Annotated in this window: 53 protein-coding genes and 1 other RNA gene (2 of these 54 cut by a window edge); 13 read left to right on the top strand and 41 right to left on the bottom strand. The window is 71.0% G+C overall.

Annotated features, from left to right (window positions below; all coding sequences use genetic code 11):
- The 4 genes from glmS to DEJ00_RS02520 form a co-directional block, all read left to right on the top strand.
- Nucleotides 1-942: the 3' portion of a glutamine--fructose-6-phosphate transaminase (isomerizing) gene (gene glmS, locus DEJ00_RS02535; protein ID WP_071406356.1), read on the top strand. Its footprint begins 873 nt before the window's first position; the window shows 942 of its 1,815 coding nt (coding positions 874-1,815); its start codon lies beyond the left edge, outside the window; it ends in the stop codon at nucleotides 940-942.
- Between the two features lie 163 nt (nucleotides 943-1,105).
- Nucleotides 1,106-1,819, top strand: coding sequence for a M50 family metallopeptidase (locus DEJ00_RS02530; RefSeq protein ID WP_181440067.1), 714 nt, complete (start codon nucleotides 1,106-1,108; stop codon nucleotides 1,817-1,819).
- 88 nt (nucleotides 1,820-1,907) lie between these two features.
- The gene (locus DEJ00_RS02525) at nucleotides 1,908-3,290 is read left to right on the top strand and encodes an O-acetylhomoserine aminocarboxypropyltransferase/cysteine synthase family protein (protein ID WP_111056329.1); all 1,383 of its coding nucleotides are present in this window, start codon (nucleotides 1,908-1,910) and stop codon (nucleotides 3,288-3,290) included.
- The gene (locus DEJ00_RS02520) at nucleotides 3,291-4,595 is read left to right on the top strand and encodes an LLM class flavin-dependent oxidoreductase (RefSeq protein WP_111056328.1); all 1,305 of its coding nucleotides are present in this window, start codon (nucleotides 3,291-3,293) and stop codon (nucleotides 4,593-4,595) included.
- 16 nt (nucleotides 4,596-4,611) lie between these two features.
- Here the strand turns inward: DEJ00_RS02520 and DEJ00_RS02515 are convergent, their stop codons facing one another.
- The 8 genes from DEJ00_RS02515 to DEJ00_RS02480 all read right to left on the bottom strand — a co-directional run bounded on the left by DEJ00_RS02515 (nucleotide 4,612) and on the right by DEJ00_RS02480 (nucleotide 11,488).
- Nucleotides 4,612-5,478: a hypothetical protein gene (locus tag DEJ00_RS02515; protein WP_111056327.1), complete on the bottom strand. Its 867-nt coding sequence runs from the start codon at nucleotides 5,476-5,478 to the stop codon at nucleotides 4,612-4,614.
- Between the two features lie 162 nt (nucleotides 5,479-5,640).
- Nucleotides 5,641-6,017, bottom strand: a transfer-messenger RNA (tmRNA) gene (ssrA, locus tag DEJ00_RS02510).
- Nucleotides 6,018-6,112: 95 nt separating this feature from the next.
- Nucleotides 6,113-6,589 carry an SsrA-binding protein SmpB gene (gene smpB / locus DEJ00_RS02505; RefSeq protein ID WP_027465851.1) on the bottom strand — a complete coding sequence of 159 codons (477 nt, stop codon included), beginning with the start codon at nucleotides 6,587-6,589 and terminating at the stop codon, nucleotides 6,113-6,115.
- A 131-nt stretch (nucleotides 6,590-6,720) separates the two neighbouring features.
- Nucleotides 6,721-7,635, bottom strand: a complete 915-nt coding sequence (ftsX, locus tag DEJ00_RS02500; RefSeq protein WP_027465852.1) for a permease-like cell division protein FtsX — start codon at nucleotides 7,633-7,635, stop codon at nucleotides 6,721-6,723.
- Nucleotides 7,632-8,387 (bottom strand): cell division ATP-binding protein FtsE, encoded by a 756-nt coding sequence (gene ftsE, locus DEJ00_RS02495; RefSeq protein WP_017888215.1) that lies wholly within the window; start codon nucleotides 8,385-8,387, stop codon nucleotides 7,632-7,634. The genes ftsX and ftsE overlap by 4 nt, the downstream gene beginning before the upstream one ends.
- Nucleotides 8,388-8,448: 61 nt before the next feature.
- Nucleotides 8,449-9,558, bottom strand: a complete 1,110-nt coding sequence (prfB, locus tag DEJ00_RS02490) for a peptide chain release factor 2 (RefSeq protein WP_071244840.1) — start codon at nucleotides 9,556-9,558, stop codon at nucleotides 8,449-8,451.
- 44 nt (nucleotides 9,559-9,602) lie between these two features.
- Nucleotides 9,603-10,598: a Gfo/Idh/MocA family oxidoreductase gene (locus DEJ00_RS02485; RefSeq protein WP_111056326.1), complete on the bottom strand. Its 996-nt coding sequence runs from the start codon at nucleotides 10,596-10,598 to the stop codon at nucleotides 9,603-9,605.
- 2 nt (nucleotides 10,599-10,600) lie between these two features.
- On the bottom strand, nucleotides 10,601-11,488 hold the full coding sequence (locus DEJ00_RS02480) for a sugar phosphate isomerase/epimerase (protein ID WP_027465855.1): 888 nt from the start codon (nucleotides 11,486-11,488) through the stop codon (nucleotides 10,601-10,603).
- Between the two features lie 68 nt (nucleotides 11,489-11,556).
- On the opposite strand from DEJ00_RS02480, the gene DEJ00_RS02475 reads away from it, so the two are divergent.
- Nucleotides 11,557-12,579: a LacI family DNA-binding transcriptional regulator gene (locus tag DEJ00_RS02475; protein ID WP_071244843.1), complete on the top strand. Its 1,023-nt coding sequence runs from the start codon at nucleotides 11,557-11,559 to the stop codon at nucleotides 12,577-12,579.
- A gap of 210 nt (nucleotides 12,580-12,789) precedes the next feature.
- Here DEJ00_RS02475 and DEJ00_RS02470 read toward each other — a convergent pair whose 3' ends face one another.
- Nucleotides 12,790-13,284: a GNAT family N-acetyltransferase gene (locus DEJ00_RS02470; protein WP_220038834.1), complete on the bottom strand. Its 495-nt coding sequence runs from the start codon at nucleotides 13,282-13,284 to the stop codon at nucleotides 12,790-12,792.
- A gap of 151 nt (nucleotides 13,285-13,435) precedes the next feature.
- Between DEJ00_RS02470 and DEJ00_RS02465 the strand changes: the two genes are divergently transcribed.
- On the top strand, nucleotides 13,436-14,071 hold the full coding sequence (locus tag DEJ00_RS02465) for a hypothetical protein (protein WP_111056324.1): 636 nt from the start codon (nucleotides 13,436-13,438) through the stop codon (nucleotides 14,069-14,071).
- On the opposite strand, the gene DEJ00_RS02460 is transcribed toward DEJ00_RS02465, so the two are convergent.
- From DEJ00_RS02460 to DEJ00_RS02450, 3 genes are all read right to left on the bottom strand, one after another.
- A complete protein-coding gene (locus tag DEJ00_RS02460; RefSeq protein WP_146247860.1) occupies nucleotides 14,064-14,561 on the bottom strand; it encodes a hypothetical protein in 498 nt (165 codons plus the stop codon). The genes DEJ00_RS02465 and DEJ00_RS02460 overlap by 8 nt on opposite strands.
- 261 nt (nucleotides 14,562-14,822) lie before the next feature.
- On the bottom strand, nucleotides 14,823-15,587 hold the full coding sequence (locus DEJ00_RS02455; protein WP_146247859.1) for a hypothetical protein: 765 nt from the start codon (nucleotides 15,585-15,587) through the stop codon (nucleotides 14,823-14,825).
- Between the two features lie 142 nt (nucleotides 15,588-15,729).
- Nucleotides 15,730-16,911 (bottom strand): cysteine desulfurase family protein, encoded by a 1,182-nt coding sequence (locus DEJ00_RS02450; protein ID WP_111056321.1) that lies wholly within the window; start codon nucleotides 16,909-16,911, stop codon nucleotides 15,730-15,732.
- 59 nt (nucleotides 16,912-16,970) lie between these two features.
- On the opposite strand from DEJ00_RS02450, the gene DEJ00_RS02445 reads away from it, so the two are divergent.
- From DEJ00_RS02445 to glgB, 3 genes are all read left to right on the top strand, one after another.
- A complete protein-coding gene (locus DEJ00_RS02445; RefSeq protein WP_111056320.1) occupies nucleotides 16,971-19,079 on the top strand; it encodes a glycogen-debranching protein in 2,109 nt (702 codons plus the stop codon).
- A gap of 174 nt (nucleotides 19,080-19,253) precedes the next feature.
- Nucleotides 19,254-21,254, top strand: coding sequence for an alpha-1,4-glucan--maltose-1-phosphate maltosyltransferase (locus tag DEJ00_RS02440; protein ID WP_181440066.1), 2,001 nt, complete (start codon nucleotides 19,254-19,256; stop codon nucleotides 21,252-21,254).
- Nucleotides 21,251-23,803 (top strand): 1,4-alpha-glucan branching protein GlgB, encoded by a 2,553-nt coding sequence (glgB, locus tag DEJ00_RS02435; protein WP_111056319.1) that lies wholly within the window; start codon nucleotides 21,251-21,253, stop codon nucleotides 23,801-23,803. The genes DEJ00_RS02440 and glgB overlap by 4 nt, the downstream gene beginning before the upstream one ends.
- A 268-nt stretch (nucleotides 23,804-24,071) precedes the next feature.
- Here glgB and DEJ00_RS02430 read toward each other — a convergent pair whose 3' ends face one another.
- Entirely contained in the window at nucleotides 24,072-25,082 is a 1,011-nt protein-coding gene (locus DEJ00_RS02430; protein ID WP_027465865.1) for a tetratricopeptide repeat protein, read from the bottom strand.
- Nucleotides 25,079-26,821, bottom strand: a complete 1,743-nt coding sequence (locus DEJ00_RS02425; RefSeq protein ID WP_111056318.1) for a hypothetical protein — start codon at nucleotides 26,819-26,821, stop codon at nucleotides 25,079-25,081. Before DEJ00_RS02425 ends, DEJ00_RS02430 begins: the two co-directional genes overlap by 4 nt.
- Nucleotides 26,822-27,003: 182 nt before the next feature.
- Here DEJ00_RS02425 and DEJ00_RS18680 point away from each other — a divergent pair, with 182 nt between their 5' ends.
- Entirely contained in the window at nucleotides 27,004-28,836 is a 1,833-nt protein-coding gene (locus tag DEJ00_RS18680) for a hypothetical protein (protein WP_111056317.1), read from the top strand.
- Between the two features lie 87 nt (nucleotides 28,837-28,923).
- Here the strand turns inward: DEJ00_RS18680 and DEJ00_RS02415 are convergent, their stop codons facing one another.
- The 10 genes from DEJ00_RS02415 to DEJ00_RS02370 all read right to left on the bottom strand — a co-directional run bounded on the left by DEJ00_RS02415 (nucleotide 28,924) and on the right by DEJ00_RS02370 (nucleotide 37,702).
- Nucleotides 28,924-29,661 (bottom strand): alpha/beta hydrolase, encoded by a 738-nt coding sequence (locus DEJ00_RS02415; protein WP_111056316.1) that lies wholly within the window; start codon nucleotides 29,659-29,661, stop codon nucleotides 28,924-28,926.
- Nucleotides 29,658-29,960, bottom strand: coding sequence for a hypothetical protein (locus DEJ00_RS02410; RefSeq protein ID WP_111056315.1), 303 nt, complete (start codon nucleotides 29,958-29,960; stop codon nucleotides 29,658-29,660). Before DEJ00_RS02410 ends, DEJ00_RS02415 begins: the two co-directional genes overlap by 4 nt.
- A 12-nt stretch (nucleotides 29,961-29,972) precedes the next feature.
- Nucleotides 29,973-30,872 carry a lytic transglycosylase domain-containing protein gene (locus tag DEJ00_RS18755; RefSeq protein WP_258373497.1) on the bottom strand — a complete coding sequence of 300 codons (900 nt, stop codon included), beginning with the start codon at nucleotides 30,870-30,872 and terminating at the stop codon, nucleotides 29,973-29,975.
- A gap of 147 nt (nucleotides 30,873-31,019) precedes the next feature.
- Complete coding sequence (locus DEJ00_RS02400; protein ID WP_027465869.1) at nucleotides 31,020-31,568, bottom strand: DivIVA domain-containing protein; 549 nt, start codon at nucleotides 31,566-31,568, stop codon at nucleotides 31,020-31,022.
- Nucleotides 31,569-31,645: 77 nt separating this feature from the next.
- Nucleotides 31,646-32,590: a phosphatidate cytidylyltransferase gene (locus DEJ00_RS02395; protein ID WP_111056447.1), complete on the bottom strand. Its 945-nt coding sequence runs from the start codon at nucleotides 32,588-32,590 to the stop codon at nucleotides 31,646-31,648.
- Between the two features lie 65 nt (nucleotides 32,591-32,655).
- On the bottom strand, nucleotides 32,656-33,210 hold the full coding sequence (gene frr / locus DEJ00_RS02390) for a ribosome recycling factor (protein ID WP_027465871.1): 555 nt from the start codon (nucleotides 33,208-33,210) through the stop codon (nucleotides 32,656-32,658).
- Nucleotides 33,211-33,256: 46 nt separating this feature from the next.
- Entirely contained in the window at nucleotides 33,257-33,976 is a 720-nt protein-coding gene (pyrH, locus tag DEJ00_RS02385) for a UMP kinase (protein WP_027465872.1), read from the bottom strand.
- A 127-nt stretch (nucleotides 33,977-34,103) separates the two neighbouring features.
- Nucleotides 34,104-34,931, bottom strand: coding sequence for a translation elongation factor Ts (tsf, locus tag DEJ00_RS02380; protein ID WP_027465873.1), 828 nt, complete (start codon nucleotides 34,929-34,931; stop codon nucleotides 34,104-34,106).
- A gap of 88 nt (nucleotides 34,932-35,019) precedes the next feature.
- Nucleotides 35,020-35,937, bottom strand: a complete 918-nt coding sequence (gene rpsB / locus DEJ00_RS02375) for a 30S ribosomal protein S2 (RefSeq protein WP_027465874.1) — start codon at nucleotides 35,935-35,937, stop codon at nucleotides 35,020-35,022.
- 322 nt (nucleotides 35,938-36,259) lie between these two features.
- A complete protein-coding gene (locus tag DEJ00_RS02370) occupies nucleotides 36,260-37,702 on the bottom strand; it encodes a sugar porter family MFS transporter (protein WP_051596806.1) in 1,443 nt (480 codons plus the stop codon).
- A 317-nt stretch (nucleotides 37,703-38,019) separates the two neighbouring features.
- Here DEJ00_RS02370 and DEJ00_RS02365 point away from each other — a divergent pair, with 317 nt between their 5' ends.
- Complete coding sequence (locus DEJ00_RS02365; RefSeq protein ID WP_111056314.1) at nucleotides 38,020-38,664, top strand: murein hydrolase activator EnvC; 645 nt, start codon at nucleotides 38,020-38,022, stop codon at nucleotides 38,662-38,664.
- A gap of 75 nt (nucleotides 38,665-38,739) precedes the next feature.
- Here the strand turns inward: DEJ00_RS02365 and DEJ00_RS02360 are convergent, their stop codons facing one another.
- From DEJ00_RS02360 to rplS, 9 genes are all read right to left on the bottom strand, one after another.
- Nucleotides 38,740-39,672 carry a tyrosine recombinase XerC gene (locus DEJ00_RS02360; protein WP_083404146.1) on the bottom strand — a complete coding sequence of 311 codons (933 nt, stop codon included), beginning with the start codon at nucleotides 39,670-39,672 and terminating at the stop codon, nucleotides 38,740-38,742.
- Between the two features lie 25 nt (nucleotides 39,673-39,697).
- Nucleotides 39,698-40,936 carry a DNA-processing protein DprA gene (dprA, locus tag DEJ00_RS02355; protein WP_111056313.1) on the bottom strand — a complete coding sequence of 413 codons (1,239 nt, stop codon included), beginning with the start codon at nucleotides 40,934-40,936 and terminating at the stop codon, nucleotides 39,698-39,700.
- Entirely contained in the window at nucleotides 40,933-42,456 is a 1,524-nt protein-coding gene (locus DEJ00_RS02350) for a YifB family Mg chelatase-like AAA ATPase (RefSeq protein ID WP_111056312.1), read from the bottom strand. The genes dprA and DEJ00_RS02350 overlap by 4 nt, the downstream gene beginning before the upstream one ends.
- Nucleotides 42,453-42,842, bottom strand: coding sequence for a YraN family protein (locus DEJ00_RS02345; RefSeq protein ID WP_051596761.1), 390 nt, complete (start codon nucleotides 42,840-42,842; stop codon nucleotides 42,453-42,455). The genes DEJ00_RS02350 and DEJ00_RS02345 overlap by 4 nt, the downstream gene beginning before the upstream one ends.
- A gap of 152 nt (nucleotides 42,843-42,994) precedes the next feature.
- Entirely contained in the window at nucleotides 42,995-43,345 is a 351-nt protein-coding gene (locus DEJ00_RS02340; RefSeq protein WP_017888250.1) for an Lsr2 family protein, read from the bottom strand.
- A gap of 117 nt (nucleotides 43,346-43,462) precedes the next feature.
- Entirely contained in the window at nucleotides 43,463-43,786 is a 324-nt protein-coding gene (locus DEJ00_RS02335; protein WP_017888251.1) for a DUF2469 family protein, read from the bottom strand.
- 45 nt (nucleotides 43,787-43,831) lie between these two features.
- Complete coding sequence (locus DEJ00_RS02330) at nucleotides 43,832-44,539, bottom strand: ribonuclease HII (RefSeq protein WP_111056311.1); 708 nt, start codon at nucleotides 44,537-44,539, stop codon at nucleotides 43,832-43,834.
- Nucleotides 44,536-45,279 carry a signal peptidase I gene (gene lepB, locus DEJ00_RS02325; protein WP_027465880.1) on the bottom strand — a complete coding sequence of 248 codons (744 nt, stop codon included), beginning with the start codon at nucleotides 45,277-45,279 and terminating at the stop codon, nucleotides 44,536-44,538. Before lepB ends, DEJ00_RS02330 begins: the two co-directional genes overlap by 4 nt.
- Nucleotides 45,280-45,401: 122 nt before the next feature.
- Nucleotides 45,402-45,758, bottom strand: a complete 357-nt coding sequence (gene rplS, locus DEJ00_RS02320; RefSeq protein WP_017888254.1) for a 50S ribosomal protein L19 — start codon at nucleotides 45,756-45,758, stop codon at nucleotides 45,402-45,404.
- Nucleotides 45,759-45,926: 168 nt separating this feature from the next.
- On the opposite strand from rplS, the gene map reads away from it, so the two are divergent.
- On the top strand, nucleotides 45,927-46,709 hold the full coding sequence (gene map, locus DEJ00_RS02315; protein WP_111056310.1) for a type I methionyl aminopeptidase: 783 nt from the start codon (nucleotides 45,927-45,929) through the stop codon (nucleotides 46,707-46,709).
- A gap of 170 nt (nucleotides 46,710-46,879) precedes the next feature.
- Here the strand turns inward: map and trmD are convergent, their stop codons facing one another.
- The 8 genes from trmD to aroA all read right to left on the bottom strand — a co-directional run bounded on the left by trmD (nucleotide 46,880) and on the right by aroA (nucleotide 56,466).
- On the bottom strand, nucleotides 46,880-47,572 hold the full coding sequence (trmD, locus tag DEJ00_RS02310) for a tRNA (guanosine(37)-N1)-methyltransferase TrmD (RefSeq protein ID WP_110863975.1): 693 nt from the start codon (nucleotides 47,570-47,572) through the stop codon (nucleotides 46,880-46,882).
- A gap of 5 nt (nucleotides 47,573-47,577) precedes the next feature.
- Nucleotides 47,578-48,123, bottom strand: a complete 546-nt coding sequence (gene rimM / locus DEJ00_RS02305; RefSeq protein ID WP_171907871.1) for a ribosome maturation factor RimM — start codon at nucleotides 48,121-48,123, stop codon at nucleotides 47,578-47,580.
- Between the two features lie 19 nt (nucleotides 48,124-48,142).
- The gene (locus DEJ00_RS02300; RefSeq protein WP_017888258.1) at nucleotides 48,143-48,379 is read right to left on the bottom strand and encodes an RNA-binding protein; all 237 of its coding nucleotides are present in this window, start codon (nucleotides 48,377-48,379) and stop codon (nucleotides 48,143-48,145) included.
- 3 nt (nucleotides 48,380-48,382) lie between these two features.
- Complete coding sequence (gene rpsP, locus DEJ00_RS02295) at nucleotides 48,383-48,796, bottom strand: 30S ribosomal protein S16 (protein ID WP_027465884.1); 414 nt, start codon at nucleotides 48,794-48,796, stop codon at nucleotides 48,383-48,385.
- Nucleotides 48,797-48,960: 164 nt separating this feature from the next.
- Nucleotides 48,961-51,096, bottom strand: a complete 2,136-nt coding sequence (locus tag DEJ00_RS02290; RefSeq protein ID WP_111056309.1) for an FAD-dependent oxidoreductase — start codon at nucleotides 51,094-51,096, stop codon at nucleotides 48,961-48,963.
- 4 nt (nucleotides 51,097-51,100) lie between these two features.
- Nucleotides 51,101-51,964, bottom strand: coding sequence for an SDR family oxidoreductase (locus DEJ00_RS02285; RefSeq protein ID WP_258373495.1), 864 nt, complete (start codon nucleotides 51,962-51,964; stop codon nucleotides 51,101-51,103).
- 84 nt (nucleotides 51,965-52,048) lie between these two features.
- Nucleotides 52,049-53,227 carry an acyl-CoA dehydrogenase family protein gene (locus tag DEJ00_RS02280; protein ID WP_111056308.1) on the bottom strand — a complete coding sequence of 393 codons (1,179 nt, stop codon included), beginning with the start codon at nucleotides 53,225-53,227 and terminating at the stop codon, nucleotides 52,049-52,051.
- Nucleotides 53,224-56,466, bottom strand: coding sequence for a 3-phosphoshikimate 1-carboxyvinyltransferase (gene aroA / locus DEJ00_RS02275; protein ID WP_111056307.1), 3,243 nt, complete (start codon nucleotides 56,464-56,466; stop codon nucleotides 53,224-53,226). The genes DEJ00_RS02280 and aroA overlap by 4 nt, the downstream gene beginning before the upstream one ends.
- A gap of 119 nt (nucleotides 56,467-56,585) precedes the next feature.
- On the opposite strand from aroA, the gene DEJ00_RS02270 reads away from it, so the two are divergent.
- Nucleotides 56,586-57,671 carry the 5' portion of a glutamate--cysteine ligase gene (locus tag DEJ00_RS02270; protein WP_027465888.1) on the top strand. Its footprint extends 54 nt past the window's final position, so 1,086 of the gene's 1,140 nt are visible here — the first part of the coding sequence; the start codon lies at nucleotides 56,586-56,588; its stop codon lies off the right edge, out of view.

Below are 57,671 nucleotides of genomic sequence, written 5' to 3'. Positions count from 1 at the left end.
CACCGGCTGGCGATCGTCGCCTGCGGCACGTCGCTGAACGCGGGCCAGGTGATCGCGACCGCACTGCGCGGGATCGGTGGTGTGCCGACCGACATCGTCGTCGCGAGCGAGGCCGACCAGGCCGTCCTCGGTCCGGGCACCCTGGTCGTCGCGATCAGCCAGTCCGGAGAGACCGCTGACGTGCTCCGCGCCCTGGACCGGTTCGAGGACCGCCACCCGGTGCTCGCGCTGACGAACAACATGCACTCCTCGCTCGCCCGACGGGCCGACGCCGTGCTCGACTGCCACGCCGGCCCGGAGATCGGGGTCGCCGCCACGAAGACGTTCACGGCGCAGGTCGTCGTCGGCGTCGCGGCGATGATCTCCGCGATGGTGGCCTCCGGCCGTATCGAACCGTCGCGCGCGCAGGTGCTCGTCGACGAGCTGCTCGACCTGCCGGCACGGATCGAGCACGCCGCGCGGGTGTCCGCCGAGCGGATGCCGCTGCTGGTGTCGAGCGTCAAGGAGGCGACGGGCTTCCTGTTCCTCGGCCGCGGTGCCGGACTACCGTACGCCGCCGAGGGCGCCCTGAAGCTCAAGGAGCTCAGCTACCGCTGGGCCGAGGCGTACCCCGCCGGCGAACTCAAGCACGGGCCGCTCGCGCTGGTGGACGACGGCACCCCGGTGGTCGTCATCGACCACGGTGAGCCGAAGATCCAGTCGGCGATCGCCGAGGTCCGGGCCCGCGGTGGCTTCGTCATCACGATCGGCGGCGAGTCGGCGGACATCCCCGCGCTCGGCCGCCGTGGCACCGGTGACCTGGCCTGGGGTGCGATGACCGCGCCGTGGGGTCCGCTCGAGGCCGTCGTGCCGCTGCAGATGCTCGCGCGGGAACTGGCTCTGCAGCTCGGGTGCGACGTCGACAAACCCCGGAACCTCGCGAAGTCGGTGACGGTCGAATAGCCGGGCGCCGACGCGTGAACCGCCTGACGGTGTTCCTCGCCGTCCTCACCGCCCTGGCGATCACCGGCACCGTGGTCCTGGTCACGGTGGTGCTGACGACGCCCGTGCTCCCCTGACGCCGATCCCGCAGGGTCTTCCTGGGCGGGGCTGCGATGCTGGTCACTTGACCACCGCAGCCCCGCCCCTCGTCTTCGTCGCGCTCCTCGTCGGCGCCGTCCTGCCGTTCGTGCCGTTCGTCGGCCGGGTGGCCCGCATCGCCGCGACCATCGCGCACGAGGTCGGGCACGCGATCGTCGTCGTGCCGTTCGGCGGGCGGATCCAGCGGATCGAGCTGCACCCGGACGGGTCCGGCGAGGCCTGGGTCCAGCTCGGCCGGGTGCCCGGCGGCATCCGGTGGCTCGTCCGGATCCTGAACCTGTACGCCGGGTACAGCGCACCCCTGTGGGCGGGGGTGCTCCTGGTGACCGGGGTGCTGCACGGCTCCCGCTGGCTGCCCGTGGTGGTGCTCGCGGTCATCGGGCTCGTCGCGCTGGCGTTCGTCCGGAACTGGTTCGGCCTGCTCGTCGTGCTCGGCTTCGACGCGCTCGCCCTGTGGGTGGCCGTCCGCCCGTCCGAGACGACCGTCCTGGTGGTCGCCGCCGTCGGGGCCTTCTTCGTCGTCGACGGCCTGCGCTCGGTGGTGCAGGTCGGCCGCTGGCTGGTCACCGGCGCACGGGTGCAGACCGACTTCCACATCGCCGCGGCCGAGATGCGGGTGCCGGCGTCCCTGTGGTTCGTGCTGTTCGTCGCCGTGAACGCCGTCGCGGTGTGGCTGGCGCGCGAGCCGCTGCTCCAGGTCTGGGACACCGTCGTCGCCGGGGTCCGCGCGCTCGTCTGAGGCTGCGCTCGCGTAACCGGGGGCCGCAATCGCCTGTCCGCGCCGAGTGGCTGCGAGGCTACCGCCAGACGACCCCCGGAGGTGTCCCATGGCGACCGACCACGGCTTCGCGACCGAGCAGGTACACGGCGGCTTCGTGCCCGACGCCGGGCACGGCGCCCGGGTCCCCGCGATCCACATGTCCTCCGGGTTCCTGTTCGACGACTTCGACCAGGCCCGTGACCGCTTCGCCGACACCGACGACGGCTACACCTACACGCGCCTCGGCAACCCCACGAACGCCGACGTCGAGCGTCGCGTGGCGCTGCTCGAACGCGGTGTCCAGGCGATCCTGGTCGGCAGCGGTCAGGCGGCGGCGACCGTGGCGTTCCTCGGCCTGCTGCAGGCCGGCGACCACGTCGTCAGCGCCCGGAGCATCTACGAGGGCACGCGCGGCCTGCTGCTGCAGAACCTCGGCCGGCTCGGCATCGAGGTCGACTTCGTCACCGACGCCCGCGACCTCGACGCCTGGGCCGCCGCGGTCCGGCCGAACACGAAGGCGTTCTTCGCCGAGACGATCCCGAACCCGAAGAACGACGTCCTCGACATCACCGGCGTCGCCGAGACCGCACACCGCGCCGGCGTCCCGCTGATCGTCGACAACACCCTCGCCACGCCGTACCTGGTGCGCCCGGTCGAGCACGGCGCGGACATCGTCGTGCACTCGGCGTCGAAGTTCCTGTCCGGCCACGGAGCCGGACTCGGCGGCGTGGTCGTGGACGGCGGCCGGTTCGACTGGACCGCCGCCCCCGAGCGCTGGACGCACCTGACCAGCCCCGAGCGGTCCCTCGGCGGCGAGAGCTACGCCGAGCGGTACGGCAACCGGGCGTTCGCCGTGTTCGCCCGCGACGTCGTCGCCGCACGCATCGGCCCGGCGCCGTCCCCGTTCAACGCGTTCCTGCTCCGCCAGGGCATCGAGACGCTGTCGCTGCGCGTGGAACGCCACTGCGCGAACGCGCTGGCCGTCGCGTCCTGGCTGGACCAGCAGCCGGAGGTGACGAGCGTCGACCACGCAGGCCTGGCCTCCAGCCCGTTCCACGACCTCGCCCAGCGCTACCTGCCCCGCGGAGCCGGGTCCGTCTTCGCCTTCACGCTCGCCGGTGGCGAAGCCGCCGCGCGGGCGTTCATCGACGCCGTGCAGCTGTTCAGCCGGATGACCCACCTGGGCGACGTGCGCTCGCTGATCCTGCACCCGGCCACCACCACGCACGCCGGCCGCACGCCGGAGGAGCGCGCCGAGCAGGGCATCAGCGACGGCCTGATCCGCCTGTCGGTCGGCATCGAGGACGTCGCGGACCTGCTCCGCGACCTGGAACGCGGGTTCGCCGCGGTGCGGTCCGCAGACGCCGCCGCCGGCCTGGAGGCACGTGGAGCGTCGGACGCGCAGCGCACGGCAGCCGGTGGGCCGGCCCTCGACCGGCAGGAGCGCTGAATGGCCGAGCTGCAGCACTTCGGGTACTTCTTCTCGCGCGGCTTCGGCCCGCAGGCCTGGGGACGGTCCGACTGGGACTGGGGCCACGACTGGACGAAGCCCGACCTGTACCAGCAGTCCGTCCGGACGCTCGAGCAGGCCGGCATGGACCTGGTCATCGCCGAGGACGCCGTCTCGCTCGGCTCCCCCGCGACCCTCGACCTGCGCATCCGGCAGGCGTACGGCGGCCCGAAGCACGACCCGCTGCTGCTCGCCCCGTACCTGTTCGCCGCCACCTCGCACATCGGCATCGCGCCGACCGTCAACGCCGGCATCACCCCGCCGTACCTGGCGGCACGGCAGTTCGCGACCCTGGCGCACCTGTCCTCGGACCGGCTCGGCATCAACGTCGTCACCGACGTCGGCAGCGCACGCCACGCCGGCCTGCCGCCGCTGCCGCACGACCAGGCGTACGACCGCGCCGAGGAGTGGATCACCCTGCTCCGCCGGCTCTGGCACTCGTGGGGCGACGCGTACGTCGGCGCGCCGGACTCGTGGCACTTCGCGGACGGCGACGCGCTCGACGCGTTCCATCACGAGGGCGCCCACTTCACCGCCGACGGTCCGCTCAACGCCCTGCCGCTGGCGTCGGACCCCGTCGTCGTCTCCCCCGGGGGCTCGGGCCGAGGGCTCGCGTTCGCCGGCACACACTCGGACGTGCAGCTCGCGCTCGCGCCGCTGTCCGCCGCCGCGGTGACGGACTACCGGTCCCGGGTGATCGCGGCAGCCGAGGCGGCAGGGCGGTCCACCACGGACCTGCGGATCCTGTTCGTCCTCAAGCCCGTGATCGTGTCCTCACCGGAGGAGGCCGACCGCATCGTCGCGGCGTCCGAGCACCCCACCGACGATGCCCTGCGAGCGGCGGCGATCGCGTGGTCGAGTGACTCGGAGACCGACCTGCTCGCGCTCGACCTGGACGCCCCGGTGCCCGAGGGGACCTTCGGTGAGCACGTCTCGGCCGGCACGATCCGCGGGCTGCTCGGGGACACCCCGGACGCACCGCTGCGGGAGCTGCTCGCCCGCAAGGCACGGCAGGGGCGGATCGCGTCACGCTCGGGGTTCGTGGGGACCGCCGACGAGTTCGCGGACTTCATCGAGGAGCTCGGCAGCGACGCCGACAACGACGGGATCATCTTCTCGGGCGACCTGCACCCGGCGCAGATCCACCGGATGCTCGGCGACCTGGTGCCCGTGCTCCGGCGCCGTGGACTCCTGCGACGGGAGTACGGCGCCGGAGGGATCCGGGCGAACCTGTTCGACTTCTAGCGGGAGCGGCCGCGAGCTACTTCTTCTTCTTGGACTTCTTCTTCGCGTCGTCGTCCTTCTTCGACTTCTTCTTGTCGTCGTCCTTCTTGGACTTCTTCTTCTTGTCGTCGTCCTTCTTCGACTTCTTCTTGTCGTCGTCCTTCTTGGACTTCTTCTTCTCGTCGTCCTTCTTCGACTTCGCCTTGCTCGCACCCGTCGGAAGTGGCAGGACGGCCGACACGGCCTCCGGCTCCGCCTGCGAGGCGTCGGCGTCGTCGGATGCAGCCTCGGTCTCCGGCGACTCCACCCCGTCGATCGGCTCGACGACCACGGCCGACCCGGTGTCCAGCTCGACGTCGACCGCGTGCTCCTCGAGCACCGGTGCCAGGGCGTCGGCGACCCGCTCGACCGTCAGGACCGCGTCCGCCTCGGCGAGCCGGAGCAGGGCCTGCGCGGTCCGCACCCGGGTGGTCGCCTTGCGCGCGAGGACGTCCGACCGTGCACCCTCGAGGAACGTGCGCAGGGCGCGTTCCACGGCGGAGCGTCCGCGCGGGGCGGCGCGGTCGAGTCGATCGAGTTCCCCGGCGACCCCGGAGACGTCGTCGGCGACGTGCTCGTGGCGGACCGACTCGATGAGCGCGGCGATGGCGGCGGCGGCACGTTCGACCCCGGCGGAGCGCTGGTCGAGCACGACGAGCATCTCGACCACCGAGCCGTAGGTGACGGTCTCGAGGCGGACCGGCTCCGCGCCGCGGCCGCGAACGACCAGGCGGGTGTCGGGGTTCGGCAGCCATGCGGCGAGGGCGGCGACCGTGGCGACGGAGCCCACGATCCGCTCGTACTCGCTGAGCACCACTCGTTCCTGCTCCCGCAGACGGACACGGATCGCGATCTCCTGCACCACGTGCTGACCTCTCGTTCGGGTTCGACGCGAGCGTGTTCTGCGCGCCTGCTCCGGAGCGTAGTCCTCGGACGTGGCGGAACAGCGAACGCCCCGGCACTGTCCAGGGGACGGTGCCGGGGCGTTCAGGTGGCGCAGCGTGACAGCGGTTCGTCGTTCGGCGAATGGTGGAGATGGGGGGAATCGAACCCCCGTCCATCGCTGCAATTCGACGTCTTCTACGGGCGTATCCGGATAGTTCGTTCTGCTCGGCCCCGTCCTTTGCTACCGGCTTCTAGGACGACGGGCCCAGTCTCAGTGCAAGTCCCGCACGGCCCTGAGGCGCAACCGTGCAGCAAGTCCTCTGGATGACGTCGGGATCAGGTTAGAAGACGGTCACCTGGCCGACGGACTTCATGTGCTGGGCTGCTTACGCAGCGAGAGCGAAGTCAGTGCGCTTGGAATTGGCACTTGTTGTTTTCCACGGATCGTTTACGAGATAACCGTGGGTCCTCGGCCCGCTTCCCGTCGGCACACAGGCAATGTCGAAACCGATCATCCCCATGCGGGCCGGACGTGCGAGCCGCTGTCACGCTGTTGAGTTGCCAATGCCCCTGTCGGAGCAGTCCCTCAGTCTAGCCGAGGAGATGCGTCAGCGCTACTCGCCGACGCGGTTCCGGGTGCGCATGGCCCGCTCGGCCTCACGCTTGTCGGTCTTCTCGCGCAGCGCCTGGCGCTTGTCGAACTCGCGCTTGCCCTTCGCGACGGCGATCTCGATCTTGGCCCGACCGTCGTGGAAGTAGATCTGCAGCGGCACGAGGGTGTACCCGCCCTGAGCCGTCTTGTGCGAGATCTTCACGATCTGCTGCTTGTGCAGGAGCAGCTTGCGCTTCCGTCGGGGCGAGTGGTTGTTCCACGTGCCCTCGGTGTACTCCGGGATGTGCACGGCGTCGATCCACGCTTCGCCACCGTCGATGTAGGCGTACCCGTCGACCAGGGACGCCCGCCCCATCCGCAGGGACTTCACCTCAGTGCCGGACAGGACCATGCCCGCTTCGTACGTGTCCTCGATGAGGTAGTCGTGCCGGGCGCGACGGTTCGTTGCGACGATCTTCTCCCCGCGTTCCTTCGCCATGACGACTCCTCTCGATGGTGACCGGTGCAGTGCGCTGCGTGGGTGGTTCGGCGCAGCCCTACAGACTACTCAACACGAAGCGGGCGGCGCACCTTCCCGGCGCGCCGCCCGCTCGCGGATGCTGTGCTGTGTCAGACCTTCAGGTACCGGCGGATGGCGATCGACGCCGACGCCGCGGCGAGGAGCACCCCGATCACGATCACCGCGGGGACCACGATGGCCGCGTCGCCCATGCCGATGAACGCCGTGCCGGTGAAGCGCTCCGCCAGGAAGTTCCGGACGAAGAACCAGACCACGGCGGTGATCGCGCCACCGGCCAGGACGGCTCCGATGGCGGCGGCGATCACCCCCTCGAGCACGAACGGTGTCTGGATGAACCGGTTCGACGCACCGACGAGCCGCATGATGCCGAGCTCTCGCCGTCGACTGAACGCCGACAGGCGGATCGTCGTCGCGATGAGCAGCACCGCCGCCACGAGCATGAGCGCCGCGATGCCGATCGCCGTGTACGACGAGGCGTTGAGCAGGTTGAAGATCGGCTGCAGGTACCCGCGTTGGTCGACGACGCTCTGCACGCCGGCGACCTTCGACAGGCTCTCGACCAGGACGTCGGCCTGCGAGGGGTTCTTCAGGTTCACCCAGAAGGTCTCGTTCAGGTACTCCGGCTTGACGAACTCCGTCGCGGCCGAGTCCTTGAACTGCTCCTTGAACCGGGTGAAGGCCTGGTCCTGGTTCTCGTAGTAGGTCTTCTCGATGTACGGCTTGAGCGTCGACGAGTCGAGCTGCGCCTGGACCTGTTCGCGCTGGTCCGCGGTGGCCTTGGCGCCGGTGCAGTTGCCCGTGGTGTCGGTGTCGGTGCACAGGTAGACGGCGACCTGCGCCCGGTCGTACCAGTACCCCTTCATCTGGTTGATCTGCATCTGGAGCAGGATCGCCGTACCGACGAACGTCAGGGAGATGAAGGTCACGAGGACGACGGAGACGACCATCGACGCATTGCGCCGCAGGCCCGAGCCGACCTCGGACATGACGAGCCCGAGCCTCATCGGATGAGCCCCGGGATCGTCTGGATGCCGGTGGTGTTGGACACGGTGCCTCGCTGGATCGGGACGGCCTGGGTCTGGTAGCCGCCGGACTGCTCGTCGCGCAGGACGGTGCCGTTCGAGAGCTCGATGACCCGCCGCTGCATCTGGTTCACGATGCTGGCGTCGTGCGTCGCCATCAGCACGGTGGTGCCTCCCTGGTTGATGCGTTCGAGGAGCGCCATGATGCCGGCGGACGTGGTGGGGTCCAGGTTCCCGGTGGGCTCGTCGGCCAGCAGGATCGCCGGCTTGTTCACGACGGCGCGGGCGATGGCCACACGCTGCTGCTCACCACCGGAGAGCTCGTGCGGCATGCGGGTGGCCTTGCCGGCGAGCCCGACGAGCTTCAGCACGTCGGTCACGGCCTCGCTGATGAAGCCCTTGCTCTTGCCGATGACCTGCAGCGAGAACGCCACGTTGTCGAACACGTTCTTGTTCGGCAGCAAACGGAAGTCCTGGAAGACCACGCCGAGGTTGCGGCGGAAGTACGGAACCTTCCGCGATGCCAGGGACCCGAGGCGCTGCCCGAGCACGTGGATCTGCCCGCTGGTGGGCTTCTCCTCCTTGAGCACGAGGCGCAGGAAGCTGGACTTGCCGGAACCGGACGCGCCCACGAGGAACACGAACTCGCCCTTGAGGATCTCGAGGGTGAGGTTGTCGAGCGCCGGACTCGGGTTGCCCGAGTAGACCTTGGTGACCTGGTCGAATTTGATCATGACCGGATCAGGGTAGGTCGCCGCGCTTGGAAAGCAAGCGAGGCGCGCGGCTCACGAACCCCTACTCGGCGGCGGATTGCTTGCGCCAGCGGATGCCCGCGTTGATGAAGCCGTCCAGATCGCCGTCGAACACGGCTGAGGGGTTGTTCACCTCGTGCTCCGTCCGGAGGTCCTTGACCATCTGGTAGGGCGCCAGGACGTAGGAGCGGATCTGGTCGCCCCAGCTCGCCGTGATGTTGCCGGCGAGTTCCTTCTTCTTCGCGTTCTCCTCTTCCTTCTTCAAGAGGAGCAGGCGCGACTGCAGCACGCGCATGGCGGCAGCACGGTTCTGGATCTGCGACTTCTCGTTCTGCATCGAGACGACGGTGCCGGTCGGGATGTGCGTCAGGCGCACCGCGGAGTCGGTCGTGTTGACGGACTGCCCGCCGGGGCCCGACGAGCGGAACACGTCGACGCGGATGTCGTTCTCGGGGATGTCGATGACGGCGGTCTCCGGCATGAGCGGGATGACCTCGACCGCGGCGAAGGACGTCTGGCGCTTGCCGGCGGCACCGAACGGCGACATCCGCACCAGGCGGTGGGTGCCGGCCTCGACCGACAACGTGCCGAACGCGTGCGGGGCGTCGATCTCGAACGTCGCGGACTTGATGCCCGCTTCTTCGGCGTACGAGGTGTCCATCACGGTGGTCTTGAAGTTGTGCTGCTCGGCGTACCGGAGGTACATGCGGAGGAGCATCTCGGCGAAGTCCGCCGCGTCGACACCGCCCGCACCGGCGCGGATCGTGATGACCGCCGGACGGTCGTCGTACTCACCGTCGAGGAGCGTCTGCACCTCGAAGTCGCCGATCATCTTCTGGATCGCCTTGAGCTCGGCGAGGGCTTCGTCGGCGGATTCCTGGTCGTCGCCCTCGTTCGCCATCTCGACCAGCACCTCGAGGTCGTCGATGCGCTGCTCGGTGTCGGTGATCTTCTTCAGCTCCGACTGGCGGTGCGAGAGCGCGCTCGTCACCTGCTGCGCGTGGTCGACGTCGTCCCAGAGGTCCTGGGCCCCGGCCTGCTCGCTGAGGTCGGCGATCTCACGCTGCAGGCGGTCGACGTCGACCACCGAGCGGATGTTGCCGAAGGTCTCGCGAAGGGCGGAGAGCTGCTCGGTGAAGTCCAGTTCGACCATGGTCATCGATCCTACCGGCGCGAGTCCGACTCGGCCGACCGGGGTCAGTAGTCGATGTGCTCCGTCCGTGCCGACGACAGGGCACGAGTGGCTGCCTCGGCGATGGCCTGGGCCCTGAGCCCGTCCTCCAGGGAGACCGGCGGCTCGGATCCGGACTCGAGCGACGCGACGAAGGCGGCGAGCGTCGCGGCGTAGGTGGGCTGCACGCGCTCGAACCAGCCGTCGTGGAGTCCGTCCGCGACGATCTGCCCGTCGGTGTAGCGAGCGACGTTCCCGCGGTGGTTCCGCCGCGACTCGACGAGTCCGGACGACCCCATGACCTCGATGCGCTCGTCGTAGCCGTAGCCGGTGCGCCGCACGCTGTCGATCTGCACGAGCGCGCCGGAGGGCATCGTGAGGGTCGTGACCGAAGTGTCCACGTCGCCGAACTCGCGGATGGCCGGGTCGACGAGCGCCGCACCCGCGACCGCGACCGTCACCGGGTCCTCGCCGGTGATCCACTGCACGAGGTCGAAGAAGTGCACGGTCTGGTCGCGGAGCTGGCCGCCGGAGACCCGCAGGTAGTCGAGTGGCGGCAGGGACGGGCCGCGGGAGCTGAGCTGGACGAGTTCGACCGCACCGATCTCCCCCGCGGCGACGATGCGTTGCAACTCGGCGTGGTCGCGATCCCACCGCCGGTTGAAGTCGAGCATCGCCGGCACGCCGCTGGCACGCACGTGCTCCACCACCGCGACCGCGTCGGCGTACCCGGCAGCGATGGGTTTCTCGCAGAGCACGGCGATCCCGGCGTCGGCGGCAGCGCGCAGGTGCTGCGCGTGCGTGTCGGTGGAGGAAGCGACGAAGACCGCGTCGACCTGCGCCGCGTCGAACGCCTCGTCCTGGGTGAGCGCCCACGTGCCGTGCCGTGCCGCCAGCGATGCAGCGCGGTCACGGTCGACGTCGTGGATCCCCACGAAGTCGACGTCGGGGTGCGCTGCGAGGGACGCGGCATGCACGGCACCGATGAACCCGGCACCGACGAGTGCGAAGCGTTGCGTCATGATCAGCCCACCAGGATTGCGGTCAGGTCGTGCATGGTGCGTGCGACGACGGCGGGATCCTGTTCGTTCGCCCGGTCGGAGAACATCTCGGTGACCCACCATCCGTCGTACCCGGTCGCCTTGATCGCGTCGACCCACTGCTGCAGCGGGATCGCACCGCCCCCGATGACGACGTTCCGGTGGACGGCCTGGTCGGGAACCGTCCGCTCGCGGTCCAGGTCGAACCCGTCCGACAGGTGGACGGCCTTGATGACCGACGCGGGCAGCGCTCGGACCTCGGCCAGCGTGTCCCCGGTCGTCCAGAAGTGCCAGGTGTCGAGTGCGATCCCCACGTTGTCGCGCCCGGCCTCCTCGATGATGTCCAGCGCGTGCCGGCATCGGTTGAGGTGCGCCCAGGCGAGGGGCTCCAGGTAGACCTCGAGCCCGTGATCCGCGGCGATGTCCGCCGCCAGACGGACGTTCGCACCGGTGATGCGGACCGCTGCGTCCTCGTCGAGTCCGAGCGTCGCCCGGTACCGGGTGTCGTCATCGGCCAGTCGGCCAGCGCGGTGGTCACGGACGACCGCGGAATCGACCGGCCCGGTGCACAGCTGCACGATGGGCGCACCGACGGCGGTCGCCACACCGCACATGCGCTCGACCTCCGCGACGAAGTCGTCGCGACCGGCACCTTGACGCTCGATGTCGAGCACGGCACCGAGCCCTGTCACTTCGAGACCCTCGAGCAGCGGCGGCAGTGTCTGGACGTCGTACCCGGCGTCGAGGTACCGGTAGAGCTTCGGGCTCTGCAGCTCGATGCCGCCGTAGCCGGCCTCCTTCGCGAGGCGGACGTCCTGGACGACGTTGCCGTGGAACGTCGTCGTGACGTTCATGGAGATCTTCGGGGGCATCTGCGCTCGCTTCGTTGGACAGCACTGGAACAGTCTGGACCGGTCCAGAATAGGACTAGCCTGCTCTCATGTCGAGACCGAACCACGCTCCGACCATCCGGGACGTCGCCGAGCGCGCCGGGGTCTCGAAGTCGCTGGTCTCGCTCGCGCTCCGCGGCGACCCAGGAGTCAGCGACGCCCGTCGGGCGGCCGTCGAACGAGCAGTCGACGAACTCGGCTACCGACCGAACCGCGCAGCCAGGAGCCTCGGCGAGCAGCGGACGGGCACGGTCGGAGTGCTCCTGAACGACCTGCGGAACCCTTGGTTCGTCGACCTGCTCGCCGGCCTCACCGCGACACTCGACACCGTCGGACTGGCACCCATCCTGGTCGACTCGGCGACCACACGGCGCGTGGGCGGTTCGCCCGTCGACATGCTCCTGCGACAACAGGTGGACGGCATCGTCGTGGTCGGCACCACAGAGGACGACGCCGCCCTCCGTCGGGCGGTCCAGGAGGTGCCGGTGGTCCTCGCTGGGACGTACGAGCCTGACGACCTGCACGCCGACGTGGTCGTGAACGACGACCATGCCGGCGCATCGATCGCGACCGAGCACCTCCTCGCGCTCGGACACACCCGGATCGGTCACCTCGTCGGCCCGGGGCGCGTCGGAGAGCTCCGCGAGCAGGGTTTCCGCGCGACCATGACCCGCCACGGTGCCGACGCCGTCGTGGTGCCGGCCGGCATGAGCGAGGAGAGCGGGTACGCGGCGGCCCGACGAGTCCTGGGCACGGCCGACCGTCCGACCGCGCTCGTGGCCTACAACGACCTCGTCGCCATCGGCGCGTTGTCCGCCGCCGACGACCTCGGCCTCGTCGTCCCGGACGACGTGTCACTCGTCGGGTACGACGACACCTACCTCGGCAGCATCCGGCACATCTCGCTCACCACGGTCGACAACGGGACGTTCGCGATCGGGGCCCAGGCGGCACGGTGGCTCGGTGAACGCGTGCAGGGGCGAGACCCGGAGCCGCGCGTGCACCGAGTGCCGGTGTCACTCGTGGTGCGGCGCACCACGAGCGGTCCGAGACCGACGGACGGCGACCGCTGACGACGGCGTCGCCGACGGTCCGGGGTCCCAGCGCGCCCGCCTGCCCGGCGCGCACCCGGAAGGCCGACCTGGAGGCCCGGCGCAGGTCCGTCCCGCTGGTCACGGGGACGTCGACAGCGGCACCAGGACCGGATCGACCGGGCATCCACTGAGCGCGGGTTCGCGTGAGACGGCGACACGTGTTCCTCGGGGATCACCGCCCGCCCCTCGCTACCCGGGCCTCCGGTGCGACCTGGCGATCGCGTACCGCCGCAGCCGCACGCCCCCGCGGCGCTCGGTCGACAGCAGGACGGCGTCGTAGTGCTCCAACACCCCGATGGAGCCGTCGTTGTCATCGCGGCAGACGGCGATCACCGGGTCGATCCCGACGCGCGAGGCGTGCGCGAGCACCTGGCCCAGCGCCCAGGTCGCCACGCCTCGGCCCCTCGCCGACGGACGGATCCCGTACCCGACGTGGCCGAACCGCTGCACTCCGGCGGCGTCTCCCGGTGCCCGGAGTGCGATCCCGCCCAGGACGCGTCCGTCCTCGACGATCCACCAGAGCGCCCCGGGTCTGGCGTGCAGTCGGCCGACCCAGGTGCGGAACCCGTCCTCGTCACCGACGGCGTCGTGGGTGGTGATCCCGAACCCGTCCTCGTGCGCGCCCGGCCCCCACTCGGCATGCGCTTCAGCCCACGCCTCGTACAACGCCGTCTGCGGTCTCACCAACTCGAGCATGTCCAAGTATCACAAGGGAGCGGGTCGGTGGCGATCCCCTTGTGCGGATCAAACGGCAGTCGCTTCCGGAGTCGCGCGCCAGACCCGCACCGACCGTGACCCGTAGAGTCGAGAGACTCTCGACGTCAGGACCAGAACGATGACCAGCCCCGCAACCGACCCGGCCGGAGCCGAGCGGTGGGCAGCCGCCGCCAGGCTCGCCGACGGCCAGAGCGACGACGGGCTCCGCCGCCGCCGGACCCGCGTGTTCGTGTGGGTGGGGGCACTCGTCCTGGTCTCGTGGGCCGTCGGGGTCGTCCTGGCACTGGTGCTGGCGCCGGCCACCGGGAGCAGCCACGCGAGTGGCGACGGTGGCGTGCAGCTGCTCGTCCAGCTCCTGCTGTTGCTGCTCGGGCTGGTCGTCGGCATCGTCGGTTTCGTGTGGGCCTTCCGCTCCGGTCACTACGTCACTCGCTGGCGATCGGTGAGCAGCCCGCTCTCCCGCGCGGAGCAGCGGTCGGTGCGGCGTCAGATCGCCGGCAAGGAGCCGATCGACGACGAGCACGCGGACATCGTCGTCGCAGTCGCCGTGCAGAACCGTCGAGCCACGCTCGGGATCCTGCCGATCTTCGGCGCCGTGATGCTGTTCGCCGCCTCGACAGCGGTGAGCACGGACAGTCTGCCCATCAAGCTGATCGAGCTCGTCGCGTCGTTCACGGTGGTGCTCGGGCTCGTGCAACTGGCCGTGCAGTACCGACGAGCCGGGCGGTTCCTCTCGGAGCACGCCCTCAGCTGACGCCGTCCGGCTGGCCGCCCGGAACGCTCGACCGTCGGCGGCGTCGACTCCTCAGGACCAGCACGAGAGCGGCGAACGACGCGGTGCTCCCGAGGAAGACCCCCGCTCCGACCCACGTCGTGACGGATGTGCCGTGTCCGAACAGCGCGTTGATGAGCATGCCGAGTCCGACGGCCACGCCCGTGAGCAGTACCGCGCACGTCGGCTCGAGCCACGGAGGTGACCGGAGCGACCGTCGGTCGACCGGGAGGCCGCGGTCCTGTCGAGCGCGCGCAGCTCGCTCGCGGTCCTGGATCGCGATCCCGATCGTCGGCCCCCAGAACGCCACCGTGGCCTGGCTGCCGTCGGGATCGACCAGGATCAGGATCGCCATCGTCGCCACCACGCCGCCGAGGTACCACCAGGGGAAGACCCGACGGATCGGGACGGCCCAGCGGCTGTCCCGCCGGGTGCCGTTCCGAGGGTGGTGCTCACCGCCGCTCGTGGCCACGGTCAGCGCTCCCACCGCAGGTCGGCGCTGCCCTGCGGTTTCGGAGTGGTCACGAGCTCAGTCATCACGGCCTCGCGAGTCGTCCCGATGCACTCGGCGACGAGGAGGTCGTACTCGTGAACGGCGGTGCAGGTGGCGCCGGGGTCACGGTGCCGGACGGAGATCGGCGGAACGGATTCGCCATCAGGGGCCGCCCTCGACGTCGTGCGTGGTGGCCGTCCCCCCGGGTGTGCGGCGTTCGAAGTTCCGGGATGCACGCCGTCACGGTCGTCCCTTGCGGAACGGAAACCGGAACGACCGTCGCCGAGCCGCTACGGGCCGAAGCCCCTGCGCCAAGCGCGTCAGCTCCACACGCAGGTCCGCATCAACGGTCGGCACCCCGACACCCGGGTGCCGAGGGAACGGGTTGCCCTCGATCCCGAGGACGGTCAGTGCGGCGTGGGCGTGCCCGGACGCCGACTCCGGGTCTCCGAGCCGGCTCGCAACGCGGGCCCGAGCTGTCAGGTACCGGACGACGCGGTCTCGGAAGAACGCCGTCCTCCGGATCGAGGCCTCGGCGCCGGCGAGCAGTGCGTCCGCCTCGGCGAGCGACGAGGGATCGCCGAGCTGCAGGAGCACCTCGGCCAGGAGGACCTCCGTCATGCCGGAGGTGAACGAGTCGGAGCCGCACTCGGCGATGCGCCGGAGGACCCTCCAGTACTCGTCAGCGGCGTCACGCAGACGTCCCGACAACGCCAGTGACATCGCGAGCACCTCCCCGCCGTCGTTCACGCGCGCCTGCGACCCGCCGACGGCCTCGATCTCCGCCATGAACCGGACGAGCAGCCCCCGACCGACCTCGCGGACGCCCTCGTCTGCGTCGCCCTGCAGGGCGAGGGTCACCCCCTGGATGCGGATGTACTCGAGCCTGGACGATCTCGCACGTGCGAGCTTCGCTTCGAACGCCCCAGCGATCTCGTCGTTCCACTCGGTCGAGCGGTACCAGTTGTCGTCCCGCGGCGGTCGGACGCGCGCTGGACGACGCACGTCCTCTGCGTCGTGTACGTCCTCCGGCCCCGGCACCACGAGCAGCAGTATGCCCTGGAAGAGGACCGGCGTCAGCGTCGCAGCCGAGATCGCCGGTGTCCCACCCAGGTGCAAGCCGAATCGACTGCGCCGGAGTCAACCACTACCGCCCGAGCAGCGGCTCCCTCGATGCCATCCCCGCGGCACTGGCCCGTGCGACGGCGTCCGGCAGCGCCGCCAGGAACGCGTCGACGTCGGCATCGGTCGTGGTGTGGCCGAGCGTGACCCGGAGCGCACCGCGAGCGTCCTGCTCCGACAACCCCATCGCGAGCAGCACGTGCGACGCCTCGGGCACCCCGGCCTGGCACGCCGACCCGGTCGAGACCGCGACCCCGGCGGCGTCGAGCAGGAACAGGAGCGAGTCGCCCTCGCACCCGGGGAACGTGAAGTGCGCGTTGCCCGGCAGCCGGTCGACGGGGTCCCCCATCAGCACCGCCGACGGCACGGCCGCACGCACCCCGGCGATCAGCCGGTCCCGCAGGGCGACGAGCGACGGGTGCGGCATCGGCTCGGCGACGACCGCGCCGGCCGCCACGCCGAAGGCCGCAGCCGCCGGGGCGTCCTGCGTGCCGCTGCGCACCTGCCGCTGCTGCCCACCACCGTGGATGAGAGGCTCGACGGTGGCCTTCCGTCCGAGCACGAGCGCACCGATGCCGACGGGCCCGCCGACCTTGTGCGCGGAGACGCTGAGGGCGTCGAGGCCGGACCCGGCGAACGACACCGGCACCTGCCCGTAGGCGGCGACCGCGTCGCTGTGCACGGGCACGCCGGGGGCGTGCGCGAGCTCGACGATCCGCGACACGGGCTGGATGGTGCCCACCTCGTTGTTCGCCCACAGGAACGTGACCAGGGCGACGTCCGAGGCGTCGGCGAGCCGCGCCTCCAGTCCGGCGAGGTCGACGCGACCCTGCGCGTCCAACGGGACCACGTCGATGACGGCGCCCTCGTGGGTCTCCAGCCAGGTCAGGGTGTCGACGGTGGCGTGGTGCTCGCCACCCGGGACGACGATGCGGGGCCGCTGGCGGTCGCGCTGGCGAGCCCAGAACAGGCCCTTCACGGCGAGGTTGATGCTCTCGGTGCCGCCGGAGGTGAACACGACCTCCACCGGGTCGGCGTCGAGCGACCGGGCGACGGCGGCGCGGCCGTCCTCGAGCAGCATCTTGGCGCGCTGACCGGCGCTGTGGATGGACGACGGGTTGCCGACCGTGCCCAGGGCATCGGTGAAGGCGGCGAGCGCCTCCGGCAGGATCGGCGTCGTCGCGGCGTGGTCGAGGTAGACCGACAAATGCACCCCCTGGATCGAGCAGTGTCCAGGATACGCGCCGGTCCTCGTACCCTTGTCGCGTGCACGAGACAGCGATCGACCTCACGCCGGGGTTCTCCCTGGGCGGGACCGTCCCCCGGTTCACCCTGCGGTCCGCGACGGCGACGGACGTCGTCCTGGTCGTGGCGAGCGCGGGAAGCGCCGACGGGGCCGACGGGGAAGACCGCTCCGACGGCCGACCCACCCGGCACCCGCTCGAGCGTGTGCCGGACACGGACGTGTGGACCGGCGAGGTCCCCGGGATCGTGCCCGGCGACCGCTACCACCTGCTCGTCGACGGGCCGGTCGGGCCGCGGCACGAGTTCGACCCGACGCGTCCGCTGCTCGACCCGTACGCGCGGGGCATCCTGCCGACCGGCGACGACGAAGCGGTCGGCCCCCGCTGGACCAGCGTGGTCGTCGACGACGCGTTCGACTGGGGCGGCGTCGTGAAGCCGCAGGTCCCGCTCGACCGCGCCGTCGTCTACGAGGCGAACGTCCGCACCCTGACGGCCGCGAACCCGCACCTGCCGGAGCACCTGCGTGGCACGTACGCCGGGGTCGCCCACGAGAGCACGATCGCGCACCTGCACCGCATCGGCGTCACCACGCTCGAGCTGCTGCCCGTGCAGGCGTTCGACACCGAGCGGTGGCTCCGCGACGCCGGCCGGCAGAACGCCTGGGGCTACAACACGCTCGGGTTCTTCGCCCCGCACGCCCCGCACGCCTCGGCGCCGGCGCAGCAGGAGGGCGCCGACGCCGTCCTACGGGAGTTCAAGGGCATGGTCCGGCTGCTGCACGAGGCCGGCATCCAGGTCGTCCTGGACGTCGTGTACAACCACACCGCCGAAGAAGGCCTGGGTGGTCCGACGACGAGCCTGCGTGGCATCGACGGTGCGAACCGCTACCGCTGGGCGCAGACCGACCCACCCCGCCGGGACACCTACTACGACACCACCGGGTGCGGGAACACGCTCGACACCTCGGTCGAGGCGACGGCGGACCTCATCGTCGACAGCCTGGCGTACTGGGCGCGCGAGGTGCAGGTCGACGGGTTCCGCTTCGACCTGATGGCCGCCCTGGCCCGCGACGGCGAGCACCGGTTCGACCCGTCGCACCCGCTGCTCGAGCGCATCCGGAACCACCCGGACCTGCAGGACACCCTGGTGATCGCAGAGCCGTGGGACGTCGGCCCGGACGGCTGGAAGACCGGGGAGTTCGGCGCGGCCGGCCAGCGCACGAGCGAGTGGAACGACGGGTTCCGCAACACGGTCCGCCAGTTCTGGCTCACCGACATCGGCGAGGAGCGCCGCACCGGCCTGCCGCAGACCGGGATCGGCGCGCTCGCCGGAGCCCTGACCGGCTCGCGTCACGTATTCGGCGCCGACCGCGGCCCGCTGGCGAGCGTCAACTTCGTCACCGCGCACGACGGCTTCACCCTGCTCGACCTGGTGTCGTACGACGGCAAGCACAACGAGGCCAACGGCGAGGACAACCGCGACGGCTCGAACGACAACCGCTCGTTCAACCACGGCATCGAGGGTGACACCGCCGACCGCGGGGTCCGCGCCGCGCGGGGTCGGTCGATGCGCAACCTGGTGGCGACCCTGATGCTGTCCGCCGGGGTGCCGATGCTCACCGCCGGCGACGAGCGGAGCCGCACGCAGCACGGCAACAACAACGCCTACGTGGTGTCCGACGACCTGACCCCGGTGGACTGGTCCGACGACGAGGACGCCGAGACGATGACCGAGGCCGTCGCCGCGCTGGCCCGGTTCCGGCAGGCGCACCCGTCGCTCCGCCCCACCCGCTTCGGCGTCGAGGGGCAGGAGACCCCCGGGGCCTCGCGGATGTCCTGGTACGGGCCGGACGGGCACCCGATGACGATCGAGGGCTGGGACCAGCCGGTGCACCGCGCCCTGCAGTACTTCGTCGAGTCGACGCCCGAACACGAGCCCTTCGACCGCGTCCTGGTGGTCGTGCACGGCAGCGGCCGCACCCGCGACCTGACCCTGCCGGTGCGCGAGGACGTCCTCGGGTACCGCCTGGCCTGGTCGAGCGAGAAGCACCGCGACCACGAGCGCCTCCGACCTGCCGGGCAGGTCTTCACCGCCTACGGCCCCGGCATCCACCTGTTCGAGGTGGCGTAGCGCCGAGCAGTCGGGTGCGGCCCGGCGTCGCGACCGACCGACGGACGGGAGGCCCGTGGCGGCCCCGCCACGGGCCTTGCGTCCGGTCCTCAACAGGCTCCACGGCGCGCCCGGCCCTCCACAGCGGGCCGATTCCGGGGAACGCGGAGCCGCCCGCCGGGTAGCGTCGCTTCCGTGGCCACCGCAGACCGACCCCGCCGCCCGAAGATCGGGCGCATCCCGATCACCGAGCTCGCCCCGAGGACGCCGAACGGCTTCCCCGGCAAGGCATTCGACGGCGAGGTGATCACGTTCGGTGCAACCGTCTTCCGAGAAGGACACGGCATCATCGGCGCCGACCTCGTCCTCGAACGCTCAGACGGTGGAACCCGCACCGTCCCCATGACCCTCGGTGCCCCCGGCACCGACCGCTACGAAGCCACCGTGCAGGTCGACCACGTCGGCGTCTGGACCTGGCACGTCGAGTCGTACTCCGACGACTGGGCGAGCTGGCTGCACGGCGCACGCCTGAAGATCGCGGCCGGCGTCGACACCGAGGCGACCCTGCTCGACGGTGCCGTGCTGCTCGACCGGCTGGCCGAGGAGACCGACTCCCCCGCCGCCACCCGTGCCGCCGCACGCGTCCGTGACACCGACCTCGACCCGGCCGAACGCCTGGCCGCCGTCGACGACCCTCGTATCGTCGCCGAGGTCGAGGAAGCCCCGCTCACCTCGCTCCGCACGCACTCCGCCACCCAGCTGCTCGACGTCGAACGCACCCGCGCCGGCGTCGGCGCCTGGTACGAGTTCTTCCCCCGCTCGGAAGGCGCGAAGAAGAACCCCGACGGCTCCTGGAAGAGCGGCGACTTCCGCACCGCGGCCCGCCGGCTGCCCGCCGTCGCCCGGATGGGCTTCGACGTCATCTACCTGCCGCCGATCCACCCCATCGGCACCACCGCCCGCAAGGGGCCGAACAACACGCTCACGCCCGGGCCGAACGACCCCGGCAGCCCCTGGGCGATCGGCTCCCCCGAGGGCGGGCACGACGCGATCCACCCCGACCTCGGCACCGAGGACGACTTCCGCGACTTCGTCGAGACGGCGAAGAACACCGGCATGGAAGTCGCGCTCGACTTCGCGCTGCAGTGCTCCCCCGACCACCCCTGGGTCACCCAGCACCCGGAGTGGTTCACGCAGCGCGCCGACGGCTCCATCGCGACCGCCGAGAACCCGCCGAAGCGCTACCAGGACATCTACCCGATCCAGTTCGACACCGACCCCGAGGGCCTGGTCACCGAGGTCGAGCGTGTCCTGCGCCACTGGATCGCCTTCGGCATCCGCATCTTCCGCGTCGACAACCCGCACACCAAGCCGCTCTGGTTCTGGGAACGCGTCATCCGTGAGATCCGCGACGAGCACCCCGACACCGTGTTCCTCGCCGAGGCGTTCACCCGCCCGGCGATGATGCGCGCGCTCGCCGAAGCCGGGTTCCAGCAGTCGTACTCGTACTTCACCTGGCGCAACACCAAGGACGAGATCGAGGACTACTTCACGGAGCTCTCGCACGAGACGAGCGACTACCTGCGCCCGAACCTCTTCGTGAACACCCCCGACATCCTCACCGAGTACCTGCAGTTCGGCGGCCGTGCGGGCTACAAGGTGCGTGCGGCGCTCGCCGCCACCGGTGCACCGACGTGGGGCATGTACGCCGGGTACGAGCTCTTCGAGGACGTCGCCCGACCGGGCTCCGAAGAGAACATCGACAACGAGAAGTACGAGTACAAGCCGCGTGACTTCGCCCTGGCCGAGGCCGAGGGGGCGTCGCTCGCGCCGTACGTCACGATGCTCAACCGCTTCCGTGCGGCGCACCCTGCGCTCAGGCAGCTGCGGAACCTGCACGTGCACGCCGCCGAGGACCCGGCGATCGTCGTCTACTCGAAGCACCTGTCGGGCGAGTACATCCGGTCAGGACGCCCCGACACCGTGATCGTGGTCGCCAACGTCGACCCGCACTCCGCCCGTGAGACCACCGTGCACCTGGACCTCGCCGCACTCGGTCTGCCGACCGAGGGCCTGTTCGACGTCCGTGACGTCGTGACCGGTCAGCGCTGGACCTGGGGCGCGTCGAACTACGTCCGCCTGGATGCGTTCCAGGAGCCCGTGCACCTGCTCGTCGTGGAAGGACCCCACCGATGACCACCGAACCGACCGACCCCACGAAGCGCGGACCGGCCGTCCCGCCGGTGCCGCCTCCGCCGCCGGCCGTGCCGCGGTACGAACCGAAGGTCTCCGCGCCCGACGAGGACCTGCCCGGCGCCCCGCCGGTGCAGCGCGAGGCACCCGACCGCGGGGTGGCGGAGTCCGCCACGCTCGCCGGGCACCCCGCCGACCCGACGCATCCGCGGCAGCCGTCCGTCGCAGCCGCCTCGGCGTCCGACGCCCCGACGGCCCCGACCGGGGGCGCCGCCCCCGTAGTCCGGCCGGCCTCCGTCGAGGCTCCGGCCGCCCCCACCGCTGCTGCCTCGGCTCCGGCTGTTGCCTCGGCTCCGGCCGCCGCCGGTACGGCCACGGATCCGCGTCCGGCTCCGATCGAGGACTGGCTGCGTCTGCAGGTGGCCGAGGGCCGCTGGTCCCAGCCGCACGACGTCCTCGGCCCGCACCCGGTCGACGGCGGCACCAGCGTCCGCGTCGTCCGGCACCTGGCCCGTGCGGTGCGCCTCGTGCGCCCCGACGGCGACGACATCGAGCTCACGCACGAGGGCGACGGCCTCTGGGCCGGCGCCACTGCCGAATCCCTCGGTCGCTACCGCGTCGAGTCGGAGTACGACTACGACGAGTCGACGGACGAGGACGACGCCACGTGGACCACCGACGACGCGTACCGGTTCGCCCCGACGCTCGGCGAGCTCGACCTGCACCTGTTCGGCGAGGGCCGTGACGAGCAGCTCTGGCACCACCTCGGCGCACACGCCCGCACCGTCGACGGGGTCGACGGCGTCGCGTTCGCCGTCTGGGCGCCCCGGGCGACCGCGGTCCGCGTGATCGGCGACTTCGAGGGCTGGGAAGGCCGCACCACCGCGATGCGCCGTCTCAGCGACCTCGGAGTCTGGGAACTGTTCTGGCCCGGCGCGGTCGTCGGCCAGCGCTACAAGTTCCAGATCCTCACCGACTCCGGGTGGGTGGAGCGGGCGGACCCGTTCGCCCGCGAGGCCGAGATCGCCCCGGCGACGGCCTCGGTCGTGACCGAGTCCACGTACACGTGGTCCGAGGGCGACGCCGCGTGGATGGAGCGCCGCGCCCAGACCACCACGCACGACGCCCCGATGAGCGTGTACGAGGTGCACCTCGGCTCGTGGCGCCCCGGCCTGTCGTACCGCGAGGTCGCCGACCAGCTCATCGGGCACATGGAGTACACCGGCTTCACCCACGTGGAGTTCCTGCCGCTCGCCGAGCACCCCTTCGGCGGCTCGTGGGGCTACCAGGTCACCGGGTACTACGCACCGACCGCGCGCTTCGGTTCGCCCGACGACCTGCGCTACCTGATCGACCGCCTGCACTCCGCGGGCATCGGCGTGATCATGGACTGGGTCCCCGGGCACTTCCCGAAGGACGAGTGGGCCCTCGGGCGCTTCGACGGCTACGCGCTGTTCGAGCACCCGGACCCCCGCCGCGGCGAGCAGCTCGACTGGGGCACCTACGTGTTCGACTTCGGACAGCCGCAGGTGCGCAACTTCCTGGTCGCGAACGCGCTGTACTGGTTCGAGGAGTTCCACATCGACGGCCTGCGGGTCGACGCGGTGGCCTCGATGCTGTACCTCGACTACTCCCGCACCGACTGGCTGCCGAACATCCACGGCGGCCGCGAGAACCTCGACGCGATCTCGTTCCTGCAGGAGACGAACGCGACGGCGTACAAGCGCTACCCCGGCATCGTGATGATCGCGGAGGAGAGCACCTCGTGGCCGGGCGTGACCCAGCCGACGAGCGCCGGCGGGCTCGGCTTCGGGCAGAAGTGGAACATGGGCTGGATGCACGACTCGCTCGAGTACGTGCAGCGCGACCCCGCGTACCGCAGCTACCACCACGACGAGATCACGTTCTCGTTCGTCTACGCGTTCAGCGAGCAGTTCACGCTGCCGATCAGCCACGACGAGGTCGTGCACGGCAAGGGCTCCCTGTACGGCAAGATGCCCGGTGACGAGTGGCAGAAGCTCGCCAACGTGCGTGCCTACCTGGCGTTCATGTGGGCGCACCCCGGCAAGCAGCTGCTCTTCATGGGCCAGGAGTTCGCGCAGCCCGCCGAGTGGTCCGAGGCGAAGGGCCTCGACTGGTGGCTCCTCGACCAGCCCGGTCACCGCGGCGTGCAGGACCTCGTCGCGGAGCTCAACCGCGTGTACAAGGACTCCCCGGCGCTCTGGACGCACGACTCGACGGCCGACGGCTTCGAGTGGCTCGAGGGCGGTGACGCACCGCACTCGACCCTCGGGTTCCTGCGGAAGGACGGCGACGACCGGGTCGCGGTGTTCGCGAACTTCTCCGGCGTGCCGGTGGAGCGTCGCTTCGGGCTGCCGACCGCGGGCGAGTGGCACGAGGTGCTCAACACCGACGCGGCCGAGTACGGCGGCTCCGGAGTCGGCAACCTCGGCGTCGTCACCGCCGAGGACACCCCGTGGGCGGGCCGCCCGGCCTCAGCGCACCTCGTGGTGCCGCCGCTCGGTGCCGTCTGGCTGAAGCTGGCCCAGTAGCCCGGCCAGGGTCCGCGACGCGATCGACCGACAGACGGGAGGCCCGGTGCCAGCTGGCACCGGGCCTCCCGTCTGTCCGTTTCCCTGTCCACCGCGATGCGCGATGCGCAGTCGTGTCCGCGGGACGCCGTCGTGTCCTCGCGACGCCGTCGTCTGCTCGAGACGCCGTCGTGTCCTTGAGACACCCCGGAGACACCGAGACGCCGCCGTACCCGGCGGCGTCTCGGTGTGACGACGGCGTCTTCTTCGCCGCGCCGACCCTGCGGGCCTAGTACAGGGCGTTCGCCAGGCGGCGACGCGCCGCGACGACGCGCGGGTCCTCGCTGCCGATGAGCTCGAAGTACTCGACGAGCCGGACACGCAGGGCCTCGCGGTCATCGCCGAACACCGTCGGCACGAGGTCGAGCAGACGACCGAAGGCATCGTCGACGTGCCCACCCGAGATGTCGAGGTCGGCGACCGCCAGCTGTGCCTGGACGTCCTGCGGACCGGCGGCTGCTGCCGCCCGGATCTCGTCGGCCGTCCGGCCGTTGAGCCGGTCGAGCAGCGACACCTGCGCGAGTCCGGCGACGGCCATCTGGTCGTGCGGGTCCTGCAGGATCGCGGTCTTGTACTCCTCGATGGCGGTGGCGAAGTCGCCCCGCTCGATCGCGTCGTACGCCGCCTGGTGGTGCGGCGGGAGCGGCTCCGGCTCCGGCTCGCCCTGCTCGGCGTCGGTGGGGGCCGCTGCGCCGTCGACGGTGACGCGACCGGTCACGCCGTTCTGCTCGGCCGCCTGGAGCACCTGCTCGTAGACGTCGCGGACCTGCGCCTCGGGCAGTGCCCCGACGAAGAGCCCGAGCGGGCGTCCGCCGATCACGGCGGCCACGGTCGGGATCGACTGCGCCTGGAACGCCTGCACGAGCTGCGGGTTCGTGTCGGCGTCCACCTTGGCGAGCACCACGCGGCCGTCGTACTCCGCGGTGAGCTGCTCGAGGATCGGCGAGAGCTGCTTGCACGGCCCGCACCACTCGGCCCAGATGTCCACGATGACCGGGACGACGGTCGACAGCTGCAGGACGTCCTGGAACGTCGCGTCGGTGACGTCGATGACGAGCGACGGGACGGTCAGGTCAGCGCCGTTCACGGTGCCGGCTTCGGTGCCGGGCACGGCACCGCCAGGGGAACCCGCCGGGGCCGGAGCACCGGACGGCTGGGGCGGCCGCTGTGCGCGGTCGACGAGGGACGACAGGTCCACGGCTCCGCGGAGCCCGGACGGGGTCGGGGGGATGTTGCTCATTGCACCTCACTCGCTGCGGTCAGGCCCTGTGTGAACCCGAGCAGGACCACTTTGCCATCCGAGGCGACCGGCGGCACGTAGAAGAGCAGCTGGACGCTGTAGGTCGCGCTGATGCCCTTCTTGCTCGTGTCCACGCCGGACAGTGCCTTGACGGCACCCTCGGTGTTCACCTCGGCGCCGGAGGCGGTCGGGGTGACCTTCTCGACCTCGTCCAGGTCGGCGGAGACCAGGGCACCGGCGTCGTCGGTCGCGATGGCGACGGCGGAGTCGGCCGGGACCTCGGACGAGTACTCGATCTTCGCCGTGTCCGGCAGGGCCTTAGCCTTCTTGTCCTTGTACGCCTTGCCGATGGTGGTGCGGAGCGCATCGCCATCGGTCGCGAACAGGTCGGCGTACTCGCTGGCGGTGTCCTTCGACAGGATGTCGCCGTACGCGGTCGCGACCTGGTCGGGCTGGATCGTCAGGAGCTTCGACTCCGGCGCGAGCAGTGCGGCACCGATCGTCGTCGGCGCGAGGCTCGGGATCTTCGCGTCGGCCTCGAGCGAGACGTCGTACGCCACCTTGTACGGATCACGGGCGCTGTCCTGCACCAGGGTCAGGGCCTGCGGCGCCGACTTGGCGTCGCAGTCCTCGGCGACGATCGTGAAGACGGTGCGCGGCCAGCTGTCGGTCTGCTGCGGCAGCGCGACGCACACCTGCGCGGCCGAGATCGCCGGGGGCGCCTTGACGTCCGCGTCCTTCGCGCGGATCGCGTAGTTCGCCTCGCGCAGTTCGAGCGCGGCACCCGTGAAACGGGTCCCGGCGAGCCTGCTGTCGCGGGTTTCGTCGGCCTGCTTCGCCACTGCGGCGGTGCGCTGCACGACACGGGTGATCTGCTGCTTGGTCGCAGCCGTCGGCTCGGTCGTGTCCGCCGCCCCGGTGGCGGTGGCCGTCGGCGTCGCGGTGGCGAGCGACGGGTCGCCACCCTGCGGCCAGTAGTCCGAGGAACAGCCGGCCAGGGTCAGGGCACCGACGAGCAGCACCGGGACACCGACGAAGGCGCGCGAGCCACGGCGACCAGGACGCGGCACCTGCGCGCCGGCTGCGGCAGCCCGGCGCGAGGCGCGCACCCGCGGCGGCCGGCTGCCCCCACTGCGACGACGGGGGCCGCGGCCGCGGCGCTGGTGCAGGAACGCGAGGACGAGCAGAACGAGGCCTCCGACGACGAACACGCCACCGGCCACCAGCAGCGGACCGACCGCCGGGGTCGCGGTGTCCTGCGGCCAGGTGACGGACACGTCGCTCGGGGCCGCGGCCTTGCCGTCGCTGACGACGAGCACCGAGACGTCCTGCGGCAGACGCACGGTGAACTGCCCGGCACCGTCGTACTCCTGGTACCAGAGGTCACTGCCCTTGGGCGAGGGAACGCTGGTCTCGCTGCCCGTGGTCGACCCGACCAGGGATCCCTTCTCGGCGTCGAAGCGGAGCGTGGTGTGCTCGGCCTCACCGATCCAGGCGTCGACGTCGGCGGTCTTGCCGTAGGCGGCGAAGACCTTGCCGGAGCCGGACACGTTGATGCGCTGGTAGCCGGGGTTGGCGTTGAGGGTCGTCCCCGGGATCACCGTCACCGGGGCGGAACTGGTCGTCGAGCTCTCGGCCACGAGCGAGGACGGCGGCGCGAACACGGTCCGCTGTCCCACCGCCAGCGCCACGAGCAGCAGACCGATGACGAAACTGACGATCGCCAGGACGAATCGCACGAACTCTCTCCCTACCGCGCCGGGGTGGGGATGTCGGCGCGCGAATCAGCGACTCAGGATAGCGAGCAACGCTGGACAGTGCATCAATCCGCGCTGTCGCCGGACTCAGACGCCCCGCTCCGGCCCCCACTACAATCGACCGCGGGCCGAACCTGGCCCGCTGCCGACCCCAGGAGCGACACGTGGCGAACGACGAGGCCGAGTTCGGAACCGAGCTGCGCGGGTACCGCCGCGACGAGGTGGAGCGTTCGCTGAACGACCTGCGACGCGAGCTCATCAAGTCGAACAACGACCGCGCCGACGCCGCGAAGGAGATCCGTCTCCTGCAGGCCCGGGTCTCCGAGCTGCAGGGCGAGCTCGACGAAGCCGGCACCCCCACGTACAGCGGACTCGGCACCCGCCTCGAGTCCACACTGCGCGTGGCCGAGGAGCAGTCGACCCGGCTCATCAGCCAGGCGGACATCGACGCCCAGCGGCTCCGTGCCTCGAGCCGCACCGAAGCCGAGCGCACCGTCCGTGAAGCGCAGGAAGAAGCGCGCGACACCCTCGAGGACGCCCGCACCCGCGCCACCAACGAGCTCACCCGCGCCCGCGCCGAGGCAGCCGACACCGTCGAGCGCGCCCGCGCCGAGGCCGGTCTGCTCACGCAGGACGCCCGCAACGAAGCTGCCGCGATCCGCGGTGCCGCCGTGACCGAGGCCGCCGAGGTCCGCTCCATCGCCATCCGCGAGACGAACGCCCTGCGCGCCCAGGTCGAGCACGAGGTCGCCGAACTGCGCGAGATCGCCCAGCGGGAGTCCGCTGAGGCCCGCACCGCCGCCGCCGAGCTCGACCGCGAGACCGAGCACCGCCGTTCGGTCTTCGAGGCCGACCACACCCGCCGAACCGAGGACCTCGACCGCGAGGAGACGACCCGACGCGAGGCCCTCGAGCGCGAGGTCACCGAGGGTCGTGCCGCCTGGCACCGTGAGCGTGACGAGGAGCAGCAGGCACACGCGCTGGCCCTCGAGACCGGTCGCGCCGAACTCGAGTCCGAGGTCACGCGTCGCCGCGCCGAGCTCGACACCGAGGTCGCGGACCGCCGCCGCGAGCTCGACGAGGAACTCGCCGCCGCCCGCGCCCAGTGGGACCGCGAACTCGCCGCCGCCCGCACCGCACTGGAGCAGGAGATCGAGGCGGCCCGCGCGCAGCTCCGCGTCGACGAGGAACAGACCCGCGTCGAGAACGCGCGCCTGGTGCAGGAGACCGCCGACCGGATCGCCCGTGAGCTCGAGGAGCACGACGCCCGGATCGCGCAGGAGCGCGCGGAGGCCGAAGCGGCAGCCGAACGTGCCCTGCGTGAGCACGAGAACGCCATCGCCGCCCGACGCGAGCGCGAGCACGCCGAGGTCGACACCGAGATCGCCGACCGCCGCACCGCCGAGCTCGGGGTGCTCGAGGCCGAGCGCACCGCCCTGCGGCAGGAGATCGACACCGCCCGCGCCGCCCTGGTGAAGGAGCGCGACGAGGTCCGCGCCGAGATCGCCCGGGAGCGCGACGAAGCCCGCACGACGCTCGAGTCGGAGCTCGCCTCCCGACGTGACGACGCCGAGCAGGACTACCTGCGGAAGCACCACGAGACGGTGACCGAGACGCAGAAGTACCTGGACGAGGCGAACCTGCAGCTCGCCGAGGCCACGCGTCGTGCGACCGAGGCCCGTGAACGCGCCGAGCGCCTGCAGCAGGAGGCCGACGACCTCGAGCGCACCAGCACGGCCGAAGCCCAGGAGCACGCGCGCACCATCGTCGCCGACGCGCAGGACCGGGTGCACCGGATGGTCGCGGACGCCGAGGAGCGCACCGCCGGCGTCATCGCCGAGGCCGAGGACCGCCTGGCGGCGATCCGGACCGAACGCGAAGCCGTCGCGGGGTACCTCGAGAACCTCCGCGGGGTCCTCACGAACGCCACCGGCCTGCTCGGCACGGCACCCGCCGCAGCGTCCGATGCGGACGACGTGGACGCGACCGAACGCTGACGGTCCACTGCCCGGAGGCGCGACCCGCGCCTCCAGGCAGTGCCACCTGGTGCAGATGGCGGGCCGCAGGGCGTCTTCCGGGCGTCGTCAAACCGGCCAGTGGGTCGGCAGCGGCGCGCTGCCCGGTACGACGAGGTCGGCGATCGCGTCGAGGACGATCCGCACGTACCGCTCCCCCACCCACAGGTGCTTCGCGCCCGCGACCGGCACGACCCGGACGTTCGGGGCGAGTGCGAACCGTGCCGCCGCGGCCTCGGGCTGCAGGAAGTCGTCGTGCTCCGGGACGAGCGCCACGACCGGGACCTCGACGGCAGCCCAACGGGCGAGTTCCTCGTCCGAGGTGCGGTGCAGCGGCGGGGACAGCAGGACGACCCCCGCGACCGTGCCGGCCTCGACGTGTTCGAGCGCGTGCTTGAGGATCACCTCGGTGCCGAAGGACCACCCCACCAGCCACGGGGTCGGCAGCCCTCGGTCGGTGACCTCGGCGACGGCGGCTCGCAGGTCGAAGCCCTCGGACACACCCTCGCCGAAGACGCCCTCGGACGTGCCGCGCGGCGACGTGACGGACCGGAAGTTGAACCGCAGCACCGCGATGTCGGCGAGGGCGGGCAACCGCGCGGCGGCCTTCTTGAGCACGTGTGAGTCCATGAACCCGTGCGCGGTGGGCAGCGGGTGGAGCGTGACGATGGTTCCACGGGCCGAGGTGTCGGCAGGCTCGGCGAGTTCACCGACGAGCGTCAGGTGGTCGTCGGTGACGAGCTCGACCTCGGTGCGCCGGGCCGGCAGCTCGGTGGCGGATCGGATCTCGGTGTCGTGATCGGTCATGCGATGCTCCAGCAGTGGTTGTGCCAGTGCCGGCGTGACGCCAGGTCGGCGGCGTCACCGAGCACGCCGTCCGCCCGCCAGACGACCACGTGGGCGGTGCCGGGCACGACGGTTCCGCCGCACCCCGGGCAGATGTACTCCTTCTGCGCCGACGCGGCCGAGATCGGCTGCACCTGGTACTCGCGACCGTGACGGACCTCGGTGCGCTTCCACGAGCTCATCAGCCGGTCGAGGGTGGTCTCCTCGTCAGGCTCGACGTCGCGACCACGGGGACGCCGCGGTCGGTTGCTGCGCGGCACCCGAGCAGCCGATCAGTACCAGTTGTTGGCCTGGCTGTGCCCCCAGGCACCACAGGGGGTGCCGTAGACGCCGGCGATGTAGTTGAGACCCCAGGTGATCTGCGTCGCCGGGTTGGTCTGCCAGTCGGCGCCCGCCGTGGCCATCTTGCTGCCGGGGAGGGCCTGCGGGATGCCGTACGCACCGCTGGGGTTGTAGGCGTTCACGCGCCAGCCGGACTCCTTGTTCCACAGCGAGACCAGGCAGTTGTACTGGTCGGTCCCCCAGCCACGAGCCGTGACCTGCTGCAGCGCGATCGCCTGCGCGCTGCCCGGGTCGGGCGTCGCGGCGGTGGCGGCCAGCGTGTTGGCGGCCGAGACCGGCTGGGTCTCGGTGGCCGCGGTGTCGTCGGTGGTCTCGGCGTCGGCCTCGTCCTCTTCGACGACGGGCTTGACGACCTTCGGGGCCGGGACGGTGACGTCGTAGCCGTCACGGTCGGCGGCGGCCAGGGCGTAGGTGCCGTGCGCGGTGTACTGCTGCGGCGCCGGCGGGGTCTTCACGAGCACCGGGGTGTCGACCGCGGCCTGTGCCACGTCGGCCTGCAGCGGGTTGAACAGCGAGCCACCCACGAACAAGAACACACCGACGAAGGACATCATCGGGGCCGTCGCGCGCTTGCGGGCCACGGCGTTCACCGACGAAGCGGCGGGCTTGACGAGCTTCGGCGTCGCACGGCGCTGCACCGTCGCGGTGCGCTGCTTCGCGGGACGCTCGTCGGCGTCGACGAGGGCGTCGTGCGCGAAGGACGCCACGCGCTCGTCGGACACGCGGTTCGCCGCCACCGACTTCGGCGTGGCGACCGGACCCGTCGTCGCGGGCGCTGCCTGCGGGGTCACCCCGAACGCCGACGTCTCCGTCGTACGGGTTCGCTGCATTGCCGCGCGGCGCTCACCGGAAGCCTGGAGGCTGAGGTGCTCGCGGGTATCGCGGTCGGAGCTTGAGTCTGCCGTGTGCCTGCCCATGAGTAGGACCAGGGTAACGGAACGATCACGGAAAGCGAAGCACCTGGGGACAGCGCGTCGTCACCGGACAGCGAGCATCACTTCGACGACGGCGTCGAGCAGCGCGTCGACCTGCGCCTCGCGGTACCCGCCGTGCTTCGGGCGGAAGACGATCGAACGGACCTCGGTGAGGCTGAGCGGCTTTCCCTCGCGGAAGTACCCGGCGAGCCGGGCGGCGAACGCGTCGACGTCCTTCGGGTGGTAGCCGGTGCCGAGCACGTTGACCCGGCTGAACCGCTGCCCGTCGGGCCGCTCGAGCCGCGCCACGACGTCGGATGCCTTCGTCCGCGCTTCGGCGTACCAGGCCTTCTTGCCGACCTCGCTCATCTCCCGCTCACGCTCACGGGCCGCGAAGGCGTCCTCGAGCCGTTCGAGCGCAGCGTCGACGTGCGACGTGGAGTACCCGCCCTTGCGCATCGAGAAGGCCGTGGCGCGGATCTTCGCGGCCTCGATGCCGGGGGCGCTGTCGTCTGCGGAGTACGCGCGCCGGGCGTCCTCGAGGAAACGCTCGACTTCGTCGACGTCGTAACCGAGGGCGGAACGGGCTGCGGTCGGGAAGGTGGTGGCCACGGCGTCATTCTGCCAGTCCGGACCCGTGGCACAACCTGGACGCGCTGAGTGCGGCGTTCAGCCCGACACGAGCGCGGTCAGTGGTTGACGATGAGGTACAGCACGTAGGCGACCGCGGCGGACGGCAGGATGCTGTCGATGCGGTCGAGCAGGCCGCCGTGTCCGGGCAGGAACGACGAGATGTCCTTGATGCCGAGGTCGCGCTTGATCATCGACTCGGTCAGGTCGCCGAGCGTGGCCGAACCGGAGATGAGCACACCGAGCAGGACGCCCGTCCACCAGGGCAGCCCGAGCATGAACAGGGCCACCAGGATGCCGACGACGATGCTCGCCGCCACGGACCCGGCGAAGCCCTCCCACGTCTTCTTGGGGCTGATGCGGGGTGCCATCGGGTGCTTGCCGAGGTTCAGCCCGGTGGCGTACGCGCCGGTGTCGACCGCGACGACGACGAGGATGAACCCGATCACCCAGAGGTTGCCGTCCGGCTGGGCGGAGAGCAGCACGACGCAGGCGCCGAGCAGGGAGATGTAGGCCTGGACGAACAACCCGTTGGTGAGGTCACGGGCGACGTTGCCGGCCGGGGGCTTCTGCCGCGCGACGGCGACCTCGACCAGGCGCCAGACGCTGATCAGGACGATGCCGCCGAGCAGGGTGAACAGCGCCGCCACCTGCCCGACCAGGAACGCCGCCGGCACGATCGCGATCGCGACGGCGACACTCGGGATCCGCGGGACGTCGCGCCCGGCGAACCGCATCGCGCTCGTGAGCTCGTAGACGCCGACGCCGAGCAGGAACGCCGCGACCACCATGAACGACGGCGGCCAGAGGAGCAGCGTGCCGAGCATCACGACGGCGAACGCGAGCGCGATGCCAATCGCTGCCGGCAGGTTGCGCCCGGTCCGCGCGGTCAGCGCCTCGTTGCGCGCGCCGAAGTCGGCCTTGCGCTGGCGGAGCTGCGCCTCGAAGTCGGTGCGCGCCGCTCGTGCACGCGCATCGAAGTCCTGACGGAGCCCCTTCTTCACGGGCCCGCTCGACGCGGGCCCGTGCTCTGCTGTGGGGCGGTCATCGCCCTGGTCGGAGCGACGCATCAGACCTCGAGGAGTTCGGCTTCCTTCTTCTTCAGCGACTCGTCGATCTGGTCGACGTGCTTCTTCGTCAGGGCCTCGAGGTCCTTGTCGCCGCGCGAGATCTCGTCGTCGGAGATCTCACCCTTGAGTGCGTCGAGGTCGTCCTTGGCCTTGCGGCGGATGTTCCGGACGACGACCTTGTGGTCTTCGCCCTTCGTCCGCACGAGCTTGACGAACTCCTTGCGGCGGTCCTTGGTGAGCTCCGGGATCGTCACGCGGACGATGTCGCCGTCGTTCGTCGGGCTGGCGCCGAGGTTCGGGAAGGTCGCGATCGCACGCTCGATCTCCTTGAGCGCCGTCTTGTCGTACGGCGTCACGATGAGCGTGCGGGCCTCGGGCGTCTGCAGCGACGCGAGCTGCGCGAGCGGCGTCGGCGTGCCGTAGTACTCGACCGGGATCTTCTGGAAGAGCGCCGCGTTGATGCGGCCGGTGCGGACGGTCGAGAAGTCGTCCTTGGCGACCTCGACAGCCTTCGCCATCTTCTCGGTGGCTTCGGTCAGGACATCACTGATCACGGTGTTACTCCTTCGGTACTGGCGTCGAGTCTAGTCAGCGCGGGGGTCAGTTGCTGACGACGGTGCCGATGCGCTCGCCACGGATCGCGGCCTGGACGTTGCCCTCACCCTCCATGCCGAAGACGTGCATCGGCATGCCGTTGTCCATGCAGAGCGAGAACGCGGTGGCGTCGACGACCTTGAGGCCCTTCAGCAGCGCGTCCTGGTAGGTCACGTGGTGCAGCTTCTCGGCCGAGGCGTCCTTCTTCGGGTCGGCGGTGTACACGCCGTCGACGCCGTTCTTGGCGACGAGCACCTCGTCCGCCTTGATCTCGAGCGCACGCTGCGCCGCGACCGTGTCGGTCGAGAAGTACGGCAGTCCGGCACCGGCGCCGAAGATGACGACCCGGCCCTTCTCGAGGTGCCGCTCGGCGCGCCGCGGGATGTACGGCTCGGCGACCTGGGTCATCGCGATGGCGGACTGCACGCGGGTGGCAGCTCCCGCCTGCTCGAGGAAGTCCTGCAGCGCGAGTGCGTTCATCACCGTGCCGAGCATGCCCATGTAGTCGGCACGACCGCGGTCCATGCCGCGCTGCGAGAGCTCGGCACCGCGGAAGAAGTTGCCCCCGCCGACGACGATCGCGATCTCGACCTCGCGCGCGGCGACGGCGATCTCCTTGGCGATGGTGCCGATCACGTCGGGGTTCACCCCGAGGGAGCCGGCGCCGAACGCCTCTCCCGACAGCTTCAGCAGAACGCGGCGTCGTCCGGTCTTCTCGTCGGTCATCTGGTCCGCACCCTTCGTCGTGGTCTCGTGGAAATGTACTCGCGGATGTGTCGCGCGCGTGCCGTGCCGGTGCGCGCGAAAAACGGGGCCAGGAACCTCGTTGGTTCCTGACCCCGTCACGGGTTCGTTACGCGCCGACCTTGACGCGGGCGAAGCCCTGGATCGTGATGCCGGCGTTCTCGGCGGCCTTCGCGACGGAGATCTTGTTGTCCTTCGCGTAGTCCTGGTCGAGGAGCGACACCTGCTTGATGTAGGCGTTCACCCGGCCCTCGACGATCTTCGGGAGCGCAGCCTCGGGCTTGCCCTCTTCGCGCGTGATCGCCTCGACGGTCGCACGCTCCTTCTCGATGGCCTCGGCCGGGACCTCGTCGCGGGTCAGGTACGTCGGGTTCGCGAACGCGACGTGCTGCGCGATCGAACGTGCCTCGGCGGCGTTGTCACCCTCGTACGCGATGACGACGGCGATCTGCGGCGGCAGGTCCTGGCTGGTCTTGTGCAGGTAGATCTCGAAGGCCGAGCCCTCGACACGGCGGACCGTGCGGACCTCGAGCTTCTCGCCCAGCGCGGCGGCCGACTCGTTGACGACCTCGAGGACGGTCTTGCCGTCCAGCGGTGCGGCGTTGGCGGCAGCGACGTCGGCGGCACCGGCAGCGGCGACCGCGCCCAGCACCTTGTCGGCGAGAGTGGTGAACTTCTCGTTCTTCGCGACGAAGTCGGTCTCGCTCGCGAGCTCGACGACCGTGGCGGCGCCGTTCTCGGAGGTCGCGACGACGACACCTTCGGAGGTGGCACGGTCGTCGCGCTTGGCGACGGCCTTGGCACCCTTGATGCGGAGCAGCTCGACGGCCTTGTCGTAGTCGCCGTCGGCCTCGACGAGCGCGTTCTTCGCGTCCATCATGCCGGCGCCGAGGTCCTCGCGGAGCTTCTTCACGTCAGCAGCGGTGAAGTTTGCCATTGACTGGAGTCCTTTCTGGACTGTACGTGTGTGGAGAGTGGAGTGCAGTCGGGGCGCCGGACCCGGTGGGGTCCGGCGCCCCGGCGACTCACTCGGCGGGGGTGGTCTCCGCGGCTGCCTCGGCCTCGGCCGTCGGCTCCGCGTTCTTCGCCTCGTCGGCGATCGGCTCGCCGATCTCCTTCGCGGCGACCTGCGCATCAGCGTCGTTCTCCTCGACGGGGGCGGCGGGCGCCTCGGTCGTGGCGGCGGTCTCGCCACCGAGGAGCTCCTGCTCCCACTCGGCGAGGGGCTCGCTGGCCTCGTCCTCGTCGCCACCGTTGTGGCGGGTCTTCAGGCCCTCGGCCGCTGCGTCGGCGACGATGCGGGTCAGGAGACCGACGGAGCGGATCGCGTCGTCGTTGCCCGGGATCGGGTACGTGATCTCGTCGGGGTCGCAGTTGGTGTCGAGGATGCCGATGATCGGGATACCGAGCTTCTGCGCCTCGTCGACGGCGAGGTGCTCCTTCTTGGTGTCGACGATCCAGAGCGCGCTCGGGGTCCGCGTGAGGTTGCGGATACCACCGAGGGTCTTGTGGAGCTTGTCCAGCTCGCGCTTCTTGATGAGGAGCTCCTTCTTGGTGAAGCCCTTCGTCGTGTCGTCGAAGTCGATCTCCTCGAGCTCCTTCATGCGCGCGAGGCGCTTGGAGACCGTCTGGAAGTTCGTGAGCAGACCGCCGAGCCAACGCTGGTTGACGTACGGCTGGCCGACGCGGGTCGCCTGCTCGGCGATGGAGCCCTGGGCCTGCTTCTTGGTGCCCACGAAGAGGATCGTGCCACCGTGCGCGACCGTCTCCTTGACGAAGTCGTACGCGCGGTCGATGAAGGCCAGCGACTGCTGCAGGTCGATGATGTGGATGCCCGAGCGCTCGGCGAGGATGAAGCGCTTCACCTTCGGGTTCCACCGACGGGTCTGGTGTCCGAAGTGGACGCCGCTGTCGAGCAGCTGGCGGATGGTGACGACGGCCATGTGCCGTCCTCCTTCTGTGTTCTCGGCGCGCAGCCGTGCTCTCGCACGTCGCTGCGGACCTGTTGCGGTTGTGTCGATCACGACCGTCGGTCGTGGTCCCTGGTGTCCTGGCACGCGACCGCCCGCTCGTGAGAGCGGGACCGGTGGTCGGGTACCGAGCCCGTGAGGGCCTGGTGGACACGCGAAGTCAGCGCGCATCAGCACGCTGCTGGATAGATGCTAACAGAAGGGAGGCCCGGATCACGCGCGCCTCGCGGCTGACGTGATCCGGGCCTCCTGTCCGGCGATCCGTGCGGAACGGACGCGGTGCGCGACCGGCCGATCAGGCCTTGGCGTCCACGGTGTCGCCGTCGGCGGAGATGCCCATCTCCTCGAGCGAGCGGCCCTTGGTCTCCGGGATCTTGGCGATGACGAAGAACAGCGACAGCAACGCGAACAGCGCGTAGATGCCGTAGGTGACCGTCAGGTTGAAGCCGGACAGCACCGGGAACGAGATCGTGACGATGAAGTTCGCGATCCAGTTGGCGGCCGAGCCGATGCCCAGCGCGGTGGCACGGATGCGGTTCGGGAACATCTCGCCGAGCAGCACCCACATGAGCGGACCCCACGTGGCGCCGAAGGACACCACGAAGAGGTTCGCGAAGATCAGCGCGATGACGCCCCACGAGCCGGGGAGGCTCGGGCTGCCGTCGACGATCGTCGCCTGCGAGAATGCGATGGCGACCATGGTGAGCGAGACGAACATGCCCGCCGAACCGGCGACGAGCAGCGGCTTGCGGCCGACCTTGTCGACCAGGAAGATCGCGATGAAGGTCACGGCGACGTTGACCACCGAGGTGATCGTGGAGATGAGGAACGAGTCCTCCTCCTTGAAGCCGACGGCCTGCCAGAGCGTCGTCGAGTAGTAGAAGATCACGTTGATGCCGACGAACTGCTGCAGCACGGCCAGGATGATGCCCACCCAGACGATCGGCTGGAGCCCGAAGCGGTTGCCCCGGATGGAGCCCTTCTTCTCGTTGGCCTCCTTCTCGATGCCGTCCTGGATCTCCTCCAGGCTCGTGTTCACGGTGTCGCGCGGGACGATCTTGCCCATCACCACGCGCGCGTCGTCAGCACGACCCTTGGTGAGCAGGTAGCGCGGGGACTCCGGCAGCGTGATCGCCAGGACGCCGTAGACGACCGAGGGGATCACCCCGACCAGGAACATCCAGCGCCAGGCCGCGAGACCCCAGACCTCGGCCGAGGCGCTGCCCGCGGTGACGGCGAAGAGCTGGTCGGACAGGAGCGCGGCGAAGATACCGAGCGTGATCGCCAGCTGCTGGAACGAGGCCAGCCGCCCGCGGATCGCCTTCGGGGAGACCTCGGAGATGTACGCCGGTGCGATGACCGAGGCGGTACCGATGCCGAGACCGCCGACGAGACGCCAGATCACGAGGTCCCACGTCGCGAACGCGAACGCCGAACCGATCGACGAGACGAAGAACAGCACGGCGGCCCAGAACATGATCCGGGTGCGGCCGTAGCGGTCGGCGAGGCGGCCGGCGAAGTAGGCGCCGAACGCACAGCCGATCAGGGCCGAGGCGACGGCGAAGCCGCTGGCCGCGTCGGAGAGGTTGAACTCGCCCTTGATCGCGTCGACGGCGCCGTTGATGACTGACGAGTCGAAGCCGAACAGGAAGCCACCGACCGCCGCCGCGATGGCGAACAGGGTGACCTTCCCCTTGAACGCACGGTCTTCGCCGTGCCCGGTGGTCGTGGTGGACACGATGCTCCTGGGTTCTGCCGCCGTGCCGGTGTGCAGCACGGTGCCCCGGCGGTCGGCTGGTTCGCCGTCCGAGCGGCGTTGCGTGTTCCGGAGCGGCCCCGACTGTACTCCTCGCTCGGGATCTGGTCATAACCGGGGCGTGATCGGGACGGGCGGGCCCTGCGCGTCGACGCTGGACGACACTGTCGCCGTCGTACGACGTCGGTTCTGTCGCTTCCGTCGGCCGCACGTTCCTCCCCAGGCCTGGAGGCGCGACTCCCCCTCCACAGATCGCCCCGTCCGCCCCGTGGCCGGGTTCCACTGCCCAGGCTGGGGACATGCGATCGAGCGCACGTCCCGTCCTGCTGTCCGTGGTGTGCGTTGCGCTGCTGAGCGGGACGGTGCTGAGCGGGACCGTGGTGTTCGGTGCCGCGCCGTCGACGGGAGGCGGGGCGACGGTGGGCTCCGGGGCGCCGGCGGGCTCCGGGGCGTCGGCGGGCTCCGGGGCGTCGGTGGGTGCCGGGGCGTCGGTGGACACTGTGACCGAGCCGCGCCGGGTCGAGGCTCGCTGGGTCTGGCCCACCGGATCGCGGGTGGTCGAGCGCGCATGGGAGGCACCGTCCTCGGACTACGCCGCCGGCCACCGGGGCCTCGACGTCCCGGCCGTCCTCGGCAGCCCTGCCTCGGCGGTGGACGACGGCACCGTGGCGTTCGCCGGGGCGGTCGGCGGCCGCACCGTCGTGACGATCGACCACGGTGACGGGCTGGTCAGCACGCTCGACTCGGTGACCCCCCTGGTCGCCGCCGGGGACGAGGTCGTGCAGGGTGCGCCGGTCGGCCGCGTCTCGGTCGGGCACTGTCCGGCGTCGGCGCCGTGCCTGCACCTCGGTGCTCGTGTCGACGGCCGCTACGTCGACCCGATGGCGTACCTGCCACCGGCCGAGTGGCCGGTGCTGCTGCCCGAATCGGCTTGGCCCGGGTGAGCGGAGCCGACCTGGACCGACCGAGAACCGACCGGGAACCGACCGGAACCGGACCGGACGCACGTCGGCGCAGGGTCAGGCGCGCGGGTGCGCCGTCCGGTACACCTCGCGCAGCCGGGCCGACGACACGTGCGTGTAGATCTGCGTCGTCCCGAGGCTGGCGTGACCGAGGAGTTCCTGCACCGCGCGCAGGTCCGCTCCGCCGTCGAGCAGGTGCGTCGCCGCGGTGTGCCGGAAGGTGTGCGGACCGCTCGGACCCTCGCCCGGCAGGTCACCGAGCAACCGGGCCACCACGCGGTAGGCACTGCGGACGCCGAGTCGGGCACCACGGTCACCGAGGAACAGCGCCGTGCCTGCAGGCCCCTCTGCCCGTGCGGCGAGGGTGGGCCGTCCGCGCTCGAGCCACGCCTCGAGTGCGTCCCGCGCCGGAACCCCGAACGGCACCACGCGTTCCTTGCCGCCCTTGCCGAGCACCCGCACGGTCAAGCGTCCGCGATCGACGTCGGTCACGTCGATCCCGACGAGTTCGCTGACCCGGATGGCCGCCGCGTACAGGAGCTCGACGAGGGCCAGGTCCCGCAACGCCGTCGGGTCGTCCGTCGCCGCCCGGGAACCGAGTCCGTCGAGCAGGGCGCGCACCTGGTCGGCCGACACCACGCGAGGCAGGTGTGCCCCACCCTTCGGGGCGCGGAGCCGGACCCCGGCGTCGGTCGTCGTCACCCCGGTCTCGCTCGCCCAACGCGTGAACGCCCGCACGGACGAAGACCGCCTGGCGATGGTCGACCGGGCGAGCCCCCGGTGGTCGGCGTCCCACAGCCAGTCACGCAGGAGCTCGAGCTCGACGTCGGCGACGCGGTCGATGCCGCGACCGTCCGCGAACGCCACGAGCTGCTCGAGGTCGTTGGCGTACGCGCGGAGGGTCTGCTCGCTGAGGCCACGCGCGTGCCGGGCGTGCCCGAGGAAGGCGTCCACCGCCACCACGAGTCGACCGTCCGTCCGCGCAACCACGACGCCAGCGTACGGCGACCGGACGTCATGCCCGACCCCACCCGCCGCCGGTGGCGACGACGAGTCCCTGCAGCTGTGCGAGCGCGAGCGCGTCGGCGACGTCGGCCGTCGACATGCCGGCCCGGCGGGCGATCTCGGCCTCGGGCAGGGCGCGACGGCCGAGCGCGTCGAGCACCCGGAGCACCTCGGGGTCCTGCCTGCCGGACAGGAGCGGTTCGTCCGGCACCGCTCCCCCGCTGGTCCCGGTCGCGGGCCTCGCCGCCGCTGCCGGATCCCCGGGGTGCACGACGATCTGCGCCCGCCCCTGTGCGATGAGCCGATGGCACCCGACCGAGGCCGAGGACGCGAACGCTCCCGGCACCGCGAACACGGGCCGGCCGAGCTGTGCGGCGTGGTGGGCGGTGTTGAGCGCCCCGGACCGGGCGCCCGCTTCGACCACGACCGTGACGTCGGCCAGCGCGGCGATCAGCCGGTTCCGGGCGAGGAAGCGCCACCGCGTCGGTCGTGTCCCCGGTGCCGACTCGGCGAGCAACGCCCCCTGCCGGGCCACGTTGTGGAGCAGTTGCGCGTTCCCCACGGGGTAGAGCTGGTCGATGCCGCCGGCCAGGACCGCCACAGTGGGCGTCCCGGCGGCGACGGCGACACGGTGCGCCACCGCGTCGATGCCGTAGGCACCCCCGCTCACGATGCGGCACCCGGCGTCCGCCGCCGTCGAGGTGATCTCCGCCGCGGCCTCGGCACCGGCCACCGTGTTCGCCCGGGACCCCACGACCCCGAGCGCCGGCATCCCGTCGCCGAGGTGCGCCCCCGAGCTGCGCGTCCAGAGGACCACCGGGGCGTGCGGCCCGAGGTCGTCCATCGCCGACGGCCACCCGTCGCTCCCGGGGACCAGCAGACCGGCTCCGACCGCGCCGGCCGCCGCGAGCACGTCGCCCACCTCGACAGTGGCCAATCGGGGCCGCCACCGTTCCACCGCGGTCTGCAGCACACCGAGCAGCACCGCTGGGTCCTCCGCACCCGGCACCTCGGCGTCGACGCAGCATCCCAGCAGCGAATCGAAGTCCTCGTCCGCGGCGAGCAGCACCGCACCGAGCGCACGCTCCGGTCCGAGGCCGGTGAGGAGCTCGCCGGCGACGGAGTCCCCCGGTTCGACGACGGCCGACCAGGCGACCCGTGCCGCGGCCTGCACCGGGTCCACCGCGGCACCGCTCGGCCCGAGCAGGCGCGCCACCGTGTCGAGGAGCTCCGTGCCCGCCGGGATCACAGCGCGCTCCGCAATGCGAGGGCACCGCGGACGTGCGCACCCGTGGGCCGCTCCACCGCGTCGAGGTCGGCGAGCGTCCACGCCAGTCGCATCACGCGGTCCCAGCCGCGCATGGTCAGGGTGCCGAGGTCGAGTGCCCGGTCGAGGTCTGCCGTCGACCCGGGTTCGATGCGCCCCTCGGCCCGGAGCCACGCCCCGGTGACCTCGGCGTTGCGCGACCATCCCGTGCCGCGCAGGCGCTCCGCCATCCGGGCGCGGGCTGCCGCGACCGCCGCACGGGCGACCGCCGTCGTCGGGGTGCTGCCGTCGGCGTCCCGCATCCGACCCGTCGTCACCCGCGGCACCAGCACCCGGATGTCCATCCGGTCGAGCAGTGGCCCCGACATCCGACCGAGGTACCGGCGCACGGTGCTCGCCGAGCACTCGCACGGCTGCCCGTGCGCACCACCGGCGTTGCCGCACGGGCAGGGGTTCGCCGCCAGGACGACCTGACAGCGTGCGGGGAACTCGGCTGCACCCGCCGCACGGTGGATCGTGATCCGACCGGACTCGAGCGGCTGCCGGAGCGCGTCGAGCACGGCCCGCGGGAACTCCGGCGCCTCGTCGAGGAACAGGATGCCCCCGGTGGCGCGCGACACGGCTCCGGGGCGCAGGACCCCCGACCCGCCGCCGATGAGCGAGACCGCCGACGCGGAGTGGTGCGGGGCTTCCCACGGTGGCTTCGTGCTCCACGAGGCGGGACCCAGCCCGGCGACGGACCGGACCGCGGCGACCTCGAGCGCGGTCTCGTCGTCGAGGTCGGGCAGCAACCCGGGCAGCCGCTCGGCGAGCATGGTCTTGCCCGCGCCCGGTGGCCCGAGCAGCAGTGCGTGGTGTCCCCCGGCTGCCGCGGCGATGAGTGCTCGGACGCCGACCGGGTTCCCCACGACGTCCGACAGCTCGGCCACGGGACGCGGCACCGACGTGACCGGGACCGGCAGCACCGGATCGACCTCGACCGCCGGCAGGAGTGCCCCGGCGTCGATCGCCGCCGCCCGCAACGAGTCCACGCCGCTGATCCGCACCCCGCCGACCACGCGGGCTTCGGTCAGGTTGCCGACGGGCAGCACCACGCGGTGCGCACCGGCGTCGCGCGCGGCGACCAGCATCGGGATCACCCCGGGGACCGGACGCACCCGCCCGTCGAGGCCGAGCTCGCCGATGTAGACGATGCGCTCCGAGACGTCCGGCGCGAGACCGGCTCCGGCGAGCACGGCCATCGCGATGGCGAGGTCGAACCCGGAACCGCGCTTCGGGATCGCCGCCGGGGTCAGGTTCACGGTGATCCGACGTGCGGGCAGCGGGCACCCCGCGTTCGCCGCCGCGGATCGCACGCGTTCCCGTGCCTCTCCCAGCGAGGTGTCCGGCAGCCCGATGATGCTGAACGCCGGGAGCTGACTGGTCAGGTGCGCTTCGACCTCGATGCGGCGACCGGTGACCCCGAGCAGCGCGACCGCGGCAGCGCGACCGATGCCCGTCACAGCACACCCGCCAGGTGCTCGACGACCGTGCGGGGACCGTCGACGTGGACCGCGACGACGTCCACCCGGACCGCGCGCGCCGAGACCTCGGGATGCGCGTCGAACCACTCGGGCACGAGTCGTCGCATCCGGGTGAGCTTCGCAGCGGTGATCGCCTCGAACGGGTGGCCGGTCGCGGCCCCGGAACGGGTCTTCACCTCGATGAACGCGAGTGTGCAGGAATCCCACGCGACGATGTCGATCTCGCCGCGGGCACACCGCCAGTTCCGCTCGAGCACGCGGAATCCCCGCGCTTCGAGCCAGACCACCGCTCGTTCTTCACCGAATCGTCCGAGTCGACCGTTCCGGAGCGACCGCCCCGGTGGACGTTGCACGTCTTGTTCCATGTCGTTGCCTCCACGACAACGATCTCCGGAACGAACGCCCCGATCGGCGGAGTCAGAGAGTCTGTGGAATCAGCACGGCCGAATTGCCCTCTGTGGAGGAAAGAAGAAGGACCCGGGCGATCGAGATCACCCGGGTCCTGCTGCGACGAGCGTCAGTGCGCTGCTGCGTAGGCTTCCTGCACCTGCGTCGAGATGCGGCCGCGGGACGAGACCTCGTACCCGTTCTCCTTGGCCCACTCGCGGATCTTGCCGAGCTCTTCCGAGTTGCCACGCTTCGGGGCGGACTTCGGGGCGGAACCGCCGCCGGTGCGACGACCGGAGACCTTGCGCGCTGCGGCGATGTAATCAGAGATCGCCTCGCGGAACTTGTCGACGTTGTCGTTCGACAGGTCGATCTCGTACGACGAGCCGTCGAACGCGAATTCGACCGTCCGGCCTTCACCGGTGGTGATGGGGGAATCGTCGAGGTCGTCGACGAGCTGGACGGTGACCTTCTGTGCCATGGGGTGCTCCTGTTCGTGGGGCGGTTAAATCCCCATCAGAATAGCGCGAACAATTCACCGCCGGTTCGGATCAGCGGCGATTCACCCAGAAAGAAGCAGAAGAAAGTAAATTGACGATCACTCGTCGAGTGCGAGTTCCTTCGGCAGTTCGAGTTCCCGCGTCGTGAGTTCCTCGACATTCACGTCCTTGAACGTGAGTACCCGGACACCCTTGACGAACCGGTCGGAACGGTAGACGTCCCAGACCCAGACGTCGTTCATCGTCAGTTCGAAGTAGAAGTCGTGCTCCGTGTCACGGCGCACGAGTTCGACCTCGTTCGCCAGGTAGAAACGGCGCTCCGTCTCGACCACGTAACGGAACTGCGACACCACGTCTCGGTACTCGCGGTACAGGGCCAGCTCGACCTCGCGGTCGTAGTCGTCGAATTCGTCCTCATCCATTGCGCCCACAGTCTACGGCGACCCAGGGCCGAGCGGGCGACGGGCTCAACCCGCGACGGCGTCGAGTTGGTCGAAGCCGTCCAGCGCGACGCTCGAGGCCTGGTGCAACCAGGACTTCCGGTGCAGCGCGTGCGCCCCGATCGTCCGGATCGCGTCGTAGTGCGCCGTCGACCCGTAGCCCTTGTTCGACACCCACCCGTAGTGCGGAGCCTCGTCGTGCGCCGAGATCATGAGCGCGTCACGGGCCACCTTCGCCACCACCGACGCCGCGGCCACCGAGGCACAGTCGCGGTCGGCCTTGACCCGGACGACGACCTCGAGCGGATCGGCGGCCGGACGGAGCGACGCGGGCAGGGCGCGGCTCAACCAGTCGAACGAGCCGTCGAGCACCACCACCGCGCCGTCGAGCGACACCCCGTCGGCGACCAGGGAGCCGAGCGCCTGCGCACCCGCTGCGCCGAGGGCCGGGACGATGCCCTGCTGGTCGACGAAGTCCGCCGATGCCATGCCGACCGCCGTGCGTGCCCAACGCTGCACGACGGGCACCAGGTCGGTGCGGCGCGCTTCGGAGAGCAGTTTGGAATCAGCGAGCCCCTGGGGCACACGACCGATGTCGAGCGTCACCGCGGCCACACCGACGCCGACCGGACCGGCGATGGCGCCACGGCCGACCTCGTCCATGCCGATGACCGTCACGCGGCCCTCGGCGAGCAGACGTTTCTCGAGCCGGAGCGACGGACGGACGGCGGTCACTCGTCGCGCTCCTCCACGCCGGCGAACACCTCGGGATGGTCGTCGAGCCACGTCCAGCGGCTCGCCGGCCAGGAGATGACGAACGCGCGGCCCGTCACGTCGGACATCGGGACGAAGCCCTTCGACGGGGTGTCGCCGTTGTACCGGGAGTCCTTCGAGTCGTTCCGGTTGTCGCCCATCACCCAGATGGTGCCCTTCGGCACGGTGACCGAGAAGTCGGTCGCCGAGGCCGGGGCGCCGGCGGGGAGCTTCAGGTACGGCTCCTTGATCGGCACACCGTTCACCGACATCTGCCCGAGGTCGTTGCAGCAGGACACCTTGTCACCGGGCAGACCGATGACGCGCTTGATCAGGTGGTCGTCGCTGTCACCGGTGCCGAGACCGACCTGGGTCAGGGCCCAGTCGATGGCCTTGGCGGGCTGGGTGTCCGGCGTGACGCTCGGCACCTCGGATCCGGTGAGCCAGCCGCCCGGGTCCTTGAACACGACGACGTCTCCCCGCTTCAGCGCCACGGCGCCGGGGACGAGCTCGTTGACGATCACCCGGTCGTTGATCTGCAGCGTGTTCTCCATCGACGCCGACGGGATGTAGAACGACCGGATCAGGAACGTCTTGACCAGGAACGACACGAGCAGCGCCGCGATGAAGATGATGACGAGGTCGCGGAGGAATGTGAGGACACCGTTCCGTTGCTTCTCGGCACGTGGCCTGCGCCCGGAATCCTCTGTCGTGTCCGTCATTTCCGCTCTCGTTCGAACCACTGACTCCCCGCAATGGGAAGAGCCCCCCGTCGATGCACAACCGTACATGGACGAGGGGCTCGCAGCGTCGTCCGGCTCGCGGACGTTCACTGTGAAGGCGATCAGGCGTCGCGCTTCTCCTTGATCTTGCGGCGGGCCGCCTTGCCGCGGAGCTCGCGCAGGTAGTAGAGCTTCGCACGACGGACATCACCCTTGGTGACGATCTCGATGTGGTCGATGATCGGCGAGTGCACGGGGAACCAGCGCTCGACGCCGACCTGGAAGCTCACCTTGCGGACCTTGAAGGTCTCGCCGATGCCGTGGCCCTGACGGCCGATGACGACTCCCTGGAAGACCTGGATACGCGAGCGCGTGCCTTCGATGATGTTGACGTGCACCTTGATGGTGTCGCCGGGGCGGAAGTCCGGGACGTCGGTACGCAGCGATGCTGCGTCGACGTTGTCGAGGAGCTGGCTCATGGTGGGTTTCACTCTCTGCGGACGCGCACGGGTCGCCGCGGATCGAAGGTTCGGAAAGTGGTGGTGCGTGCCCGGTGTCGGCGACTCCCCCGTGGCAGAGTCCAGCCAGGGCACAGCGTTCAATACTGCCACAGAGAGCGCGGGAGACAAAACGACGAGGATGGACCCATGATCGAACTCCGCACCCCCGCCGAGCTGGACGGACTGCGCGTCGCCGGCCGGTTCGTGGCCGACGTCCTCGACGAGCTGCTCGAGACCGTCGACGTCGGCGTCAACCTGCTCGACCTCGACCGCGTCGCGGCCAGGATGATCGCCGAACGCGGCGCGGAGAGCTGCTACGTCGACTACCACCCGTCGTTCGGCATGTCTCCGTTCGGCAAGAACCTCTGCACCTCGGTGAACGACGCCGCCCTGCACGGCCTGCCGCACGACCGCACCCTGCAGGACGGCGACCTGGTGAGCCTGGACTTCGCCGCGAGCGTGGACGGCTGGGTCGCGGACTCCGCCGTCAGCGTCCAGGTCGGCACGCCGCGCGACGAGGACCAGGCCCTGATCGCCACGGTCGAGCGAGCACTCGCCGCCGGCATCGGCCAGGCGGCTCCCGGCAACAAGCTCGGCGACGTCTCGCACGCCATCGGTCACGTCGCACACGAGGCCGGTCACGACGTGAACCTGCAGTTCGGCGGGCACGGCGTCGGTCGCACCATGCACGGGGACCCGCACGTGCCGAACGACGGCCGTCCGGGTCGCGGCCTGAAGCTCCGACCGGGGCTGGTCGTCGCGATCGAGCCGTGGCTCATGCAGACGACCGACGAGCTCTACCAGGACGACGACGGCTGGACCCTGCGCAGCGTCGACGGCTCACGTGCCGCGCACGTCGAACACACGGTGGCGGTCACCGAGGCCGGCCCCGAGGTCCTGACCCTGCGTCGCGCCCAGCGCGACCAGTAGCGAGCCTGGAGGCGCGGCACCAGCTGGCACCGCACCTCCAGTCCGTCACGCGTCGTCCCCACCCCACGGAAGCGACAGATCTCGCGGCCCGCGGACCGTCACAACAGCGAAAGCGACAGATCTCCGCGGATGTTCCGCGGAGATCTGTCGCTTTCGCGAGACGGGTGACGCTACGCGTCGGGCAGCAGGTCCGGACGGACGCGCCGTGTCCGCTCCAGCTGCTGCTCGTGCCGCCAGGCACCGACGCGGGCGTGGTGCCCGCTGAGCAGGACGTCGGGGACGTCGAGGCCGCGCCACGACGCGGGCTTGGTGTACGAGGGGTACTCGAGCAGGCCGTCCTCGTGGGACTCCTCGACCAGCGACTCGGGGTTGCCGACGACGCCGGGGACGAGTCGGCCGACGGCCTCGATCATCGCCATCGCGGCGACCTCGCCGCCGTTCAGCACGTAGTCGCCGAGCGAGAGCTCGACGACGGTGGCGCGCGACGACGCCCACTCGAAGACGCGGGCGTCGATTCCCTCGTACCGCCCGCAGGCGAACACGAGGTGCTCCGACGTCGACGCGAGCGACCGCGCGATGGACTGCGTGAAGGGCGTGCCGGCCGGCGTCGGGACCACCAGGGTCGATGAACCGTCGGGCCGGAAGAGCGCCTCGAGCGCCTGGGCCCACGGCTCCGGCTTCATCACCATGCCGGCGCCACCGCCGTACGGCGTGTCGTCGACGGTGCGGTGCCGGTCGGTGGTCCACGACCGCAGGTCGTGCACGTGCAGGTCGAGCAGTCCGCCGGAGCGGGCCTTGCCGAGCAGGGACACGTCGAGCACGGAGAAGAACTCCGGGAAGATCGTGACGATGTCGATCCGCACGGGGACTAGTCCGTGACCGTCTCGGGGCGCGAGGTGTCCTCGGGGTCCTCGAACAGCCCCTGCGGCGGCGTGACCGTGACGGTGCCGGCCGCGATGTCGACCGCCGGCACGATGGCCGAGACGAACGGCACGAGGACCTCGCCGCGGGACGGCGTGTCGATCGCGAGCAGGTCCTGGGCGGGCATGTGGTCCACACGGGCGACCGTGCCGACCTCGACGCCGTCACGCAGGACCTTGAGCCCGACGAGCTGGTGGTCGTACCAGGCGTCGTCCTCGCCGGTCTCGGCGTCGGCGTCCTGCTCGACCCAGAGGATGATGCGCGCCAGGGACTCGGCCGCAGTGCGGTCGTCGATCCCGGCGAAGAACGCGACGGGGTGACCGTTGTACCAGCGGAGTTCGTCCAGCTCGAGGGTCTTGCCCGACCACGGTGAGTCGTCGGGGACCTGGAGCGTGAAGGTGGCGCCCGGGGTGAACCGACGATCCGGGTCGTCGGTGTAGAGCTCGAGCTTGATGCCGCCCTTGAGCCCGTGCGCCTTCGTGATTCGACCCACCCGGAGCTGGGTCGTCTCCCTAGGAATCGGTGTCCACCACGTCGACCCGCACGCGCTTGCCGTCGGCCAGGGCCGTGACGAGGGTGCGGAGCGCCTTGGCGGTGCGCCCGGCGCGACCGATCACGCGGCCGAGGTCCTCGGGGTGCACGCGCACCTCGAGGACCTCGCCGCGTGGGGAGGTGGAGCTGGCGACGCGCACGTCGTCAGGGTGATCGACGATCCCCTTGACGAGGTGCGTCAGCGCGGATTCGAGCAAGGACTACGCCTCGGTCGTCTCGTCGGCGGTCTCGGCGTCGTCGGCCTTGGCGGCGGGAGCCGTCTTCTCCGACTTCGGCTTGAGCACGGCCTTCTTCGAGGAGTCGACCTGGAAGGCCGGCTTCGGCTCGGCGACCTTGACCTTGGACTCGGTGTCCTTCTCGCCCTTGAACTTGGCCCAGTCGCCGGTCAGCTTGAGGAGGGCCGCGACCTGCTCGGTCGGCTGCGCGCCGACGCCGAGCCAGTAGAGCGCACGCTCGGACTCGATCTTGATGACCGAGGGCTCCTCGGTCGGGTGGTACTGACCGATCTCCTCGAGGACACGACCATCGCGCTTGGTGCGCGAGTCGGCGACGACGATGCGGTAGTAAGGCGCACGGATCTTACCGAGACGCTTCAGACGGATCTTGACAGCCACAATTGCTCCTGTTTGCTTTCGTTGTGGTTGAACTGGAACCGCGGGCGTGGGGGCACACACGGCGAAAGCTCGAGAGAGATCGCTCACAGCTGGATAGAGGGTCGAGCTGCGGCGATTCGACCGTTCATTCTTGCAGATTCCCGGCCGTGATGCGAGCCGACTCGCTACGGCGCGAGGCGTCGCACCGCTTCGAGGGCCTCGGACGTCGCCCGGACCGCGTCCACGCTCCGTGCGTCGCGCGCGCCGCCGACGACGGCGTACGGCACGCCGGCGGCCTGGAGGCCCGTGGCGAGTCCGTCAGGCGCGTCGCCCTCGGCGTCGGTCGCGCGCTCCTGCCCGGCGCAGACCACGACGGTGTCCGCCGGCACGCCGACCTCGTCCCCGTGCTCGTCGCGGATCCAGAGCACCCCGGGTTCGATGCGCAAGTACTCCTGCACGCCGCCGACCATCCGCACCCCGGCATCCCGCAACCGACCGATCGCGACCCAGCGCGAGGTGATGCCGATCCCCTGGCCGAACTTGCCCGAACGCCGGAGCACCGTCACCTGCGACCCCGGTCGGGTGGTGCGCCGTGCCGCGGGGAGCCGCTGCGGCACGTCGCCGACGAGCTCCTCGGACACGTCGAGGTCCCAGCGGGCCGCGAACTCGGCGGCCCGGACGACCTCGTCGGGTGACTCGGTCAGGAACGCCGCGGTGTCCACGCCGATGCCACCGCCGCCGATGATCGCGACGGTGCCCTCGGGTACGCCGTTCCGCAGGGCCTGCTCGTAGGACAGCACGTGCGGCAGGTCGCTGCCGGGGACGTCGATGCTCCGCGGGACCACCCCGGCCGCGAGCACGACGGCGTCGCTGTCGACGAGGTCCCGAGCCGTGGCCGGGCGTCCGAGGTGGATCGTGGCGCCCCGCTCCGCGAGCTCGGCGCGGGCGGACCGCACCGTGGCGGCGTAGTCCTCCTTTCCCGGGACGAGTGCGGCGAGGCCGAACTGGCCGCCGAGGCGGTCGGAGGCCTCCCAGACGGTGACGTCGTGGCCCCGTCGGGCGGCGTCCACCGCGGCGGCGAGCCCGGCCGGTCCGCCACCGACGACGTCGACGCGCTTCGGGTCCGCGGTCGGCCGGGCGGGGAAGGCCACCTCGCGGGCGGCACGGGGGTTCACGAGGCAGGACACCGGTGCGCCGATGATCGAGCGGTCGAGGCACGCCTGGTTGCAGCCGATGCAGGTGTTCACCAGGGCGAACCCGCCCGCGAGCGAGCGCGACACGATGGCGGGGTCGGCGAGGAACGGCCGGGCGAGCGCGACGGCGTCGATCAGGCCGTCGCTGAGCACGGCTTCACCGTCGCGCAGGTCCGTCATCCGGTTCGAGGCGATCACGCGGACGTCCGGGTACGCGGACGAGCGCACCACCGCGGCGATCCGTGCCGCGTACGCCAGCCAGGCCCCGTGCGGCACCGAGGCCTGCACGGTCGGGGTGCGGGACTCGTGCCAGCCGATGCCGACCGAGATGCCGTCGAGCCCGAGCGGCAGCAGGTCGTGCACGAGCGCGTCGACCTCGTCGTCGGTCGACGAGCCGGGCATCAGGTCCGCGCCGGACAGCCGGATCGTCACGGCCAGCTCGGGCACCGCGGCGCGCACGGCCCGGACGACCTCGATCGCGAAGCGCCGACGCCGTTCCGCATCCCCGCCCCACTCGTCGTCGCGCAGGTTGGTCAGCGGCGACTGGAACTGGTTGATCAGGTACCCCTCGGACGCCATGATCTCGACGCCGTCGAACCCGATCGCGCGGGCGGTGCGGGCCGCGGCGGCGAAGTCCTCGATGGTCCGCTCGACCTCGGCCGACGTCAGCTCGGTCGGCACCACACCGCGGGCGGCCGCCCACGGCAGGGCCGAGGGTGCCACGACGCGCTGCGGGTCGCCGTGCCGGTCGACCATGCCCGACGCCAGCGCGTACCGCCCGGCGTGGAACAGCTGCGCGAGGATCGTCCCGCCCTCGTCGTGCACGGCGTCGACCGCCACCCGGAACCGCTCGTCGGCTCCCCCGACGCCGAACACCGCGAAGTCCGGACCCCCGCGGGCCTCGTCGTTCACCGCGATGCCGCCGGTGATGATGCACGCCGCCCCGCCGGCCGCCCGTTCGCGGTAGAAGGCGGCCATGCCGGCTCCGCCGTCGTCGTGCACCTCGAGCCCGGTGTGCATCGACCCCATCACCACCCGGTTCGCCAGGTGCAGGGGGCCGAGGGTCCAGGGTGACGCGACGGTCCGGAGGGACTCCGGCACGACGGGGGCGGAAGCGACGCTGCTCATGCGCCTATTCTGCGGTGTCCGCGCCCGGAGCGTCGGCCGGCAGCACCGCGTCGCGGAGGGGCGACGTCGTGTCCGACCAGTACGGCGGGGCGATGACCGTCAGACCGCCGTCCACCGAGAGCACCTGCCCGGTGATGTACCCGGCCTTGTCCGACAGCAGGAAGTCGACGGCGTCAGCCATGTCGTCGGCCGTCCCGGGGCGCTGCAGCGGGAGCTTCTCGAGGACGGTGTCCATCGGCGCCTGGCCGGGGACCTTCGTGTAGAAGTACTCGAGCGAGTCGGTGTCGATGAGGCCGCCGTTCACCGCGTTGACGGTGATCTGGCGCGGACCGAACTCCACCGCCATGTACTTCATGTACGCCTCGCTCATGGCCTTGGCGGCACCGAGTGCGGCGTAGGTCGGGAACGCCCGGATCGATCCGTACGACGTCACGACGACGATGCGGCCACCCCGGTCCATCAGTTCCGCCGCGCGCTGGGCGCCGAGCACGAACGAGCGGGCGTTCGTGGCGTAGCTGCGGTCGAGGTGGTGCAGCTTGAGGTCCGCGACGGGCTTGAACGCGCTGGCCGCGGCGTTCGCGACGAACATGTCGAGGCGTCCGTAGGTGTCGCGCACCAGGTCGAACAGGGCGTCGATCGACTCCGGCTGCTCGATGTCGACCTGCGCCGTGATGCCGTCGCCGCCGGCCGCCCTGACGTCGGCCAGGGACTCCTCGGCCAGGTCGGCGTTGCCCTTGTACGTCACCACGACGGTGACGCCGCGCTGGCCGAGCTTCTGCGCGAGCAGGCGGCCGATGCCGCGCGAAGCGCCGGTGATCAGTGCGATGGGCGAGCTGAGTGCGATGGGTGCGTTGGTGCTGTGGGTCACTTCGGTCCTTCAGGTGGGTGGGTGACGGACGGGAGGCGCGGGGCGGGCCCGCACCGCGCCTCCCGTCCGGTCCTGGGTTGCGGTCTAGAACCCGGCCTGGCCGGTCACGACGGCGCGGCCGACGATCAGCTTCTGGATCTCGTTGGTGCCCTCTTCGAAGCGCTGCGCGCGTGCGTCGCGGTAGACGCGCTCGATGGCGTTGCGCTTCCAGTAGCCCTGCCCACCGTGCACCTGCAGGGCCTTGTCGGTGACCCGGGCGAGCATGTCGACGGCGACCATCTTCGAGGCGCTGGAGAGTGTGCCGGCGTCGGGGCGGTCCGCTTCGTAGGCGCGAGCGGCCTCGAGCACCAGGGCGCGGGCGGCGGCGATGTCGGCGTAGTTCTCGGCCAGGTAGAACTGGATCGCCTGCCGGCTGGAGAGCCGCTTGCCGAACGTCTCGCGCTTGTTGGCGTACTCGACGGCGAGCTCGTTCGCCCGCTCGGCGAGACCGACGGCGCTCATCGCGACGGACACCCGGCTCGGCAGCAGGAAGCCGCCGAGCGCGACCTCGAGGCCCTGGCCTTCCTCGCCCAGGCGGGCGCTGGCCGGGATCGGGGTCTCGGTGAACCGCAGGATCGCGTGGTCGGTGCCGCGGATGCCCATGGTGTCGGAGTCGTCGATCACCTCGGCACCCGGCAGCCCGCTGTTCGGCATCAGGAACGCGACCGTGCCGTCCTGGCCGCTGGTGCCCTCCAGCCGAGCGGCGATGAGCCAGTGGTCGGCCTTGACCCCGAAGGTGATGAGGTGCTTCTCGCCGTTCATCACGTAGGTGTCGCCCTCGCGCCGGACCGTCGTGCGGATGTCCGCTCCGGTGCCCGCGGTGGCCTCGGTCAGGGTGAACGCGACGAGCGTGTCGCCCGCGACGGACGGCTTGACGACCTGCTCGATCTGCTCCGGCGTCGCGTAGGGGGCCATCGCGCGCCAGGTGCCGTTGATGACGTGCACGAGCATGCGGATGGAGGCGTGCGAGCGGGAGACGACCTCCATGATCTCGAGGTAGCGCGAGAAGGGGATCGCCCGTCCGCCGAGCTCCGTCGGGGCGGCGAGGCTGAGCCACCCGTTCTCCTTGAGCTCCTGGAACAGCTCGGGGGCGACCCGGCCCGTGCGCTCGATCTCGTCCGCCCACGCCTCGCCGGGGCCGCGGACCCACTCGGTGACCTCGGCCTTGAGCTGCTGGAAGGCGGCTTCGTCGAAGCCCGTGCTCGTCTGCTCGACGATCGTCATCGTGTCTCGTTCTCCTTCGTCGCGACGAGCGCGGCCGCCTGCTCGCGCAGGATGTTCTTCTGGACCTTGCCGACCGCGTTGCGCGGCAGCTCGGTGGTGTACTCGAGTCGTTCCGGCCAGTAGTACTTGCTCACGCCGGCCGTGTCGAGGTACTGCTGCATCCCGGCGAAGTCGAGCGGCTCGTCCGCGCGGGCGTTCACGACCCAGGCGCAGGCACGCTCACCGAGCCGCTCGTCCGGCATCGCCACGATCGCGACGTCCGTGACCAGCGGGTGCTGGTACAGCAGGTTCTCGATCTCGACGACGGGGATCTTCTCGCCGCCGCGGTTGATGACGTCCTTGATGCGGCCCGTGATCGACAGGAAGCCCTTCTCGTCGACCTTCGCCAGGTCGCCCGTGCGGTACCAGCCGTCCGCCGTGAACACGTCGTCGGTCAGGTCCGGGCGGTCGAGGTAGCCCGCGAACATCGTCGGCGAGTGCAGCTCGAAGTTGCCCTCGGTACCGGCGGGCAGCTCGATCCCCGCGTCGTCGACGATGCGGATCGAGATGCCCGGCAGCGCCCGGCCGTCGTGGCCGTGGGCGTCGGCGGGGTCGTCGCTGGGGCTGGACAGGGCCCCGAGACACGTCTCGCTCGTCCCGAAGGCGCCGAGGATGGCGCTGCCGAGCACCGTGCTCGCTCGCTGGGCCAGTGCACGGGGCACCGCGGCGCCCGTCGGCACGAAGATCCGGAGCGACTCCGGCTGCGGTGCACCGGCCTCGACCAGGTCGACGAGGTCGGTCAGGAACGGCGTCGCGCACTGCACGAAGGACGCCCGGGCGACGCCGAACGCCTGCTCGAGTGCGACCCGGCCGTCCCACACCGGCTGGATGACCTGCGGGGCACCGAGCCGGAACGCCAGCAGCATGCCGTACAGGAACCCGGTCTGGTGAGCGAGCGGCGACGGGATGTAGATGCGGTCGGCGCTGGTCAGCCCGGACTGCGCCACGTGCATGGCGGTCGCGAGTCCGAGCGTGCGGTGCGGGTGCTGCACGCCCTTCGGCTCCCCCGTGGTGCCGGAGGTGAAGAGCAGCTGGCAGACGTCGTCCGGTCCGGGAGCGTGCGACGCGATCTCGTCGACGTCGACGTGCACGGCTGCCAGGGCGTTCTCGAAGTAGCGCCAGTGCCAGTCGCTCGCCACGACGCGCTCCAGGGCGTCAGCGGGCAGCGGCGGCTGGTTCGTCGGGGTGTCCCCCTGCCCGCGGGCCTCGGCGCGGAGCACGATGACGTGCTCGAGCGACAGGCGACGGTCCTGCGCGGCGGCCTCGTCGATGACGTCGAGGAGTTCGAGTGCGGGGCGGCGCTTCCGGAACACGTTCGGCAGGAAGACCACGCGGGCCTTCGATCGCGCCAGCGTCATCGTGGTCTCGCGGGGACCGAACACCGGCATGATCGGGGTGGCGACGGCGCCGATCTGGATCGCACCGAGGGTGATCGACACGAACTCGCGCCAGTTGGGCAGCTGCATCGCGACGGATTCACCCGTGCGCACGCCGAGTTCGAGCAGCAGGGCGGAGACCCGGTCGGCCTCGTCCTGCAGCTCCTTCCACGTGGTGTTCGCGGGGGTCGCACCGCCGACCTCGATCACGGCCAGGCCGTCGGGGTCGGTCTGCGACAGGGCGCGGACCCGCTCGCTCAGGACGAGCGGGTCGGCGTCGACGCCGGCGAGCTCGGGCACGGCGACGGCGGGCTGCGGGACGGCGGGCTGCGGGGCGGCGGGCTGTGCGGCGGGCTGCGCGACCGGCTGGTCGGTTGGCTCGGGCGCCGCAGACGTCTCGAGGGGCGTGCCCAGGTGCGTGCGGACCCCGTCGGCCTCGGCGGCGTCGATCCGGTCGTCCCGCGCCACCTGGGCTGCGAGCCGGTCACCGACGGACATGTCGAGCCCGACGGAGTTCATCGCCTCGAGGAACGTCGGGTAGGAGATCCGGTAGGCACGCGGGTAGGTCAGGCCGGACACCCCGTCGGCACTCGACGCCGCGACCGCGAGGGACATCAGCACACGGTGGTCGTTGAACGAGGACATCGGCGCACCCTGCAACCCGGCCGCGCCGACGCCGGTGACCCGCAGCTCGTCCGCGCCCTGCTCGGCACGGCCGCCCATCCGGTTCAGCTGGAGCATCGCCGCCACGCGGTCGGATTCCTTCAGCCGGATGTGCGCCACGTTCCACAGTCGGCTGGTGCCCTCGGCGAAGGTGGCCATCGTCGACAGCACGGGCAGCAGGTCCGGGATCGGACGGCAGTCGACGTCGAGCGGCCGGAGCGGGGACCCGTCGTGCTCGATCCGGACGAAGCCGGTCTCCTCGTCGATCCGCATCGGCACGCCCATCGCGGTCGCGAGGTCCAGGAACTCGCTCTCCGGGTGGTCCGTCTCGGCCGTCGTCGTGGCCGTCATGCCGCGCAGCAGCACGTTCGACTCGCGGGTGCCGGCCGCCGCGATGCCGAACGCTGCGGACCCGATGTCGGGCGGGATGACGTAGTCGTGCGGGGTGGCCTGCTGGCCCGCCGGGATCCGGTACTCGAGCCAGTCGTCGGAGACCTCGACCGTCAGGCCGAACTGCCGCATCATCCGCACGGTGAGCTCGACGTAGGGCTGCTCGTTGAGCCGCCCGCCGGTGATGTGGATCCGGGTCTCGTGCTCGGCGAACGGGGCCACCAGCAGCAGCCCGGACACCCACTGCGACAGGGTGCCGGCGATCGTCACGTCGCCGCCGCGCGGACGCCTGGGCTGCACGGTGACGGGCGGGCAGTCGTTCGTCGCCTCGAGCTCCACCCCCATCTGCGTCAGCGAGGTGAGCAGCGCCTTGATCGGGCGGCGCTGGAAGTACTTCATGCCCGACAGGGTCATCGGACGGTCGGCCAGCGAGGCGAGCCCGGTCATGAAGTAGAGCGTGGTGCCCGAGGACCCCATGTTGAGCAGTCCGTCGGCACCGCGCGAGCCGTGGTCCACGACGTCGGTCGCCCGGTACCGGCCGCCCAGCCCGGTCACGTGGTACGCGTTCCCGCGACGCTTGACGTCGACGCCGAGCGCGCGGAGCGTGCCCACGGTCCACTCCACCTGTCGCGTCGCGCTGACCCCGGAGACGACACTCGTCCCCTTCGCCAGCGACGCGAGCACCAGCGCGCGGTGCGCGTGGTACTTCGAGACCGGGATGTCGAGTTCTCCGACGAGCGGGGCGTTCGTCCCGCGCACCACCAACTGCATGCGTACCTCTTCCCTGTAGGAACATTTCAACGGTACGCCCGGAGTGGAACTAGTTGCAGGACGATCCGCACGATCGGGACAACGCTTCGTTGTGCGTGTCCGACAAGGACCCGGGCAGGATGGACGGCATGGACATCCGCTTCACCGAGTCCCGCCCGTCGACCATCGGCGTCGAGTGGGAACTCCCCCTGGTCGACCGGGCGACCGGCGACCTCGCTCCCCGTGCCCCCGCCGTCATCGCCGCCGTGCACGAGCGGCTCGGCGACCACGACCGCGTCACCGAGGAGCTGCTGACCAACACGGTCGAGGTCGTCTCGAGCGTCCACGACCGCGTGGGGGCTGCGACGAGCGAGCTGTCCGGCATCATCGGCGAGGTCATCGACGCCGCCGAACCGCTCGACGCCCAGGTGATGTGCTCGGGCACGCACCCGTTCGCGGTGTGGGACCAGCAGGAGATCACTCCGGACAGCGAGCACTACACGACGCTGATCGACCGCACCCGCTGGTGGGGACGCCAGATGCTCATCTGGGGCGTGCACGTGCACGTCGGCATCGACGACCGCGACAAGGCGGTCCCGATCATGAACGCGATGCTCGCCTACGTCCCGCACCTGCAGGCGTTCACCGCGTCGAGCCCGTTCTGGGGCGGCACCGACACCGGGTACGCCTCGAACCGCGCCCTCATGTTCCAGCAGCTCCCGACCGGCGGGCTCCCGCCGCAGCTCGGCGCCTGGGCGAACTTCGAAGAGGTCGTCGGCGACCTCACGCACACCGGCGTCATCGACGGCGTGAAGGACCTGCGCTGGGACATCCGACCGTCGCCGGGCTGGGGCACCCTGGAGAACCGGGTCTCCGACGGCATCTCGACCCTGCACGAGGTCGGCGCCGTCACCGCGCTCGTGCAGTGCCTGGTCACCGCCTGCTCGGACCGGCTCGACGCCGGTGAGACCCTGCCCACCATGCAGCCGTGGTTCATCCGCGAGAACAAGTGGCGCGCGGCCCGCTACGGCATGGAGGCCGAGATCATCACGAACGTCGCCGGCGACGAGCGGCTCGTGACCGACGAGGTACACGACCTCGTGCAGCGGCTCGACCCGATCGCCGAACGGCTCGGCTGCCTCGACGAGCTGCACCACCTCGACACGATGATCGAGCGCGGCGCCTCGTACCAGCGGCAGCTGCAGGTCGCGCAGGAGAACGGCGGC

The organism is Curtobacterium sp. MCLR17_039 (assembly GCF_003234745.1).
Classification (GTDB): Bacteria; Actinomycetota; Actinomycetes; order Actinomycetales; family Microbacteriaceae; genus Curtobacterium; species Curtobacterium flaccumfaciens.
This window is presented reverse-complemented; position numbering and strand designations above follow the sequence as displayed.

Coding starts and splice junctions, on each gene's coding strand:
- DEJ00_RS02465 (WP_111056324.1), top strand. CDS start 13,436: ATGACCAGCCCCGCAACCGACCCGGCCGGAGCCGAGCGGTGGGCAGCC.
- rpsB (WP_027465874.1), bottom strand. CDS start 35,937: ATGGCCGTCGTCACCATCCGCCAGCTGCTCGACAGCGGCGTCCACTTC.
- DEJ00_RS02430 (WP_027465865.1), bottom strand. CDS start 25,082: ATGAGCAACATCCCCCCGACCCCGTCCGGGCTCCGCGGAGCCGTGGAC.
- DEJ00_RS02340 (WP_017888250.1), bottom strand. CDS start 43,345: ATGGCACAGAAGGTCACCGTCCAGCTCGTCGACGACCTCGACGATTCC.
- glgB (WP_111056319.1), top strand. CDS start 21,251: ATGACCACCGAACCGACCGACCCCACGAAGCGCGGACCGGCCGTCCCG.
- smpB (WP_027465851.1), bottom strand. CDS start 6,589: ATGGCGAAGGAACGCGGGGAGAAGATCGTCGCAACGAACCGTCGCGCC.
- DEJ00_RS02520 (WP_111056328.1), top strand. CDS start 3,291: ATGGCCGAGCTGCAGCACTTCGGGTACTTCTTCTCGCGCGGCTTCGGC.
- DEJ00_RS02280 (WP_111056308.1), bottom strand. CDS start 53,227: ATGACGATCGTCGAGCAGACGAGCACGGGCTTCGACGAAGCCGCCTTC.
- DEJ00_RS18755 (WP_258373497.1), bottom strand. CDS start 30,872: ATGCAGCGAACCCGTACGACGGAGACGTCGGCGTTCGGGGTGACCCCG.
- prfB (WP_071244840.1), bottom strand. CDS start 9,558: ATGGTCGAACTGGACTTCACCGAGCAGCTCTCCGCCCTTCGCGAGACC.
- rplS (WP_017888254.1), bottom strand. CDS start 45,758: ATGAGCCAGCTCCTCGACAACGTCGACGCAGCATCGCTGCGTACCGAC.
- DEJ00_RS02345 (WP_051596761.1), bottom strand. CDS start 42,842: ATGGAACAAGACGTGCAACGTCCACCGGGGCGGTCGCTCCGGAACGGT.
- DEJ00_RS02525 (WP_111056329.1), top strand. CDS start 1,908: ATGGCGACCGACCACGGCTTCGCGACCGAGCAGGTACACGGCGGCTTC.
- DEJ00_RS02485 (WP_111056326.1), bottom strand. CDS start 10,598: ATGACGCAACGCTTCGCACTCGTCGGTGCCGGGTTCATCGGTGCCGTG.
- DEJ00_RS02480 (WP_027465855.1), bottom strand. CDS start 11,488: ATGCCCCCGAAGATCTCCATGAACGTCACGACGACGTTCCACGGCAAC.
- ftsX (WP_027465852.1), bottom strand. CDS start 7,635: ATGAGGCTCGGGCTCGTCATGTCCGAGGTCGGCTCGGGCCTGCGGCGC.
- tsf (WP_027465873.1), bottom strand. CDS start 34,931: ATGGCAAACTTCACCGCTGCTGACGTGAAGAAGCTCCGCGAGGACCTC.
- DEJ00_RS02335 (WP_017888251.1), bottom strand. CDS start 43,786: ATGGATGAGGACGAATTCGACGACTACGACCGCGAGGTCGAGCTGGCC.
- DEJ00_RS02365 (WP_111056314.1), top strand. CDS start 38,020: ATGCGATCGAGCGCACGTCCCGTCCTGCTGTCCGTGGTGTGCGTTGCG.
- map (WP_111056310.1), top strand. CDS start 45,927: ATGATCGAACTCCGCACCCCCGCCGAGCTGGACGGACTGCGCGTCGCC.
- pyrH (WP_027465872.1), bottom strand. CDS start 33,976: ATGACCGACGAGAAGACCGGACGACGCCGCGTTCTGCTGAAGCTGTCG.
- DEJ00_RS02475 (WP_071244843.1), top strand. CDS start 11,557: ATGTCGAGACCGAACCACGCTCCGACCATCCGGGACGTCGCCGAGCGC.
- DEJ00_RS02415 (WP_111056316.1), bottom strand. CDS start 29,661: ATGACCGATCACGACACCGAGATCCGATCCGCCACCGAGCTGCCGGCC.
- lepB (WP_027465880.1), bottom strand. CDS start 45,279: ATGACGGACACGACAGAGGATTCCGGGCGCAGGCCACGTGCCGAGAAG.
- ftsE (WP_017888215.1), bottom strand. CDS start 8,387: ATGATCAAATTCGACCAGGTCACCAAGGTCTACTCGGGCAACCCGAGT.
- aroA (WP_111056307.1), bottom strand. CDS start 56,466: ATGCAGTTGGTGGTGCGCGGGACGAACGCCCCGCTCGTCGGAGAACTC.
- DEJ00_RS02290 (WP_111056309.1), bottom strand. CDS start 51,096: ATGAGCAGCGTCGCTTCCGCCCCCGTCGTGCCGGAGTCCCTCCGGACC.